At 39.6% G+C, this 57671-nt stretch carries 48 protein-coding genes, 1 tRNA gene and 1 riboswitch (2 of these 50 cut by a window edge); of the genes, 28 read left to right on the top strand and 21 right to left on the bottom strand.

Annotation, left to right across the window (positions count from 1 at the left end):
• The 8 genes from QDN89_RS15840 to QDN89_RS15805 form a co-directional block, all read left to right on the top strand.
• A protein-coding gene (locus QDN89_RS15840; protein WP_280771140.1) for an ABC transporter permease crosses the window boundary here: on the top strand, nt 1-329 show its final stretch. 457 nt of this gene lie to the left of the window's left edge; the window shows 329 of its 786 coding nt (coding positions 458-786); the start codon falls outside the window, past its left edge; its stop codon occupies nt 327-329.
• Nucleotides 326-1129, top strand: a complete 804-nt coding sequence (locus QDN89_RS15835) for an ABC transporter permease (protein WP_280771139.1) — start codon at nt 326-328, stop codon at nt 1127-1129. Before QDN89_RS15840 ends, QDN89_RS15835 begins: the two co-directional genes overlap by 4 nt.
• A 14-nt stretch (nt 1130-1143) precedes the next feature.
• Nucleotides 1144-2157, top strand: a complete 1014-nt coding sequence (locus tag QDN89_RS15830) for an ABC transporter ATP-binding protein (RefSeq protein ID WP_280771138.1) — start codon at nt 1144-1146, stop codon at nt 2155-2157.
• A gap of 68 nt (nt 2158-2225) precedes the next feature.
• A complete protein-coding gene (locus tag QDN89_RS15825) occupies nt 2226-2807 on the top strand; it encodes a CDP-alcohol phosphatidyltransferase family protein (RefSeq protein ID WP_280771137.1) in 582 nt (193 codons plus the stop codon).
• Between the two features lie 136 nt (nt 2808-2943).
• Nucleotides 2944-3348: a rhodanese-like domain-containing protein gene (locus tag QDN89_RS15820; protein ID WP_280771136.1), complete on the top strand. Its 405-nt coding sequence runs from the start codon at nt 2944-2946 to the stop codon at nt 3346-3348.
• 368 nt (nt 3349-3716) lie between these two features.
• Nucleotides 3717-5330, top strand: a complete 1614-nt coding sequence (locus QDN89_RS15815) for a histidine kinase N-terminal 7TM domain-containing diguanylate cyclase (protein ID WP_280771135.1) — start codon at nt 3717-3719, stop codon at nt 5328-5330.
• A gap of 4 nt (nt 5331-5334) precedes the next feature.
• A complete protein-coding gene (locus tag QDN89_RS15810; protein ID WP_280771134.1) occupies nt 5335-5952 on the top strand; it encodes an FMN-dependent NADH-azoreductase in 618 nt (205 codons plus the stop codon).
• A gap of 31 nt (nt 5953-5983) precedes the next feature.
• Nucleotides 5984-6346, top strand: a complete 363-nt coding sequence (locus QDN89_RS15805) for a hypothetical protein (protein WP_280771133.1) — start codon at nt 5984-5986, stop codon at nt 6344-6346.
• 93 nt (nt 6347-6439) lie between these two features.
• On the opposite strand, the gene QDN89_RS15800 is transcribed toward QDN89_RS15805, so the two are convergent.
• From QDN89_RS15800 to nikC, 4 genes are read right to left on the bottom strand one after another with little or no spacing between them, the layout of a single operon-like run.
• Complete coding sequence (locus QDN89_RS15800) at nt 6440-7453, bottom strand: ABC transporter ATP-binding protein (RefSeq protein WP_280771132.1); 1014 nt, start codon at nt 7451-7453, stop codon at nt 6440-6442.
• Nucleotides 7425-8456, bottom strand: a complete 1032-nt coding sequence (locus QDN89_RS15795) for an ABC transporter ATP-binding protein (protein WP_280771131.1) — start codon at nt 8454-8456, stop codon at nt 7425-7427. The genes QDN89_RS15800 and QDN89_RS15795 overlap by 29 nt, the downstream gene beginning before the upstream one ends.
• 31 nt (nt 8457-8487) lie before the next feature.
• Nucleotides 8488-9408: an ABC transporter permease gene (locus tag QDN89_RS15790; RefSeq protein ID WP_280771130.1), complete on the bottom strand. Its 921-nt coding sequence runs from the start codon at nt 9406-9408 to the stop codon at nt 8488-8490.
• 15 nt (nt 9409-9423) lie between these two features.
• A complete protein-coding gene (gene nikC, locus QDN89_RS15785; protein WP_280771129.1) occupies nt 9424-10320 on the bottom strand; it encodes a nickel transporter permease in 897 nt (298 codons plus the stop codon).
• Nucleotides 10321-10748: 428 nt separating this feature from the next.
• On the opposite strand from nikC, the gene QDN89_RS15780 reads away from it, so the two are divergent.
• On the top strand, nt 10749-12413 hold the full coding sequence (locus tag QDN89_RS15780) for a glutathione ABC transporter substrate-binding protein (RefSeq protein WP_280771128.1): 1665 nt from the start codon (nt 10749-10751) through the stop codon (nt 12411-12413).
• A gap of 342 nt (nt 12414-12755) precedes the next feature.
• Here the strand turns inward: QDN89_RS15780 and QDN89_RS15775 are convergent, their stop codons facing one another.
• A complete protein-coding gene (locus QDN89_RS15775; protein WP_280771127.1) occupies nt 12756-13535 on the bottom strand; it encodes a helix-turn-helix domain-containing protein in 780 nt (259 codons plus the stop codon).
• A gap of 135 nt (nt 13536-13670) precedes the next feature.
• Here QDN89_RS15775 and QDN89_RS15770 point away from each other — a divergent pair, with 135 nt between their 5' ends.
• From QDN89_RS15770 to QDN89_RS15750, 5 genes are all read left to right on the top strand, one after another.
• Nucleotides 13671-14426, top strand: coding sequence for a sugar phosphate isomerase/epimerase family protein (locus QDN89_RS15770; RefSeq protein ID WP_280771126.1), 756 nt, complete (start codon nt 13671-13673; stop codon nt 14424-14426).
• A gap of 23 nt (nt 14427-14449) precedes the next feature.
• Nucleotides 14450-15481: a Gfo/Idh/MocA family protein gene (locus tag QDN89_RS15765; RefSeq protein ID WP_280771125.1), complete on the top strand. Its 1032-nt coding sequence runs from the start codon at nt 14450-14452 to the stop codon at nt 15479-15481.
• A gap of 157 nt (nt 15482-15638) precedes the next feature.
• Nucleotides 15639-16607 carry a sugar phosphate isomerase/epimerase family protein gene (locus QDN89_RS15760; protein WP_280771124.1) on the top strand — a complete coding sequence of 323 codons (969 nt, stop codon included), beginning with the start codon at nt 15639-15641 and terminating at the stop codon, nt 16605-16607.
• Nucleotides 16608-16625: 18 nt separating this feature from the next.
• Nucleotides 16626-17696, top strand: coding sequence for a Gfo/Idh/MocA family protein (locus tag QDN89_RS15755; RefSeq protein WP_280771123.1), 1071 nt, complete (start codon nt 16626-16628; stop codon nt 17694-17696).
• A gap of 202 nt (nt 17697-17898) precedes the next feature.
• Nucleotides 17899-19260, top strand: a complete 1362-nt coding sequence (locus tag QDN89_RS15750) for an aspartate kinase (protein WP_280771122.1) — start codon at nt 17899-17901, stop codon at nt 19258-19260.
• A gap of 262 nt (nt 19261-19522) precedes the next feature.
• Here the strand turns inward: QDN89_RS15750 and QDN89_RS15745 are convergent, their stop codons facing one another.
• Both QDN89_RS15745 and metA read right to left on the bottom strand, forming a co-directional pair.
• Nucleotides 19523-20983 (bottom strand): alpha-amylase, encoded by a 1461-nt coding sequence (locus QDN89_RS15745; RefSeq protein ID WP_280771121.1) that lies wholly within the window; start codon nt 20981-20983, stop codon nt 19523-19525.
• A 97-nt stretch (nt 20984-21080) separates the two neighbouring features.
• A complete protein-coding gene (gene metA, locus QDN89_RS15740) occupies nt 21081-21995 on the bottom strand; it encodes a homoserine O-acetyltransferase MetA (protein WP_280771120.1) in 915 nt (304 codons plus the stop codon).
• 194 nt (nt 21996-22189) lie between these two features.
• Between metA and QDN89_RS15735 the strand changes: the two genes are divergently transcribed.
• Nucleotides 22190-22963, top strand: coding sequence for a Cof-type HAD-IIB family hydrolase (locus QDN89_RS15735; protein ID WP_280771119.1), 774 nt, complete (start codon nt 22190-22192; stop codon nt 22961-22963).
• Nucleotides 22964-23176: 213 nt separating this feature from the next.
• Nucleotides 23177-24028 (top strand): methyl-accepting chemotaxis protein, encoded by an 852-nt coding sequence (locus QDN89_RS15730; RefSeq protein WP_280771118.1) that lies wholly within the window; start codon nt 23177-23179, stop codon nt 24026-24028.
• Nucleotides 24029-24047: 19 nt separating this feature from the next.
• Here QDN89_RS15730 and QDN89_RS15725 read toward each other — a convergent pair whose 3' ends face one another.
• Nucleotides 24048-25268, bottom strand: coding sequence for an NAD(P)/FAD-dependent oxidoreductase (locus QDN89_RS15725; protein ID WP_280771117.1), 1221 nt, complete (start codon nt 25266-25268; stop codon nt 24048-24050).
• 213 nt (nt 25269-25481) lie between these two features.
• Here QDN89_RS15725 and QDN89_RS15720 point away from each other — a divergent pair.
• Nucleotides 25482-25558 (top strand) — tRNA-Arg (locus QDN89_RS15720).
• 840 nt (nt 25559-26398) lie between these two features.
• Here the strand turns inward: QDN89_RS15720 and thrB are convergent.
• The 3 genes from thrB to QDN89_RS15705 are packed head-to-tail and all read right to left on the bottom strand — an operon-like array spanning nt 26399 to nt 29678.
• Nucleotides 26399-27319 (bottom strand): homoserine kinase, encoded by a 921-nt coding sequence (gene thrB / locus QDN89_RS15715; RefSeq protein ID WP_280771116.1) that lies wholly within the window; start codon nt 27317-27319, stop codon nt 26399-26401.
• A complete protein-coding gene (thrC, locus tag QDN89_RS15710; protein WP_280771115.1) occupies nt 27319-28380 on the bottom strand; it encodes a threonine synthase in 1062 nt (353 codons plus the stop codon). Before thrC ends, thrB begins: the two co-directional genes overlap by 1 nt.
• Nucleotides 28377-29678, bottom strand: a complete 1302-nt coding sequence (locus QDN89_RS15705; RefSeq protein WP_280771114.1) for a homoserine dehydrogenase — start codon at nt 29676-29678, stop codon at nt 28377-28379. The genes thrC and QDN89_RS15705 overlap by 4 nt, the downstream gene beginning before the upstream one ends.
• Before the next feature lie 311 nt (nt 29679-29989).
• Here QDN89_RS15705 and QDN89_RS15700 point away from each other — a divergent pair, with 311 nt between their 5' ends.
• The 6 genes from QDN89_RS15700 to QDN89_RS15675 all read left to right on the top strand — a co-directional run bounded on the left by QDN89_RS15700 (nt 29990) and on the right by QDN89_RS15675 (nt 38905).
• Nucleotides 29990-31006: a Gfo/Idh/MocA family protein gene (locus QDN89_RS15700; RefSeq protein ID WP_280771283.1), complete on the top strand. Its 1017-nt coding sequence runs from the start codon at nt 29990-29992 to the stop codon at nt 31004-31006.
• Nucleotides 31007-31177: 171 nt separating this feature from the next.
• On the top strand, nt 31178-32824 hold the full coding sequence (locus tag QDN89_RS15695; RefSeq protein ID WP_280771113.1) for a GGDEF domain-containing response regulator: 1647 nt from the start codon (nt 31178-31180) through the stop codon (nt 32822-32824).
• Nucleotides 32821-33867, top strand: coding sequence for a HEAT repeat domain-containing protein (locus tag QDN89_RS15690; RefSeq protein WP_280771112.1), 1047 nt, complete (start codon nt 32821-32823; stop codon nt 33865-33867). The genes QDN89_RS15695 and QDN89_RS15690 overlap by 4 nt, the downstream gene beginning before the upstream one ends.
• A gap of 22 nt (nt 33868-33889) precedes the next feature.
• Nucleotides 33890-35287: a glycosyltransferase family 2 protein gene (locus QDN89_RS15685; protein ID WP_425335414.1), complete on the top strand. Its 1398-nt coding sequence runs from the start codon at nt 33890-33892 to the stop codon at nt 35285-35287.
• Between the two features lie 10 nt (nt 35288-35297).
• Nucleotides 35298-35669, top strand: a complete 372-nt coding sequence (locus tag QDN89_RS15680; protein ID WP_280771109.1) for a response regulator transcription factor — start codon at nt 35298-35300, stop codon at nt 35667-35669.
• A 2-nt stretch (nt 35670-35671) separates the two neighbouring features.
• Nucleotides 35672-38905: an ATP-binding protein gene (locus tag QDN89_RS15675; protein ID WP_280771108.1), complete on the top strand. Its 3234-nt coding sequence runs from the start codon at nt 35672-35674 to the stop codon at nt 38903-38905.
• Between the two features lie 237 nt (nt 38906-39142).
• On the opposite strand, the gene QDN89_RS15670 is transcribed toward QDN89_RS15675, so the two are convergent.
• Nucleotides 39143-42373, bottom strand: coding sequence for a hypothetical protein (locus tag QDN89_RS15670; protein WP_280771107.1), 3231 nt, complete (start codon nt 42371-42373; stop codon nt 39143-39145).
• Between the two features lie 134 nt (nt 42374-42507).
• Nucleotides 42508-43260, bottom strand: a complete 753-nt coding sequence (locus QDN89_RS15665; RefSeq protein ID WP_280771106.1) for an SDR family NAD(P)-dependent oxidoreductase — start codon at nt 43258-43260, stop codon at nt 42508-42510.
• A 468-nt stretch (nt 43261-43728) separates the two neighbouring features.
• Here QDN89_RS15665 and QDN89_RS15660 point away from each other — a divergent pair, with 468 nt between their 5' ends.
• Nucleotides 43729-44085 (top strand): hypothetical protein, encoded by a 357-nt coding sequence (locus QDN89_RS15660; RefSeq protein ID WP_280771105.1) that lies wholly within the window; start codon nt 43729-43731, stop codon nt 44083-44085.
• Nucleotides 44037-44858: a membrane protein insertase YidC gene (yidC, locus tag QDN89_RS15655; protein WP_280771104.1), complete on the top strand. Its 822-nt coding sequence runs from the start codon at nt 44037-44039 to the stop codon at nt 44856-44858. The genes QDN89_RS15660 and yidC overlap by 49 nt, the downstream gene beginning before the upstream one ends.
• Before the next feature lie 91 nt (nt 44859-44949).
• Here yidC and queF read toward each other — a convergent pair whose 3' ends face one another.
• On the bottom strand, nt 44950-45438 hold the full coding sequence (gene queF, locus QDN89_RS15650) for a preQ(1) synthase (protein WP_280771103.1): 489 nt from the start codon (nt 45436-45438) through the stop codon (nt 44950-44952).
• The gene (locus QDN89_RS15645; RefSeq protein ID WP_280771102.1) at nt 45428-46081 is read right to left on the bottom strand and encodes a queuosine precursor transporter; all 654 of its coding nucleotides are present in this window, start codon (nt 46079-46081) and stop codon (nt 45428-45430) included. The genes queF and QDN89_RS15645 overlap by 11 nt, the downstream gene beginning before the upstream one ends.
• 522 nt (nt 46082-46603) lie before the next feature.
• On the opposite strand from QDN89_RS15645, the gene fdhD reads away from it, so the two are divergent.
• Nucleotides 46604-47377 carry a formate dehydrogenase accessory sulfurtransferase FdhD gene (gene fdhD / locus QDN89_RS15640; RefSeq protein WP_280771282.1) on the top strand — a complete coding sequence of 258 codons (774 nt, stop codon included), beginning with the start codon at nt 46604-46606 and terminating at the stop codon, nt 47375-47377.
• A 71-nt stretch (nt 47378-47448) separates the two neighbouring features.
• A complete protein-coding gene (locus tag QDN89_RS15635) occupies nt 47449-48636 on the top strand; it encodes a class I SAM-dependent rRNA methyltransferase (RefSeq protein WP_280771101.1) in 1188 nt (395 codons plus the stop codon).
• Between the two features lie 187 nt (nt 48637-48823).
• On the opposite strand, the gene QDN89_RS15630 is transcribed toward QDN89_RS15635, so the two are convergent.
• Nucleotides 48824-50509 carry a methyl-accepting chemotaxis protein gene (locus QDN89_RS15630; protein ID WP_280771100.1) on the bottom strand — a complete coding sequence of 562 codons (1686 nt, stop codon included), beginning with the start codon at nt 50507-50509 and terminating at the stop codon, nt 48824-48826.
• A complete protein-coding gene (locus QDN89_RS15625) occupies nt 50503-52155 on the bottom strand; it encodes a pyridoxal phosphate-dependent decarboxylase family protein (protein WP_280771099.1) in 1653 nt (550 codons plus the stop codon). The genes QDN89_RS15630 and QDN89_RS15625 overlap by 7 nt, the downstream gene beginning before the upstream one ends.
• A gap of 196 nt (nt 52156-52351) precedes the next feature.
• Nucleotides 52352-52439, bottom strand: a riboswitch (cyclic di-GMP riboswitch).
• Between the two features lie 314 nt (nt 52440-52753).
• Between QDN89_RS15625 and QDN89_RS15620 the strand changes: the two genes are divergently transcribed.
• Nucleotides 52754-54403, top strand: a complete 1650-nt coding sequence (locus QDN89_RS15620; RefSeq protein WP_280771098.1) for a glutamine--tRNA ligase/YqeY domain fusion protein — start codon at nt 52754-52756, stop codon at nt 54401-54403.
• Between the two features lie 121 nt (nt 54404-54524).
• On the opposite strand, the gene QDN89_RS15615 is transcribed toward QDN89_RS15620, so the two are convergent.
• The 4 genes from QDN89_RS15615 to QDN89_RS15600 form a co-directional block, all read right to left on the bottom strand.
• Nucleotides 54525-55187 carry a type 1 glutamine amidotransferase domain-containing protein gene (locus QDN89_RS15615; protein ID WP_280771097.1) on the bottom strand — a complete coding sequence of 221 codons (663 nt, stop codon included), beginning with the start codon at nt 55185-55187 and terminating at the stop codon, nt 54525-54527.
• 122 nt (nt 55188-55309) lie between these two features.
• A complete protein-coding gene (locus tag QDN89_RS15610; protein ID WP_280771096.1) occupies nt 55310-56002 on the bottom strand; it encodes an aspartate/glutamate racemase family protein in 693 nt (230 codons plus the stop codon).
• Nucleotides 56003-56062: 60 nt separating this feature from the next.
• Nucleotides 56063-56425, bottom strand: coding sequence for a PilZ domain-containing protein (locus QDN89_RS15605; RefSeq protein WP_280771095.1), 363 nt, complete (start codon nt 56423-56425; stop codon nt 56063-56065).
• 97 nt (nt 56426-56522) lie between these two features.
• A protein-coding gene (locus tag QDN89_RS15600) for a M20 family metallopeptidase (RefSeq protein ID WP_280771094.1) crosses the window boundary here: on the bottom strand, nt 56523-57671 show its 3' portion. It continues 21 nt past the right edge of the window; only the last 1149 of its 1170 coding nucleotides appear in the window; its start codon lies beyond the right edge, outside the window — the gene reads right to left on this strand; its stop codon occupies nt 56523-56525.

Genomic DNA, 57671 nt, shown 5'->3' with positions numbered 1-57671 from the left:
TGAGTAAGACGTTGGGTGGCAACCGATGGACGGTTTTTAAAACAGTAGAACTACCTTGGATCTGGCCGATTTCATTAGAAGTTTTTCTAATTTTGTTCGTGTTTGTTCTTGGAGCGTTTGAAGTTCCAGCGCTTCTTGGCGTGACATTTCCAAAAATGATTCCTGTTCTCGCCTATGATTGGTTTTATCAAGCGGGATGGGTAAATCGACCGCTAGCTCAAGCCATGATGGTCATCTTATCCCTTCTAGCCATTGTCGCGGCTGCGTTGATATTAACGTTTTCGCAGCGATGGAGATACAAATGGGCCTCAAGGAGGGATGACTCGTGACTAGAAAACGAAAACTATGGATGCGACTAACGATGCTTAGCTTGTTTATGCTAATCTTTGTGGCACCAGTTATCTTAATGTTTTTAAAAAGTGTCAGTTTTGGGTGGTCGTGGCCAGATTGGCGGCCGACACAATTTGATTTGCGAGGTTGGAGAGTCGTATTTGGAGATCCAAGAATCTTCTCCTCCCTCTGGAATACGATATTAATTGCTGGAGTAGTGGTGATGTTGAACTTTATTATCGCAACCCCAGCTGCTTATGCATTGAGTAGATTCCACTTTAGAGGAAAGGCAATTATTGAATCGCTTCTCATGCTGCCGATACTCATTCCAGTTTTAGCGATAGCGATGGGTCTTCACTTAACGATGATCAGACTGGGATTAACAGATCAAGTACTTGGAGTCATATTTATTCATTTATTACCGACGCTCCCGTATGCCATAAGAGTATTAAAATCAGGGTTTGACCGATTGAAAAATGAATGGGAAGAGCAAGGCGCTGTATTAGGGGCAAATAGCCAAACAGTTTTCTGGACGGTCATGGTTCCACTTATGACGCCAAGTATTCGAAGCACTGCAGTACTTGTGTTTGTGATCTCGTTGAGTCAGTATGTATTAACGGCGATTATTGGAGGCGGGACAGTATCCACCTTGCCGATGATTTATTATCCATTTTTTACAAGTGCTGATGAAGCAGTCATTGCAAGTTTTTCCGTATTATTTGCACTTCTCCCTATTATGTTTTTAATTCTGTTTGAGATTACTTTAAGAGTCTATTTAAGAGTGATAAAAAGGCCGTAAGGAGGAAATGACCCATGCTGATAAAAGTAGAGAAGCTTACAAAATCATATGCAGGGCAAACTGTTTTTTCTGATTTAAACTTGGAAATGACAAAAGGAGAAATTATGAGCCTTGTTGGACCTTCTGGATGTGGAAAAACGACCTTTTTGCGGTGTATTGCAGGTTTGTCATTTAGTACTTCAGGTAGTATTTATGTAAACGATGTAAATATCACAAATAGCAAAGCGGATGAACGACCTGTCGTTCTCATGTTTCAACAGCCTTTGTTGTTTCCACATTTGACGATTTTAGAGAACGTAACGTATGGACTTAAATACGGGAAAAACAAGAGCAAAAAGCAAGAGAGAATAGAGAGAGGGCTGGCTATTCTAGAAAAAGTAGAATTAGCTGCTTTGTCAGGACGTTATCCAAATCAACTTTCTGGCGGTCAGCAACAAAGAGTTGCTTTAGCGAGGGCACTAATTTTAAATCCTGATTTATTACTATTAGATGAACCTTTTAGTAGTCTCGATCCTTCTTTACGATCATCGATTCGTTCGTGGGTTCGTGATTTTCTAAAAAAAGAAGGGGTGACGGCATTGTTTGTCACTCATGACCGAGAAGAAGCGATGATGATGGGGGATAGAATTGCTGTTATGAAAGAAGGGATTTTTCAGCAAATTGGTTCTCCAAAAGATGTTTATCAACAGCCAAAAAGTCCTCAAGTCGCAGAAATGTTTTCTGAAGGTTTAGTGATGGAGGGGTTCTTTCTTTCACCAGATCACTTGACTCTTCGACCTAAAACCAGTTTAAAAGCTGCAGATACAGAGGCTTTTGATGCTACGGTTGAATATAAAATTTTGAAATATGGTCATACTTTCTATCACGTATATGTTCACGCTCTTGAACAGCGTGTGGTCGTCTTATCAAACCATGAATTTCTGGACGGGGAACAGGTGGAACTGTGTTATAAAAGAATTAGTCTTCAAACGTATAACAAAAACCACCCTGTAGATGAAGGGAAATCAAGTAAGAAATTGTCTCGCTAAATAAAGCTTCATACCTTTTAGGTTGAGGGTGCTCTCACTCTTATTTGGCGAAAAAGGATGTGGAAGTCATGTTGGATACAAAAGCCCGCCATATAGTAGAACCCTTTATAAAACAGTCTGCAAACTTGTTTTTAAAAATGGGATTAACGGCTAATCAGGTCACCATGATTGCGTTTATTATAGGAGTTAGCTCAGGTCTGTTTATATATTTTGATCAGCCAATCATAGCTTTAGCTGTCCTGTGGTTTTCAGGCTTTCTAGATGTGGTGGACGGTACAATGGCAAGGCAAACAAAAACGTCTTCTTTTGGCACGGTGTTAGACGTTAGTTTTGATCGACTTGTAGAGATTAGTGTTATTTTAGGGCTAGCGTTTCGTTACCCAGATTCAATGTGGGTCCTATTATTACTGAGTGTATCGATCATTTACGCCATGACGGTTTTTTTAACTGTTGGAGCTGTTTCAGAGAAAAAGGGAATCAAAACGTTTTATTACCAGCCGGGACTAGCTGAACGTACCGAGGGGTTTATCTTGTTCTCACTAATGATTATTTTCCCACAATATCTTGTTGCGATTGCTCTCGTCTTTTTAGCTGTAGAAATTTTCACTTCATTGCAACGTCTTGCGCAAGCGTCGAAGATATTAAAATAGCTTTAAGGAGAGAGAGTTGTGGAAAGATGGAGTGTCGATCGACTTACCTTCCTTTTTAAAAATTCACTTATACTTTTTATAAATAAATGTTATGATTTATATGGAAATAATTTACGGTATAAAGGGAATGAGATTAATGAAAAGTTTGCTGTTTTTATTATCGATAACGATGATGGTTTTGGCGGTCGCTGGTTGCTCGGATACGAATGAAGCAACAGGAGATATGAATGAAATGACTGCAGCGGAATTGCAAGAAGAAGTAGAAGGAAGCGGAATGGATGAAACAGTAAATTATATTGATGTTCGTGAAGAAGATGAATTTGCTAGTAGTCATATCGAAGGTTTCGAAAACATTCCAATGGGTGAACTGATGGATGACGCTTCTCAATTACCAAAAGATGAAGAAATTGTCATCTTATGCAACACTCAAAATCGCAGTATTCAAGTAGGGGAATCTATGATTGAGCAAGGTTATGACGCTAATAACATAACGATTGTTATGGGAGGCATTTCGGATTACGAAGGTGAAAAAGTAGAATAACAGATTGGATGTGACTCTTCTTTATTTAAACGTGTATCAACATTGATATGCGTTTAGATGAAGAAGAGTTTTTGGTTACAGGGATGCAAGGAAAGGAAACTAGTAGAATAGTTAGTATAGTGACAATCGCGGTTTGTGCGTGTTGTGAAAGGCGCTAAGAGAGCAGGATAGTTCCTTTCAGAAGGTACCGGCGGAGCGAAGGGAAGTAAACGAGTGTGATAGTGCCGGAAGAGCGAGAGGATCGTTGATGAAAGGAAGCAAAATAAATGTAAAGCGAGATATACCTAAAACACTCTTTTTCCAAATTATTCAGATTTTTGTGTATAATTAGTAGTGAGTATAAAGAATGATAAAAAGGAGGGAAGCTTATGCAGTGGAGTATGTCGTATCCATATTATTTAATTATAATGGCTTTTGCGACTTTGCTTATTGGTATACTAACGATGAAATATCCTCGTTCTTCAGGAAGACGGTATTTCACTGTTATCATGTTTCTAGCCTTTTGGCTAATGTTATTAACTGCTGCAGAACTTCTATCTTCTTCTTTTGAAGTAATGTTGTGGCTTCGAAACTTTCAACAGCCTGCGATCTTTTTTGGGGCATTGTTTTTGTTTGCTTTAGCTAGAGATTATGTAGGAAAAGAGATTGTGCAAACGGTGCGATTGGTCAAGCTGTTTTCAATCCCCATCTTTGTATACCTTGTCCTTGTTTTTACCGATCAAATCCACCATTTGATGAGGACAGATGTAGGAATACAACAATATGGCTCGATTACAGAAATATCAACACAACCTACGTTTTTAAATGTCATATTCATGGCATATTATCAACTGTTGGCTTTAATGGCTGTTTTATTATTGTTAACCAATATGAAAAACTTTTCAAATCACCAAAGAGGAAGACACCTGCTGTTTTTAGTAGGAACTTCTATACCTGTTCTTGCACCATTAATTTTACCGTTTTTGCCAATTCCATTTCCTGGTCGGTTAGCAGTCAGTTTCACGATAGCTGGATTTATCATCTTTTTTGTGTTTTTCCGTTATGAATTTTTGTCTGTATTTCCTATAGCCAAGGATAGGATTTTTGAACAAATGAGTGAGGGGATTGTAGTCATTGATCGATTTGATCGCATTACTGATATAAACCCTGCTGGAGAGCGTATTCTGAAACTTTTAGAGACAGACAACAATACGATGATGATGGGAGCGTTTGTCCCGATATTTTTTAATAATTATGATGATTTGTTAGTAAAATTTTATCAAAAGGAAGAAAAACAAGGAGAATTCCAAGTAAAGGATCAAGGACAGGTATTTTCTTTTCAAGTGAGGTTTTTGCCAATTGAAACGTCGGCCGGAAGGGAAGATGGGTTACTATTAATTTTTACTGACATCACAGATAAAAAGAAATACGAAAATGAACTTGTCCGAAAGGCGACAATTGATTATTTAACTGGATTGTATAACCGAATGCACTTTTTAGATGTTTTTTATGAACAAACTGCTAATTATAAAGGGATTAGTGCTTTTCTGTTGTTAGATATTGATTCTTTCAAAAAAATAAATGATACATTTGGTCATCAAGTGGGAGATAAAGTCCTTATTCATTTTTCTGAAAAAATGAGAGAGGCATTTGTGAACGAAGGAATTTTCGGCCGAATTGGTGGCGAAGAATTCACGATTTTTATAAAAGGGAAGTCACTTCGTGATACGATGGCGCTAGCAGAACGTTTTCGCCAAGAAGTAGAGCGAACCCCCATGACATTAGAATCAGGGGAAAATATAACCGTGAATGTGAGTATTGGTGTGGCGTTCTCTTCCAGAGGTGATATTTCGTTTGAAATTTTTCACAAGTACGCTGATGACGCGTTATACTTAGCAAAGAAATCAGGGAAAAACCAAGTGATAGCTCACGAAATTGATGAAGACATTTACTGGGATGAATCGAATATAGCAGCTACGCAATTAACGGAGGAAGGCAGATGAAAAAATGACATTATTATTTGTGACGGCTAATCCTAAAGAAACGAAGCAATCTTATGGTCTTCAATTAGCTGAAACCTTTTTAAAGGCATATAAAGAGCAAAATCCTAACGATTCCATTGAATATTTGGACTTGTTTAAAGAAAATATTCCTCCGCTAGAGCGAGAGGCACTAGCTATGTGGGAACAGCAGGGACAAGCGAAACCAAGTGATATGGAGGAGGTAACAAATCCTTATGTGGAGCAATTTCTACGCGCAGAACGAATCGTCATTGTCACTCCCCTTTGGAACATGAGTTTTCCGCCACAAGTAAAGGCTTATGTCGATCAACTTATTATTCCAGACAAAACATTTCGTTTTTCGGAAACAGGGATTGAAGGATTAATGCAGCACAAAAGAATGGTTCATATTCAGTCTCGTGGTGGCGTATATTCTGAAGGACCACTTCAAAAGTTTGAGCATGGCGACAGCTATTTACGGCTTATTTTCGGACTGATTGGGCTGAAAGAGTATGATCACCTTTTCATCGAAGGAACGAGTACATTTCCTGATGATGTGCTTCATCGGTTGGAAGAAGCTAAAGATCGAGCACGAAAGTTAGCGAAAGAATTTGCAACAGATTGATATCGTTTAGAAGGAGGTCGTGTAGTTACAGATGAAAATAGTATACCAAGCCTTGAAAAAACCGATAAAAGTAAATGTTCTAGCTGCAGGAGTAGGCGTCACGAAGTTGTTTCTCGATGCGGAAGAAATCACGTCATTTACGGAAGCGATTATCCCCGTAGCTGAAAAAAGCAGGTTAGTCGAGAACGTAGAAAGGCATGGTAAAATCTACGATGTGTTGATTTTTACGGAATTAACGAATCTTGTAGGATACGGTTTTATCGAAGACGATGTTGCCCCTGAAGAAGCCGTTGCTGCTATTGAAGCTAACGAAGTAGAATTTGAACATGTGGAAGAAGAGCTTGCTACAAAAACACGAATTCTTTATTTTGAAGAGAAACCTGCTGATTTTTAACTACGAGGATGTAATAGGAAAGAGACGAGCAAAGAGAGTTTTTCTTAAACAAAAGGAACATCAGACCACAGTCTGGTGTTCCTTTACTTGCTTTTAGTCTTTTGCTTTCATTTCACCAGATTCAATTTCCTCGATATAATGGCACGCTGCCTCGTGACCTGCAACCATACCGTCTGATGTCGTACGCAATTCAGGTACTTCATCTTTACACTTATCTGTCGCAAATGGACAACGAGTGTGGAATCGGCATCCAGTTGGTGGATCGATAGGAGATGGTACATCCCCTTTAAGAATGATTTGTTCTTTTTGTTTCGTTGGATCAGGAACTGGAATCGCTGATAACAACGTTTTAGTATAAGGATGTTTTGGATTATCAAATAAAGATTTTTTATCTGCAACCTCAACAATTTTCCCGAGGTACATGACGATTACTCGATCTGAAATGTGTCTAACTACACCAAGATCATGGGCAATAAATAAATATGTTAAATCAAGTTCTCGCTGAAGCTTTTTCAGCAAATTCAATACTTGCGCTTGAATAGAAACGTCCAATGCTGATACAGATTCATCGCAAATGATAAGCTTAGGATCAACAGATAATGCTCGTGCAATTCCAATTCGCTGTCGCTGTCCACCACTAAATTCATGAGGAAAGCGGTCTAATTGGTGAGCACCTAGTCCAACAGTATCCATAAGCTCCATCATACGATCTTCTCGTTGGTCTTTTGGAAGCACATTTTGAATTTCCATCGCCTCATTCAATACTTGTCTTACGGTCTGACGAGGATTGATGGAAGCATAAGGGTCTTGGAAAATAATTTGTAAATCCTTGCGCATTTTGCGCATTTCACTTTTATTCAATGCAAGAAGGTCTTTTCCGTTAAATGATACTTCTCCGGCAGTTGGTTCATCTAATCGAAGGATGGCACGTCCCGTCGTTGATTTACCGCAACCTGATTCTCCAACAATACTAAGTGTTTCACCAGCATTTACATAAAAGCTAATGTCATCTACAGCTTTTACGTCATTGACTTTTCTGCCTAAAATGCCCCCTTTAATCGGGAAATATTGTTTTAAATTAGTCACTCTGAGCAGTTCTGTAGTCATCTTTCACATTCACCTCCGGGCCGTCCCACTGATCGTTATAAATCCAGCAGCGGACTTGATTTTTATCATCAATATCGTCTAAAGAAGGTAATTTTTCTTCGCAAAGTCTTGTTGCAAAAGGGCAGCGTGGTGCGAAACGACAACCTTCTGGAAGATCATCTGGTCTAGGAACCATCCCTTTAATCACGTTTAGCTCATCTTGATCGATATCATGACGTGGCAATGACTGAAGAAGGCCAACTGTATATGGGTGCTTTGGTGATTTAAACAATGTGTCTACATCAGCGTATTCAACAATCTTCCCTGCATACATTACTGCAACGTAATCACATGTTTCCGCTACAACTCCAAGATCGTGGGTAATTAACATCATTGACATACCAAGCTCTTCTTGTAAACCATTAATCAACCTTAAAATTTGCGCCTGAATCGTCACGTCTAATGCTGTTGTTGGTTCATCTGCAATAAGAAGCTCTGGATTACATGCTAAAGCAATGGCAATCATAGCTCGCTGACGCATACCTCCAGACAACTCGTGTGGATATGCTTTTAATCGATCTTTAGGAGAAGGAATCCCTACTAATTCCAACATACCTAAAGCTTTTCTTAATGCTTGCTTTTTTGAAAGACCTTCATGAATCATATACGATTCTGCAATTTGGTCACCAATCGTAAAGACAGGATTTAAAGAAGTCATTGGCTCTTGGAAGATCATTGAAATTCGATTTCCACGAATCGTGCGCATATTACTTTCTGATTTTGCTAATAAGTCTTCGCCATTGAACGTAATTTTACCGCCTTTGATCTTACCTGGATCTTCAAGCAATCGCATGATCGAAAGGGAGGTGATACTTTTTCCTGAACCCGATTCGCCAACGATTCCTAATGTTTTACCGCTGGGGACATCGAAGCTAACGCCATCGACAGCTTTGATTTCCCCTTTATGAGTATAAAAAGATGTTTGTAACTCCTCCACCTTAATAATTGATTTAGGATTTTCCAATCTATTTCCCACCTTTCTAGACGTGTGTCATTTAATCTAATTCAATTCGTTTGTTAAGCACTCGGTAGGAAAGATCTACTAAGAAGTTAACAAAAACGAACAACATTGCTAACACGAGAACAGAACCTTGAACGATAGGGAAGTCACGCATACGAATGGCTTCAACAACGAATCTTCCTAGCCCATTAATAGCAAATACGGTCTCTGTTAATACAGCACCACCAAGTAATACACCAAATTGAAGGCCGACAACGGTCACAACAGGGATTAGTGCGTTTCTCAATGCGTGTTTATAAATTACATAACGTTCTGGTACCCCTTTGGCACGGGCGGTACGGATGTAATCTTGATGAATAACTTCTAACATGCTAGAACGAGTCATACGAGCAATAATTGCTGCACCTGCTGTTCCTAATGTTATCACGGGAAGAAGCAGTTGTTCTGGAGAGCCCCATCCTGAAACTGGAAGCCAATCAATCCTTAAAGCGAAATATTGAATGAGCATAAGTCCCAACCAGAAGTTAGGCATCGATAAGCCAAACAATGCAAAAATCATGATAAACATATCCAACAGTGAATTTCTTCTAGTTGCTGAAACGATTCCAGCGATTAACCCTATAAAAATACTTAATAAAGTACTGTAAAAAGCTAGTTCAACAGTTACCCAAAAACGTGCGCCAATTTCACTGCTTACCGCTCGACCGCTTCGAACGGAGTTTCCAAGGTCTCCTTGAACTGCATTCGATATAAAACTAGCGTATTGAACATAGTAAGGGTCATTTAACCCCAGTCGATCTCTCATTTGCTCTACTTGAACTTCATCGGCACGCTCACCGGCCATGATCTGTGCCGGGTCACCTGGTATCAGATGCATCATTAAGAAAACTACTAGTGTAACACCTATAATTACTGGAATTGTTTGGATTAAACGTCTAATTGTATAAACAAACAATGGGCTTCACCTCTCTTACGATTTTATTTTAGGATCGAGTGCATCACGTACGCCATCACCAAATAAGTTGAAAGCTAGAACGACAGCAACAATTGCTAGACCTGGGAACAAAGCGATATGAGGGTATTCCCACATATAGTTTCTTCCTGCAGCTAGCATTGCACCCCATTCTGGAGTAGGTGGTTGTGCCCCTAAACCTAAGAATGAAAGGCCACTGGCAGTTAATACTGCTGTGGCAACTCTTAACGTTGCCTGAACAATAATTGGAGATAAAATATTAGGAAGAATATGTCTAAAAATAATTCGAGCATCAGAAGCACCTAAAGCTCTTACAGCATCGATGTATTCTAATTTTTTTACTGATAATGTAGAACCTCGTACAATTCTGGCAAAAACAGGGATAGAAAAAATTGCAATGGCGATGATAACATTATTAATACTTCCACCTAACACCGCTACAATTCCAAGAGCTAACAAGATACCCGGGAATGCAAGGAAAACATCCATAATTCTCATTAAGATCGCATCTGTTCTCTTTCCGTAATAACCAGCCATAATTCCGATAAAAACTCCGACAACCATTCCAATTGCTACAGAAGAGAACCCGATATATAAAGTAATCGACATTCCATGGATAATTCTAGTGAAAATATCTCTTCCGTGATTGTCAGTACCAAACCAGTGCTCAGATGAAGGGCTTTGTAAACGACTACTTACATCTGGAGAATTTGGATCTAAGCTTGTTAACAAAGGACCGATAAAAGATACGAGAATAAAAAATAAAATAAGAATACCACCGGCCATCGCCACTCTGTTCGTTTTAAGCTTCCTCCACATGGTTTTAAAATTTTCCAACTGGGGATTAATGCGCTTCGTGTTTTGAGTTGACACGTTGACTGTTGTTTCTGGCATACTTTTAACCTCACTTTCGATTGATAAATAATTTGATATAAGAATATAGTGGAAAACAAATAATTTCCATTAAATAGAATATTCTAATAATTAATTCCAAATTTTCCTCTATAAAAACAAGCTAATACGAAGAAATTATATCATTCCTAAAATTTTTCACAAGTATTTTAATAGATTTCAAAATACTATATTCATACAATAATATTTTTAAATTATACTTTAACTTTATATTCTAGTCAAAGCGCTATCAATGGAAGATTCTTAATTTAATTCAAGCTTTTTAAACTTTTGCACATTAACGCTGTAAAACGTTATACTCGAAAAATTTTAATTTTAAGACTATTTCGTATTGTGTTTTTTTTTAGTTTGTTGTAGTTTAGTAATGTAGGACTTTATTACAAAACAATTACAAATAAGGGGGACAAAACATGTTTAAAAGTAAGTCTTTAAAGGTTGGACTTCTTTCCATGTCAATGTTGTTAACATTTGCAGCGTGTGCAAGTGAACCAGACAATGATGGTGGAACAGTGGACAACAATAATAGTAATAGTGCTGCTGAAAATAACAGTGACGCTAATGACAATGGTGGAAATGATAATGGTGAAGCAGATGAGCTTACGGAAGGTAATGATTTAATCATTGCTACACTATCTGATGCTGAAGCCTTAGACCCACATGGATCAAATGATGTTCCTTCTAGTACGATTCAAACAAACATTTATGAAACACTTCTTTCTCAAAATGAAGATACTGAGTTAGAACCACTACTTGCAACGGATTGGGAAGCAGTCGAAGATAACGTTTGGGAATTTACTCTACGTGAGGATGTCACATTCCATGATGGATCTGAATTCAATGCAGATGTTGTTAAAGCGAACTTCGATCGTGTATTAGACGAAGATGTTGCTTCACCGCGTTCGTTCTTATACAACATGATTGAAGAAGTTATCGTTGTAGATGACTACACTGTTCAATTCCAAACAGAATTTCCTTTCGCACCACTTCCAGCACATATTGCACACTCTGGTGGCGGAATTATGAGTGGGGAAATTATTGATGCAGATTATGAGGCAATGGAAGATGGAGGACAGCCAGGAGATTACATTAATGAAAACCCAATCGGAACTGGTTTCTTTAAGTTTGAAAGCTGGAACCCTGGAGACGAAGTTGTCTTAACGAAAAACGAAGATTATTGGGGAGAGCAAGTGAAAGTTGACTCTGTTACTTTCAAAGTTGTACCTGAGGATCTAACTCGAGTTGGTGAATTAGAAACAGGTGCTGCTCACATTATTTTCCCAGTAAGTCCTAGTGATAAAGCTAGAATTGAAAACACAGATGGTATCGATGTTTATGAACAAGAAAGCTTAAGTTTATCTTATATTGGTTTCAACATGGAGAAAGAGCCATTCGATGATGTTAAGGTACGTCAAGCTATTTCAATGGCAATTAATAAAGACGATTTGATTGAAGGCGTTATGGAAGGAACAGCAACTCCAGCAGTTGGACCAATTGGAGAACAAGTATTTGGTTTTACAGATGAAGTAGAAGGTCTTCCTTACGATCCTGAAGAAGCAAAAGAGTTACTTGCTGAAGCTGGATATGAAGATGGATTCTCTACAACAATTTGGACAAATGACAGCCGTGAGCGTATGGACGTTGCTGAACTTGTTCAAGCGCAGTTAGCTGAAATTGGCGTAGAAGTAGAGATCGAAGTACTTGAGTGGGGTGCATACCTTGATAACACAGCGGAAGGTGAGCACGATATGTTCATCCTAGGTTGGGTTACTGTAACAGCTGACGCTGACTATGGTATGTATGCATTGTTCCATTCTGATAACCAAGGTTCGCCTGGTAACCGTTCATTCATGGCTAATGACGAGTTAGATGATCTACTCGATCAAGCTCGTGAAGAAGCAGATCCAGATACGCGTGAACAACTTTATAAAGAGGCAATGGAGATTTTAGTTGAGGAAGCTCCGATGTCTTACCTTTACCACACAACGTACCTCGTAGGGTTGCGTGATGAGGTTCAAGGCTTCTGGAAGCATCCAAACGGTCTATATCAACTGCAAGACGTTACGATCGAAAACTAAATAGATGAATTAGTTGGCGCCCGATTATTCGGGCGCTTTTAATTTGGTTTAGTATTGGGAATATAGGTATCTCTATATGGTTTGGTAGCTCGCTGAGCAGTTAGTGCCCCTAAGTGAGCATTTTTGATTGAGTTAGGGCAGTAGAGGAACCAACTAGTGCCCCTAAACGAGCAATTTGATTAAAGAAAGGGCACTAGAGCGACCAACTAGTGCCCCTAAACGAGCATTATGGTAAAAGAAAGGTCACTAGAGCAACAACCATCTAGAACCTCAATTCCTTCCCTACCCCCAATCAAAACAAACAAATTTCAGCCCTACATAATAAACGGATCAGCCAATTCATCACGATGATTGTTGACGTCTAAAATGACCAGGAGATTGGCCGTAATGTTTTTTGAAGACGCGGTGGAAGTAAGCGTATGTACCAAATCCACAGTTTTCGGCAATATGTTCTAACGTCATCGACGAGTATTGCATTTGATTCAGAGCAGTAGCTAACCGAATGTCTAATGCATATTGAATCATCGTTTGTTTTGTGTGTTCTTTGAATAAATGAACTGCACGAGATACGCTTAAGTTAACGTGTTCCGCTACATCGTCCACTTTCAGAGCAGTAGTGGCGTGTTCTTCAATGTATCGCATCATTTGCGTCACAATAAAGGGGCGGTCAACCTTGTGGGAGACATCATTAATCGATTGCTCGATTGTTAAGCAAAGGGCTTTTAATATATAACCAGCCAGGTCGGGATTTTTTTCTTGAATCGGTCGGCGTTCTTCAATCGTTAAATGGCGCCATAAACCGAGAAGTTTTTCGTCAAGATGAACGCTAGAAGTTACAGGGAGATCCGATTCCTCCCACCATTCATCAATCCATGACCCTTGGCAAAAAATATGGTAATCGATGCTATCTTGGTTACCTGGAGTGAATATTTTGTATGGATCTCCAGGTTTTCCGAGGAAAAGATCACCTTTTTTGATTGCGTACGTTTTGTGATGGTGAGTGATCGTTGCAGTCCCTTCAATTTGTAACCGAAATAAGTAACTAGATAACCCAGCTTGGCTTTGGTCTTGATAACCCTTTTTATGATGCGAATAACCACAAAACCCTACTTCAAGAGACATTTCATCCCCTCCTAAGACTAAGATAGCAAAATAGTATATGTTTTTATTATATAATCTATTTTTTATAGCGACAAGCAAAGGTATGATTAGAATAAATGATAACGCTTTCGAAAGCGTGAAAAGGATGGCGATTACATGAAGAAACCACAAGTTGCAGTTCAATTGTTTACATTAAGAGAAGAAATGGCGAAAGATCCTAAAGGGACGCTTCGTGCCGTTGCTGAATTAGGTTTTGACGGAGTAGAGTTTGCAGGGTATGGTGGTCTCACTGTTCAGGAAGTAAAAGAAACCATCGACGAACTTGGTTTGAAGGCAGCATCTAGTCATGTTCCGTTGGAAGTATTAAGAGAAAATTTACTAGGAGCGATAGAAGAGCAAAAAATATTAGGGAGTCAGTATCTTGTTGTGCCTTATTTAATGGAAGAAGAGCGAACGGAAGAAGCCTATTTTTCACTTATTACTTTTTTGAAAGGAGCAGGACAAACGTGTCGTGAACATGGGATCACCCTTTGCTATCATAACCACGATTTTGAATTGGATGTTTTACCGAAAGATGGTCGCCAAGCGTTAACGGCTATTTTTGATGAAACAAATCCGGAAGAAGTGATGACAGAGTTAGATGTCTACTGGCTAAAAAAATCTGGTGAGGATCCAATCGAATGGGTGAAGCGTTACAGCGGACGAACACCCCTTGTGCACTTAAAAGATATGACAACAGATGACGAGAAATTTTTCGCGGAACTTGGCACAGGTGGTGTAAATATTGAAGGATTAACAAAGCTGTCAGCGAATCAACCAATCGAATGGTTCGTTATTGAACAAGATGTTTCCAGAAGAACACCACTAGAAAGTGTTGAAATGAGTATGAAATATTTAAAAGAGATTATCTAATTTGAAGGGGATGACGATATAACATGACAACATTTAAAGTAGCAGTTATAGGATGTGGAACGATTTCATCGTTTCGCCATTTACCAGAATATGAAGCAGAAGAAAATGTAGAAATTGCCGCCGTTTGTGACATTGTAGAATCAAGAGCAATAAAAATGTCCGAGAAGTATGATGCAAAACCGTATACAGATTATCGCGAATTATTAAAAGATGACACGATTGATGCCGTGAGCGTATGTCTTCCAAATGCGTTGCATGCACCAGTGACAATTGCAAGTTTGCAAGCAGGGAAACACGTTCTTTGTGAAAAACCGATGGCTACGTCTAAACAAGAAGCAGAAGAAATGATTCAAGCTGCCGAAGAATCAGGAAAGCAATTAATGATCGGACATAATCAACGGTTTGTCCCATCACATGAAAAAGCAAAGAAACTAATTGCCTCAGGAGAACTAGGAAAAATTTATAGTTTCCGAACAGCTTTTGGGCATGGTGGTCCAGAAGGTTGGAGTGTAGATGGAAAAGATAGCTGGTTCTTTGATAAAAAGCAGGCATTTATTGGTACATTAGGAGATTTAGGCGTTCACAAAACAGATTTGATGCGCTATATTTTAGGAGAAGAATTTGTTGAAGTTGGCGCTTTTGTAGAAACGAGCGCAAAAGAAAATAGTGATGTGGATGATAATGCCGTCTGTGTTTTGAAAACAAAAAGTGGCATCATCGGAACACTTGCCGCAAGCTGGTCATACGTACCTAATGAAGATAATTCAACGGTGATTTATGCTGAAAAAGGCATCATTCGATTGGAAGATGATCCAGAATATTCGATGATTGTACAGTATCAATCAGGAGAAGTAGTAAATTATAAACTTGGTGGCATTCAATCGAATGATAGTGGTGGTCAAACGAGCAGTGATGTCATCCACCGCTTTATCAGATCGATTGACCGAAATGAAGCCTCGCCGATATCTGGAAGAGAAGGACTGAATTCATTAGCCGTTATATTGGCTGCTTTAAAATCTAATGAGACTAAAACGATCGTGAGAATCGACGAATAAATTTTTAAAAGTTTATTTCTAAAAGAATTGTACTAACTCGACTCCGTTAAAGGCTAACGTATTCGTGTTGCTGTTGAAAAACCGCAGGATGTGAGCGATGATAAAATAACATAAAAAAGGTACGATAAGAGAGCCAAAAAAGAAAGGGTGAAGGTATATGAAGTTAGGCGTATTTACAGTATTATTTGGAGACTTGTCGTTTGAAGAAATGCTAGATACAGCGAAAGCTGCTGGACTAGATGCAGTGGAAATAGGAACAGGCGGATATCCAGGAGGGTCTCATTGTAATATAGATGAGCTGCTGGAAAGTGAAGAGGCACGCCAAGCATATCAGAAAGCACTTGATGATCGTGGAATCACAATTAGTGCTTTTAGCTGTCACGGAAATCCGATCACACCGGATAAAGCATTTGCGAAAGAGTCAGATGAGATTTTGCGAAAAACAATTAAATTGGCATCATTAATGAATGTACCGGTTGTAAATGGTTTCTCTGGGACAGCTGGGGATCATGAAGGAGCGAAACATCCAAACTGGCCTGTTTCTCCTTGGCCAAGTGAGTATTCCGACGTCTTGAAATGGCAGTGGGAAGAAAAACTCGTACCTTACTGGAAAGAAATTGGTCAGCTTGCCGAAGAACATGGCGTAAAGATTGGTCTTGAGCTTCACGGTGGATTTTTAGTTCATACGCCACATACGATGTTGGAACTTCGAAAACGCACATCGAATGCGATCGGAGCAAATTTGGATCCGAGTCATCTATGGTGGCAAGGGATTGACCCTGTTGCGGCGATTAAGATATTAGGGAAAGAAAATGCGATTCATCATTTCCATGCAAAAGATACGTACATTGATCAAGATCACGTGAACATGCACGGGTTAACAGACATGCAGCCATATTCCATGGTGCAATCACGAGCGTGGTCGTTCCGTTCTGTTGGATGTGGTCACAGTATGCAAGAATGGTCCGATATCATTAGTGCCTTGCGTACGTATGGTTATGATTATGTTGTAAGCATTGAGCATGAAGATCCAATCATGTCCATTGACGAAGGATTTTCTCGTGCGGTGAAAAACTTAGATGATGTTATCATTCGTGAGCAGCCTTCTGATATGTGGTGGGCTTAATAGAAAGGACGGAAAACTATGACACAAAAATGTAACGTTGCTGTCGTTGGTTTTGGAGGCATGGGTGGTCATCACGTTGATCATTTAATGGAGATGGATAGTTTTAAAGTAGTTGGGATTCACGATATACGTAAATCACAAGAAGAGTTAGCTCGAACAAAAGACCTTCATGTTTATCCAGAATTAGAAAATGTATTAGAAGATGAAGCGGTAGATGTGGTGCTCATTGCTACGCCGAATCAAATTCATAAAGAAATCGCAGTAAAAGCAATGCGAGCAGGGAAGAACGTTATTTGCGAAAAACCTGCAACGATGAACAGCAAAGAGATGGAAGAAATTATCAAAGTGGAAAAAGAAACAGGGCAGTTGTTTGTTGTGAACCAAAACCGTCGCTGGGACGAAGATTACTTAGTCATTAAGAAACTCTACGATGAAAAAGCGATTGGTGATATTTTTAATGTGGAATGTCGTGTTCATGGTTCTCGTGGCATTCCTGGGGACTGGCGTCAGGAAAAAGAATATGGTGGCGGAATGCTTCTTGATTGGGGCGTGCATCTCGTTGACCGCGTTCTATTAATGTTTAATGAGAAGGTTCATGATGTTCATTGCACGTTTAATCATGTGCGAAACCATGAAGTGGATGACGGATTTAAATTAACGCTGACGTTTGAAAGCGGAAAGACGGCATTTCTTGAAGTTGGAACGTATAATTATATCAACCTTCCTCTTTGGTACGTGAACGGAACGGAAGGTTCTGCTGTTATTCATGATTGGTCGATGAAAGGGGAAGTCGTTCATTTGGAGACACATGAACAAAAGGATGCAAAGCCTATTACGGCTGGAGCTGGTTTGACGAAAACGATGGCTCCTCGCTACGATGACGGGACGGTCAAGCACCTCCCCTTGCCACGAATCGATTCAGATATTAGCGACTTCTACTTGAATGTAAAAGATACGATCAATGGAAACACAGAAGTTCTTGTGAAAAATGAAGAGGTACTTCGGGTCATGCGTCTCCTTGAAGCGGCATTTGAGTCGGACGCAAAAGGACAAGTTGTCGCCTTTGAAAAGAAAGTTAGCGTTAAATAATCAACAAGGGTGTTGTCTTGAAAAAAGGCAACATTCTTTTTTAGCTTTTTGAACGGTAAATTTTCTCTTTTTACATTTTTTCATAGCGATTCTATTGCCGATAACGTACGATTCTAGTATACTTGTTTTACATTTCTACCTATGAAAAACATTTGTGTTTTTCTAGAGGACAATACCGATGTAAAGAAGGAGTTTTGGGAAGATGAAAGTGGTCAAGTTTGGCGGAAGCTCGCTAGCAAATGGAACCCAGTTTAAAAAAGTAGCTAACATTGTCTTTGCCGATAAGGAGCGACGCATTGTTGTCGTATCAGCTCCAGGAAAACGGTCGGATGAGGATATTAAAACGACAGACTTGCTCATATCACTTGCAGAGGCAGTTTATTCTGGTGGTAATGAACGTGAGGCTCTTCACCAAGTCCTTATGCGCTTTGCTGATATTATTGAAGAACTAGAATTAGGTGAAGCTCTCTTAACGGAAATTGAGGAACACCTCCTTTCGTTAATATCAACATACCGTGAAGATGAGGAACGTTTATATGATGCGTTAAAAGCAAGTGGAGAAAACCAAAATGCGAAATTGGTGGCTGCCTTTTTCACAAAGCTTGGTGAAGAGGCTCATTATGTCTCTCCACAAGAAGCGGGAATTATTGTCACGGATCAGCCAGGAAATGCGCGAATACTTCCAGAGGCATATAATGAGATAGCTAAATTACGAGATCGAACGGGAATCTTGGTCATTCCAGGTTTCTTTGGCTACTCTAAAGTTGGGAATATCGTTACTTTTCCTCGTGGTGGATCAGATATTACTGGATCGATTGTCGCTGCAGGCGTCGATGCTGACATCTATGAAAATTTCACCGATGTGAATTCGATTTATAGTGTAAATCCAAATCTAGTAAAAGATCCGAATAAAATGAAAGAAATTACGTATCGAGAAATGCGTGAGTTAGCTTACTCAGGCTTCTCTGTGTTTCATGATGAAGCGTTGCAACCTGTTGTTACGAAGAAAATTCCAGTCCGTATCAAAAATACGAATAAACCGGAATCACCTGGCACAAAAATCGTTGCTGATCGTGTACCAGAGGGGATGCCTGTTGTGGGAATTGCGAGTGACAAAGGGTTTTGCAGCATAAATATTACGAAATATTTGATGAACCGCGAAGTAGGTTTTGGTCGACGTCTATTAGAAATTCTTGAGGAAGAGGGAATTTCCTTCGAACATACCCCTTCTGGAATCGATAATATGTCTGTCATCCTTCGTTCGCATCACTTACACAATGGGATTGAAGAGCGCGTCTTAAACAAGATTCGTACAGAATTATTAGTAGAAGATGTCCACGTGGAACGAGACTTGGCGATGGTAATGGTTGTTGGTGAAGGAATGGCTAGGACGGTAGGTGTTGCTTCAAGAGCCACAACGGCGTTATCTGAGGCAGGCGTGAATATTAAAATGATTAACCAAGGGTCATCGGAAGTGAGCATGATGTTTGGGGTCGATGCAGGTCACGCAGATTTAGCAGTGCAAAGTTTGTATCATGCTTATTTCACACCAGTCAAACATTAAATGAATGAGATTATCCCCCTAACGAAAAAGGGAGGATAATCTTTTTTTTATTTAGATGAGGAGGAGGAGCGTTTGTGCACATAACAAATTGCGATAAATTTCGTGAACCGAAAACCTTGATTAAGTCTAGATGCCGCTCTTAAAAAGCAAACAAGCAAATACAATAACCAAATAAATCCACTTCGTTCCAGCATTCCGCCAACTAAAAAAAGCTGTGAAGGGATGGGCTTTATTCCTTCACAGCTCGCTAAATTCCTAACTTTTATTTTTCAGTAGAAACATATACGGAAACAGATTCACTTTTTACTGGGAAAAGTCCGTAGCCTTCTTCATCAATTAAAATCTCTTCTGTAATGTTTTTCATCACATCGGTCCACGTTTCACCAGCACGATGAACACCTACGAACATTCGTTTATCACCATCGTCACCGTTCGTAATAACGACAGCACAGCCGGAGTGGGGGATGTCCACTTCACCGAGACGAACCCAACCAATTGTATTAGGGTGATCTAAGTAGTCATGTTGTTCTCCGTATGCGTGATGATAACGAGCATCTAATAAAGGATCAATCAACGCTTTTTTTCCAGGGATCGGATTGTCACCGTTGATTCCAATATAATCCCCATAGAAGACACAAGGTAAACCATCTTGTCGAAGTAAAATAAGGGCATAGGCGAGCGGTTTGAACCAGTCTTCTACCCAAGACTCCAACGCCTCATGCGGTTGAGAATCATGGTTGTCCACAAACGTGACAGCATTCGATGGGTGGTGAGATACAATGGTTCGATCAAAAATGCTGCTCAAATCATATTCTCTTCCAGATTGGGAAGCGACGTGTAAATGATAGTGAAGTGGCACGTCAAATAAATCAATCTGAAAATCAACGAAGTCTAAGAAGTTCTGACAAGACTCTAAGTCAGGATTCCAAAATTCACCGACTAAATAAAAGTCGTCACCGAATTCTTCGCGTATTTCTTTCGCAAAATCAGCAATAAAATCATGATTAATATGCTTAATCGCATCTAGGCGATAACCGTTACAAGATGTTGTTTTTGCAAACCATTTACCCCAGTACATCATTTCATCACGAACTTCAGGGTGATAGTAGTCAATATTAGCAAACATCAAGTAGTCATAGTTACCAAATTCATCATCGACGTGTTCGTTCCAACGTTTATGCTCGCCTAAAATACGGTATATGCCATTTTCACCTTTCGAATGATCATAATCAGTTCCATTAAAATGATTAAAGTCCCATTGGAAAGAGGAATGTTTTCCGTCTCGTCCTGGAAAATCGAACTTCGTCCAACCTTCAATTTCAAAAGGTTCAGAAATTTCTTCATGACGGTCTTCTGGATGGACTTCTATAACATGAAACATTTCTGTTTCATCAGCACCTGCTTTATGATTCATGACCACATCAGCATAAACTTGAATGTCTTGATTGTGACAAGCTTCAATGCCTTTTAGTAATTCATTTTTCGTACCATATTTCGTTCGCACAGTTCCTTTTTGGTCAAATTCACCTAAGTCATAGCCATCATAAATGCCATAACCGTTATCTGCTTGGGTAATCCCTTTTGTTGCAGGTGGAATCCAAACCGAATCAATTCCGTGTTTCTTAAGCTCAGGTGCAAGGTTTTCAAGCTGATTCCAATGGTCCCCGTCGTTTGCAAGATGCCATTCAAAGAACTGCATCATCGTGTGGTTTCGTTTCGTCATGGTGATCTCCTATCTAAGATGGTATTGAATGATCAGGATGACGTGTATCGTTCCCACAATTGAATAAACCTCTTTTAGAGCTCTTAGTAACCAATCATTAAGTCCATTCAAATGGCGTTTGTTGATAAACGTAATAATTGAGCCAATTTGAAAAAAGAAGGTGAGCGTGGGAACGCCAACGGTTCATCGGTTGCTCATTCGGATCATTATTCGGGAAGTAGTGTGCAGGAATTCGTACACTTAACCCCCGGTCTAAATCTCGCTCATACTCTTCTTTCAGTGTGACTGTGTCATATTCCAAGTGTCCTGTTGCCATGATGTGTTTTCCGTCTTTCGACATCATCAAGAATGGACCAGCTTCTTTCGATGTTGCTAATAGCTGTAAGTCCTTGTGGTTATGAAGCTCTTCTTCAGATATATTTGTATAGCGAGAATGAGGGGCGATAAATTCATCATCGAACCCTCTAAGAAGTTCAATTTTACCCTGTCCGTTAAAAATGCGATGACGGAAAATGCCAGAGCATTTTTCTTTTAACGGAAATTTGTCAATACCATAATGGTGATATAATGCGGCTTGAGCTCCCCAACATATGTGCATGATGGAGGTGACGTTATCTTCTGCCCAATCCATTATGTTAGACATCTCTTCCCAATATTGCACTTCTTCAAACTGGAAATGCTCAATTGGTGCACCTGTAACGATCATCCCATCAAATTTTCGATGACGAATACTAGCAAAGTCTGTATAGAAATCTTCCATATGAGACTTGCTCGTATTTTTCGATTCGTACGTGACCGTTTTCAAAAACGTAATGTTTAATTGAAGCGGTGTATTCCCTAAAAGTCGCAGTAAATGCGCTTCTGTCTTCTGCTTATCTGGCATCAAGTTTAAGATAACGATATTCAAAGGTCGAATATCTTGGGTGTCCGCCCGTTCATCTTCCATGATGAAAATATTTTCTTTTTCCAGTACTTGTCTTGCAGGCAATCGTTTTGGTATATTTATCGGCATAATGAACCTCCTTCGCTTTAAAGTGCGAACGTTTAGAATTTTTAATAAACATTATTATAACAGTTGAAAGAAAATCTACAATGGTTTTGCCACATATAATGGCGAATGTGACGCAATTCACGTATAATAGAGTCATTGTGAATGGAAAAAGGACGAATAATTGAACGAACATGAGAATGAAAGGTGATCAGAATATGAGTAGAAAATTGATTTTTTTCGATATTGATGGAACATTGTTAGATCATGATAAAAAGTTACCGGCATCAACGGAAGAGGCCATTGCCACATTAAAACAAAAAGGACATTATGTTGCAATTGCAACGGGAAGAGCACCCTTCATGTTTGAAAAACTTCGTGAGAGGTTAGGAGTGTCTACATATATTAGTTTTAACGGACAATATGTAGTTAAAGACAACAAACCAATCGTAAAAAATGCTCTTGATAAACAAGAATTGATTCGGCTGACGGAAACGGCAATTAGTCATGATCATCCGATTGTATACATGGACGAAAAAGACATGAAAGCAAATATACCTTATCATCCCCGCATTGAAACGAGCATTGGATCGTTGAAGTTTGATCACCCTGCTTATGACCCTTCTTATCTTGAAGGAAGAAATATCTATCAGTCGCTATTGTTTTGTACGAAAGAAGAACAAGCACCATATGAAAAAGCATTTCCTTCCTTTGATTTTATCCGATGGCACGAATTTTCTACGGATGTTCTTCCATCTGGTGGCTCTAAAGCAATTGGAATTGAAGCAGTGATGAACGAACTGGCTATGAAAAAAGAAGATGTCTATGTTTTTGGTGATGGACCAAATGATATAGAGATGCTTCAATTCACGCCTAATAGTGTCGCAATGGGAAACGCATTGCCTGAAATTAAAGCAGTCGCAGGATTCGTGACAAAAGATGTAGACGCTGACGGCATTGTCCATGGGTTAAAACACATGGGACTATTGTAATTATTTCTTGAAAGTGTAATGAAATAGCTATATGATTAACTTAAGTTCATATGTCGGTCGGAGACAGGAGTAGACCAAGTATACCCTAAATACGTGACGCGTATTTATGCATGCTTGCGTCTGCTCTTTTTTTGTATAGCTTTTTTGCGCATGGGTCATCCAAAAAATGATAGAGATGTTTCTAACGTTCAAATTTAGTTAGGGGGAAATCGTATGCAGAGCAATTCCAGTATCCTTCGTTCGCTTCAAATGATTACACCGTTGATTCGTGACTTAAATGTGGAAGATTGTTTCGTAGCATTAACAGATTTAACAACTTTCATAGCCTATGAGCCAGGAGAAAAACTAGATATTGAAGTGAAAGTTGGCGAAAAATTTCGCAAAGGTGGCATGAATGACAGTGTTATTCAGACGGGACAACGAGTCGTAAGGCATGTACCTAAAGGTATTTATAAAATTCCATATGTAGCTGTAGGCATTCCAGTTTTTGAAGAAAAGAAAATCGTTGGTTGCTTAACGATGTGTGTATCAACGGATCGCGAAGAGAGAATTCATGAAATGGCGGAAACACTAGACCAAGCTGTCAGTCATATTGTCAAAAATACAGAAGACCTTGCTACCGGTTCAAAAGGATTATCAGATGTTAACGAAAGGTTAAACGACGCTATGACAGATGCAAACGAAGCACTCAAGGAAATTGTCGGAGTCACTTCCTTTTTAAAAGGATTAACCCGGCAAACGACGATATTAGGATTTAATGCATCTATTGAGGCAGCACGAGCTGGTGAATACGGCAAAAGTTTCGGCGTTGTAGCAGATGAAATTCGCAAATTTGCAACAACAACAGATGAAGCAACTGGAAAAATTACGTTAAGTATGGGAGAAACGGAAAAGAGCATGCTCGCAGCGCAAGAAGAAACAAAGGAAACACAAGAGTACACGAATCAACAAGATGCCAAATTACAAGAAATGCTAGGCGTTACTCAAGAATTGAAAGCACTAACGTCAGAGCTTCGAGAAATGGCTAGTTTAATCAATGAATCTCGAAGCTCTGAAGCAAAATAGGAAAAGAGAAGGGGTTTCTTTAGGAAAGTGCTTTGACAGGTCTTGACTGCTCGTATAATTCAAACCCCGGATGAGGCTGAGCGGAGAGCTTGTCAGCAATTAATTTAGCTAAAATCATACTATAAACGGTCCCGTTATCGCCAAAGCCAAAGAGAAAGAAGCAGTTTGGATAGTCAGGGTACTCACCTATAATCGGAAGGCCATCGTGTGTACCGCCATAGAAAGCGGCAGAATAGTAGTCCGGTTCGACTTGAATAGATGGGAATAGTTTATTGAATTCTTTTACCAATCGGTCTCGTTTGTTAATCAGCTTACTGTCACGGACTTCAGGGTAAAACGTCGTTTCATCGAGACCACCAATGATGACGCGATCATCAGCGGTCGTTCTAATGAACACATAGGGGCGTGCTGTCTCCCAGATCAAAGACCGCTCAAACCATGTTGAAAAATCTTGAACGGGTTTCGTAGTCACGGTATACGTACTGACGAACACACTGTTTTTTTCTTTTTTAATATCCGTTCCTTCATAACCTGCAGCGATTATCACTTTTTTTGCATGAATGAGGTTACCTGTTTTCGTTCTAACCTGAACTTGATTATTCTGGAAATCCATACCATTAACTTCGGTATTTTCAAAAATTTGAATACCTTTTTTAGCGGCATACTCAAGCAGACTGTGAGTGAATTTAAACGGGTTAAGTTCTCCATCGTCATAAGAATAAATGGCTGCGCGCTTTTCAAATGGATAGCGTTCTGCAATGTCTTTTTCTGAAAATAAATCCAATGGGAAACCGTGTTTTTTAAGCAGGATAGCTTCTTGTTTGAGACGTTCCACATCTTCAGCATAGCTGGCAAAATTGAGGCTGTTCCTTCTTGTAAACTCGAATGGACTAGGGCATTTGGTTTGCGCATTTTCAATCTCATTAATCGCTTGTCTGCATAAATCTAGGTGACGTCCGACATATTCTTCCCCGAAAGAATGAATGAGATCTGTGAACATTCTTTCACCTGAATATTGAATAAGTGCGGTGTTGGTAGCGGTACTTCCATGACCGATCGTTCCTTTTTCCACGACGACGACATTGAGGTTCCGGTCTGCTAAATAATAGGCGCATTGTGCTCCAGATGTACCTCCACCGATAACTAATACATCGCAAGTGACATCTTCACTCAATGTTTGATAAGAAGGTGGTGAAGGCATAGTTGTAGGCCAATAGTACGTTCCAGATTGTAAGTTCATTTATGGCTGACAGCTCCTTTGATGAATACGTTATCTCTTAGTATGAACATAAAAGATAACGACAATAAATCCATTTCTTGGAGTTTAATTAAGGCAGAGGCTATGTTAGAAATTGGGTAAAAATGGGTTGGTGAATGGATTCATTGTAAATTGTCCTTTGAAAATGGTTGCATTTCCTTTATAATATGAAAGGTACGTTATTCGTTTCGACAAGACCCTGTAGCTCAGCAGGATAGAGCAACTGCCTCCTAAGCAGTAGGTCGGAGGTTCAAATCCTCTCAGGGTCGCCAATACAAACTTGTTCAAACCCTTGGTAGATAAGGGTTTTTATTTTTGTTTAGCCGCACTATGTCAATAGTTTTTATCAAGAAAATTTCTCTTTTTGGACAATACTAAATAAACTATATGTTATAAAAAATGTAAAATACATGTTAGCAACTTGCTTGGATTACCTATTAAATTGATTTAATTGTCATAATCAGAAGTCTATGATCCCTTCGCTTATGGATCTACATTGATGCAACCTGGCTAGTAGGGTAATTATCCCAGGAAATTATAGATTTTTGAGTTGTGGATAAGTTTTGGGTATCATTGTCATAAAGGGAGTGGAGCATCTTGTGACTGTAGCGAGCTGATTTTGGTAAAAGACGGTCACAAGAGAGAGGGTCTTGTGACCGTAGCGAGCCGATTTCAGGAAAAGAGGGTCACAAGAGAGAGCATCTTGTGACCGTAGCGAGCCGATTTCAGGAAAAGACGGTCACAAGAGAGAGCATCTTGTGACCGTAGCGAGTGGATTTCAGGAAAAGAGGGTCACAAGAGAGAGGGTCTTGTGACCGTAGCGAGCCGATTTCAGGAAAAGACGGTTACAAGAGAGAGGGTCTTGTGACCGTAGCGAGCTGATTTCAGGAAAAGACGGTTACAAGAGAGAGGGTCTTGTGACCGTAGCGAGCCGATTTCAGGAAAAGACGGTTACAAGAGAGAGGGTCTTGTGACCGTAGCGAGTGGATTTCAGGAAAAGACGGTCACAAGAGAGAACGTTTTGTCCTTGGATATGCCAATACATCAAATAACCCCCTCGGTTAGAGGGGGTTATTTGTATTATCTTAAAATTGTTTCGAATCAGCTAAAACCTAAAGTTGATTCGAAGATACGGCCTTTTCTGACACAGTGACTCCGTGGCGATCAACTTCTAATAATTCCACACTGTGCTCTTTGAAGTGACCGCGAAGTTGAAGTTTCACTTCTTTACCGACCCCTTTCGGAGCAAAGAACAAGATGATCGGTCCTGCACCACTTAACGTTGCGCCGTAAACAGGTAACTCTTCCGCTAGTTCTGCGGCTTTTTGCCATTCAGGAATAGACGGCATTCGGTAAGGACAGTGGAATAAATCTTTATTCATCATTTTTCCGGCCAATACCCAATCTCCCTGTAAAATAGCGGCAACGAGTACGTTACTAATGCTACTTGCTTCCACCGCTTCTTTGTGAGAAAAAGCTTTCGGTAAAGCCTCTCGTGATTCCTTCGTACTCAGTTCGTATTCAGGAATAACCGCGACCAAATCGATATCTGGGACACCAGCGTAAACGATGTTCGTCTCCTCTTCACGGTGACTACCAATGATAAGTCCACCATAGATAGAAGGTGCAACATTATCAGGATGGCCTTCGTGAATACTAGCCCACCGTGTCTTTTCCGCTACGGATAAGTCTAAATCCAGTAGTTGATTAGCTAATTCAATTCCTGCAACGATCGCAGAAGCACTGCTGCCAAACCCACGAGACAGGGGGATGTCACTTTCCATCGCAACCTCCACAGAAGGAAGATCTCGTCCGTATTCGTTAGAGATCCAATCTGCTACTTGAAAAATAAAGTTTTCTTTATCTGTAGGAATACCTTCTAAGTTCGCCGATTTCATGACAAATTTCCACTGCTCGCTACTTTTAACATGGAGCGTTAAATAACGGTTTAACGCCATGCCTACAGAATCAAAACCAGGCCCTAAGTTCGCCGTACTAGCAGGGACGCGAATCGAAAAGTCCATCTGACTCATTATGACTTCACCCGCCCTAGCATGTGATCGATGACCACTTGCTCATTGTTTGGAAGGGCAACTGGTTGAACAGGAGCTGTATCAATCGCTGTGTTCGGATCTTTAAGTCCATTTCCAGTTAAGACGGCCACAACACGAGAACCTTTCTTAATTTCTCCAGATTTTAACTGCTTAATTAAACCAGCAATTGAAGCGGCAGATGCTGGTTCTGCAAATACGCCTTCTTCCCGAGCTAATAGTTTATATGCTTCGACAATTTCTTCATCCGTAACAAAGTCAATTTTTCCAGAAGAGTCATTTGCTGCACTAACGGCTTTGTCCCAGCTTGCAGGGTTACCAATTCGAATCGCTGTTGCCAGCGTTTCAGGTGCATCAATGATACGATTTTGCACAATTGCAGCTGCACCTTCTGCTTCAAACCCACGCATTTGCGGTAAGCCAGTACCTTTCGCTGCATGGTATTCTTGGAATCCTTTCCAATAAGCAGTAATGTTACCTGCATTTCCAACTGGGATGGATAACACGTCTGGTGCCGATCCAAGGGCATCACAGATTTCAAAAGCAGCTGTTTTTTGTCCTTCAATTCGATAAGGATTCACAGAGTTTACGAGCGTAATTGGAGATTGCTCAGCCAAACTACGAACCATTGTTAAGGCGTTATCAAAGTTACCTTCAATTTTAAAAATCTCAGCACCGTAAACGACGGCTTGAGCTAGTTTTCCCATGGCAATTTTTCCATCAGGAATAACGATAAGGCAGCGCATTTTCGCTTGGGCAGCATAGGCGGCTGCAGCGGCAGATGTATTTCCAGTAGACGCACACATAATCGCTTCGCTTCCAGATTCTTTCGCTTTTGCAACAGCCATAACCATCCCACGGTCTTTAAAAGATCCAGTAGGGTTGGCACCATCATACTTGACGTGTAAATCAATGTCCCACTTTTCAGATAGATGCTTTAACGGTAAGAGGGGAGTGTTACCCTCTTGTAAAGAAAGCATTGGTGTATTTTCGTTGACTGGTAAGTACTGCTTATATTCTGATAATAGGCCACGCCACATCATTTTTTAATTTCCCCTTCCACGCGGTAGCTACTCTTCACTTCGACTACCACATCGGTGTCGTTTAACTCTTCGACGACCGTTTCATAGTTTTTCTTGGATACTGCATGTGTTACGAGAATGATCTCCGCTAACTTGCCTTCATTTAATGGAACTTGAAGGATTTTTTCTAAACTTACACCGTGTTCATCAAACAACGACGTTAACACGGAAAATGTCCCTGGGACATCTTTTGCATGGATACGTAAGAAATATTTCGAGAAAATTTCATCGTCCGTTTGTAATTTTTTCTCAAATTGTGGGATGACCACACTGTTTCCATTGACACCTAAACGTTTATTTTTCAGTACTTCGACTAAGTCAGAGACAACAGCCGTTGCTGTTGGAAGTTGCCCTGCACCAGGCCCGTAGAACATCGTTTCTCCAACTGCTTCACCGTAGACGTAAACAGCGTTATATTCATCATCGACAGAAGCTAGTGGGTGTTCGTGTGGAATAAGGGCTGGTTGCACACTCACTTCTACTTTTTCACCGTTACGGTTGGCGATGCCGACAAGCTTCATCGTATAGCCCAGTTGGTCAGCATATTGTAAATCTTGACTCGTTACTTTTGTAATACCTTTAACTGAAACATCGTCAAGGTCTAGGTTCATCGAAAAACCTAGTGTACCGAGGATCGAAATTTTTCGTGCAGCGTCAAGTCCTTCAATGTCTGCTGTTGGATCAGCTTCTGCGTAACCTAGTGCTTGTGCCTCTTTCAGTACTTCACTAAAAATACGACCTTCTTTCGTCATTTTTGTCAAAATATAATTGGTTGTACCGTTTACAATACCCATCATTTTCGTAATGCGATCAGAAGCGAGTCCTTCCACTAACGTGCGTAAAATAGGAATGCCTCCAGCAACACTAGCTTCGTAGAAGAGATCACAGTCTTGCTTGTCAGCTAGTTGGAGAAGTTCACTACCATGCACAGCCATTAAATCTTTGTTAGCAGTGACAACGTGTTTGCCAGCTTCTAACGCTTGTCGAATGTAGCTTCGTGCATCATCAATGCCACCCATGACTTCTACAATAACATCAATATCAGGATCATTTAAAACATCTTCTGCATCCAATGTTAATTGCTCTTGTGAAACTTCTACTTGGCGTTTTTTGTTTAAATTATTTACAAGAATTTTTTTAACACGAACACCACAACCAAGTTGGTGTACTAATTTATCTTGATGGTCTTGAATAATTTGTAGGACACCTGTTCCTACCGTTCCAAAACCGAGTAAGCCAATGTTCATATCTTTTGTCATTCCTCACCACTCCTAAAAACGTCTCTAATTAGCGTACATTTGTTTTTCTATAAAGGACATTATAGAGAGATTTTAGCTATAAAACAACCGTTTTTAACGAAATAATCAAATAAATGTGCTTAATTGAACAGCTTTTTCACTTGTTTGCGCTTACATTAGTGTTTTAAAAAAAGATACGCCAAAATACGCCTTAGTTGTATGAAGGACAATAATGTTATTTAATGGAGAAAGAGGAATAATCCATGCAGACGAATAAAACAAATAACGAGAATTAAAGGTTCCTACGAAAACGATATAAAAAGGGGATTATTATCATGAAATACGGAGTAATTGGCACGAATTTTATAACGAACTGGTTTATTGAAGCAGGAAAAAGTATCGACGATTTCAAGCTTGCTGCCGTGTATTCAAGGACAGAAGAGCGAGCGAAAGCTTTTGCAGAGAAACATGAGGCTTCCTATATTTTTACCAGTTTAGAAGAGATGGCAAAAAGCTCAAACATTGACGCAGTTTATATTGCAAGCCCAACTTCTTTTCATGCTGAACAAGCGATCATGATGATGAATCACGGGAAACACGTTCTTTGTGAAAAACCGATCGCCTCCCATCATGAAGAAGTGGAAGCAATGATACATGCAGCAAATGAAAATAACGTTGTACTTATGGAAGCGGTGAAAAACACAGCATTACCTAATTTTCAGAAGTTGAAACAAGCGATAGAACGTATTGCACCTGTAAGAAGAATGGTGACGAGTTATTGTCAATATTCGTCGCGATACGATGCATTTAAGGAAGGAACCGTATTAAATGCATTTAATCCTCAGTTTTCAAATGGTGCATTGATGGATATTGGTTTGTATTGTGTTTATCCGATTGTGGAGTTATTTGGAAAGCCAGATCACGTGAAAGCATCAGGGGTAAAGCTTTCTTCTGGTGTGGATGGAGAAGGGACGCTGCTGTTGACGTATCCTGAAATGGAAGCGGTAGCGATGTATTCCAAAATTACGCAATCCTCGTTGCCTTCAGAAATCCAAGGGGAGGAAGGGACCATTGTAATCGATCATATCCAAAAGTTAGAAGAAGTTCATATTCATTATCGAGATGGACGTAAGGAAGAAATTAGCACGACCTTAGATAACGACTCGATGAGTTACGAGATTCAAGCGTTTCATGACAAAATAAACGGTCACAACGAAACATCATCGATAAACAGTTTAACAACATCGTTAATGACCTCAGAAATCATGACAGAAGCGAGGGATCAGTTAGGGGTTCTTTTCCCAGCTGATGAAGGAAGATCCGACAAAAGGTATAAAGGATTGTCCTAGTTATAAGAAGGACAATTTGTCTTATCAAGATGAAATGAGTCGAAGGATGACGATATTTTCTAAATATTGTCGTTTTTTCGTGGAGATGGTTGTATAATCGATGTATCAAATGTGTTTAACAATGTGAAAAGAGTGGAGTAGTATCATTCCAAAGCAAGGTCGTGATCAACAATGATGGAAAAGTATCAAAAGATGATGTTTGATCGATTAGAAAAAACGATAAGGGAATGGCAAAAGCAGAAGTACGTATATGAGTATGAATTATATCGTTTTTTTCATAGTGTCAAAGGAACGGCAGGAACAATCGATATGAGAGAGTTGTCCCAAGAAGCAGGGAGACTGCTTTTTTTCGTTGATGAAAAAAGTAAAAAAAAGTGGAAAGACTCCGACTGGAGACCATATTTAGACCGATTGGAAGCTAAATTTGAACACGTTTATCGTCAGAACGAGATAATGCTTGCGAGCGAAGAAGTAGCGGTGACAAGTGATTTACTCTCAGGAGAAAAGGATATTCCGTTCATTCTATTGATAGATGATGACGTAGAATTCGTTACATTTATGAAAGATTTTCTTGAAGAAAATGGGTTTCAAGTCGTTATTGCTTTAACAGGAGAAAAAGGCTTGGATTTATTTTATAGCATGAAACCAAGCATGATTATCATCGACTTTGTGTTGCCTGACATAGAGGGGATCTCCGTACTAGCCCAAATCATAGAAAAAGCGCGGAAAGATTTTACGTCGGTCATGATGGTCAGTGCCCATACATCAGATGAAAATCGAACAAAAGCATATGAACTAGGTGCTCATGATTTCATTGGAAAACCAATTAAAAAGGATGTATTCATTCCATTTGTAAAAAATCGGATGGAGTTCCGTGACAATATCTTAAAACAAGTAGCACAAGATGAATTAACTGGAGCGTATAACCGAAAATTTTTAGAAAATGAGCTCTACCTTCAAGGAGAGCTTCTTAAACAAGGGAAAAATAATGTTTATTCGTTCTCTATGGTGGATTTAGATCATTTCAAAGTAATTAATGATAAGTATGGACACCAAGTCGGGGATGAAGTGTTGCAAACGTTTGTTGAGAAGTTCAAGGAAACGAAAGACCCCGAAGACTCGATCAGTCGATATGGGGGAGAAGAGTTTGCCGTCGTGTTTCCAAATACGACAGCAGAGGAAGCCGTACAGAAGATTTCCAAATGGAGGAAAGTGTTTGGTGAAACAAGATTTGAGTCTGATATGGAAACCTTTCAAGTAAACTTCTCTGCTGGCGTAAAAGAAGTTTGTAACCCTAACCAACATCGTAAAGACATCGTGGACCAAGCGGATAAAGCGTTGTATTTCGCGAAAGATTCAGGTCGAAATCGAACATCTATTTATGAAGAAACGTTGGCAGAAATGAAGACGAAAAGTGATGTCACACTGATTATCGTTGACGATGACAGAGTTGTTAGGGAGATGTTGACTCACCATTTTTCTAGGAGACAATTGATCTCTGGACGACCAATCATCGTCAAAACTTATTCCGATGGTATTTCCTTCCTAGAAGACAACTGGTATGAGAGTGATCAACAATACGTTATCCTTCTTGATGGCATGATGCCTAAAATGGATGGAATGGAAGTGTTACATAAAGTGAGACAGACATATGGCGATAAAAACATTGTCATATCGATGCTAACTGCTCGTAAAGGAGAACAGGAAGTAGCAAGAGCGTTAAATATTGGAGCGGATGATTATATGTTGAAACCATTTAACGTTCAAGAAGTAGCGGCTAGACTAGATCGATTGATTGAAAGAATGTATAGCCGATGATGATTGAGATTGCATTATGGACTGCTGGGGCTCTCTTATTTATTCAGTTTTTCCTCCTAGTTTATATTCTTGTTGGAAAAATAAAGTTTAATCGTTTTGAAGCAAAAGTCGAACAAATTTATAAGAATATTCTTCCAGACTATCTTTCTTTTATTTCAGGAGAAACAAAGTATGAGCCGAGACTTCCTAAATCGGAGAAGTTAAAAAAAGAAGTGCTTGAAAGACTATTAAACGACCTGGCAGATAACACAGCTAATCCTACGGAATTAGATCAGATTCAATTCATCGCCGAAACCCATTTAACAACAATTTATCAAAAAAGTCTATCGAGTGATGGGTGGGCTTATCGCGTGAATACTCTTTATTTCATTGAAGAATTTAAGATGTTTGGATTGAAAGAAGACGTATGGCAACATTTAAAAACGTTGCAGCATGAGGACGAAGAGTATCGCCAAACGCTGCGAGTGTTGGCTATGTTTCAAGAAGACCGTTTAATTGACTATATGATACGTCAAACAGAGATGCCGTTAGGGTTGGTGAAAGACTTGTTTCGCAGGTTTTCGCCTACGTCTTTTAGTAAATTAGTTTCGTTGTTAGAAGGAGGGGAAGATTCTGTTCCTTTGTCTCTGGAGTTGGCATTTATCGGTTATTGCGGAGAATCAGGAAACTATGAATTTTTGTCGCTAGTGGAGAAAAAGATGGAAGATTCTCGTAAAGAAATTCGCTTAAAAGCACTTCGAAGTCTTTGTGAATATCAATACTGTTCTGATAAAAGCTGGATCAAAGGTTTTTTCTCATCAGAGCATTGGGAAGAACGGATGTATGCTGCACGTCTTGCAGGAATTATGAACTTAACAGAATACAACGATGATTTAGTATTCCTTGCAGGAGACCAAAGCTGGTGGGTACGATTTGCCGCGTGTGAAGCGATAAATAAAATCCCAGATGGAGAAATTTTATTGGAGTATGTTTCCACACAGCATGAAGATAGCTATGCGAGAGACATGGCGCAACAAACATTAACGATGAAAGGGGGACTATAAAGTGAGTGATGGCATTTCCATAATGATGCAAATTGTGGCGATTATGATCATTGTATATATGATCTTTGTTGGACTTACTTATGTGGCCCTTTTTATCATTGCTGGTCCTCGGGTAAAACGAGAAAGTAAATTAAATCGTAAAGAACAAATTGAAGAAATTTCGATTAATAAAGATACCTTTCCAGTCTCAGTCCTCGTCCCCGCTTTCAACGAAGAAGTGGGGATTGTTAGTACGGTAAGGTCCATGTTGGGCTTAAACTATCCTCAGTATGAAGTGATTGTGATCGATGATGGATCAACAGACACGACAAGTGAGAAAGTGATTAGCCAGTTTTCTATGAGAAAAATTGACTTAGCGATGCGAAAATATGTTGAAACAGAACCTGTACAAAGTGCCTACCAATCAGAGCTTTATCCTCACTTGTTTTTAGTTATAAAGAATAATGGAGGCAAAGCAGATGCGTTAAATGCAGGCATTAATTTTTCTCGTTACCCTTACTTTTCCGCTGTAGATGGAGACTCCATTCTTGATCGGGATGCCTTATTAAAAACAATGAAACCGATCATTGATTCCAATGGTCAAGTAACAGCGACAGGAGGAACGGTGAGGATAGCGAACGGTTCTACCATTGTCCGTAGTCAAATCGAAAAAATTGCCTTGCCGCGTAATCCGGTCGTGATGATGCAAATCATTGAATATTTTCGGGCATTTCTGATTGGTCGATTAGGGTTAAGTCGAATGAATATTCTCTTAATCATATCCGGTGCTTTCGGAGTTTTCGAGAAAAATAGAGTCATTAAAGTCGGGGGATATAACAGAAATACCGTCGGGGAAGACATGGAACTCATTGTCCGAATGCATCGATCGATCAAAGATGAAAAATCCAATCAACGAATCGAGTACATTCAAGACCCGGTTTGTTGGACAGAAGCACCGTCAACATTAGCCTCCCTTCGTTCCCAAAGAAAACGATGGCAAAGAGGGTTAGCGGAAACGTTATGGACACATAAAAAAATGTTGTTTAATCCGAAATACAAGGGGATAGGTCTCTTCTCTATGCCTTACTATTTATTTGTTGAATTGTTGAGTTCTGTTTTTGAAATGATCGGTTATTTGATTATTATTTTAGGACTTACGTTCTCGTTCATTTCAATAGAAATCGCTACGGTCATGTTTCTTGTTACCGTCATGTATGGTTCGTTACTATCATCCTTAGCCGTATTACTAGAAGAATGGACGTACCATAAATACCCCAATTCAAAAAGCGTTATCCTGTTGTTCTTATGGGCATTAACAGAAACGTTCTGGTATCGACCGATGATGGTTTTATGGCGATGTGAGGGACTATTTCTCTCCTTACGAAAAAATGCAGAGTGGGGAAACATGAATCGAAAAGGAATTTCAAATGATGATAACTAGGAGGCATATAATGAGTAAAATACTCGTTGCAGATGATGAAGAAATTTTAAGAATGCTTATCGTTGATACGTTAGAAGACGAGGGGTATGACATTGACGAAGCAGGAGACGGGGCTGAAGCGTTGGACATGCTTGAAAAAGGAGATTATCACCTTGCTATCTTAGATTACATGATGCCTGAAAAAACAGGAATCGAAGTGGTGAAAAACTTGTCCAACGAAACAAAAACCAAAACGAAGTTAGTGATGCTTACGGCTAAGGCACAAGTGAAAGATAAACAAGAAGCAATGGAGGCCGGCGCTGATTATTACATGGCGAAACCATTTAGTCCATCTGATTTAGTGGACATGGTGAATCAAGCCTTTACAGAAGGGTTGAAATAACCATGTTTAAAAGCATACGATCGAAATTTATAAGTATCGCCGTCCTGTCTTTGGTCATCTTGACGTTCGTTGGAACAGGGTATTATATTCATCTCACATCCGTGTTAGACGAATTGGAACAAGAACGGTCTGAAGTATACGAGAAAGCGCTAATTGTGGAAGATTTAGAGTCATCATACAATGATATGCTGTTTCGAGCTCGAGGGTATTATGCCTTTTTAGATGAAAATGAAAAGAATCAGTTAGAAAATCGTCTAGAAGATTTTAAAAATCATTTATCTGAATTTGAGCAAGTAGCAGATTCAGAACAAGAGACTTTATTATACAATGACCTCGTGGTTTTTATCGAAAGGTATGAAAATGAGTTATTACCTGCAGCGATCACCCTTGTGGAAAATGAAAATTACCTCGGCCTTCGTGATTTAGCCAGCGGTGGAGCAAATGAGACAATTAATCAGTTTCTTGATTTCACAAGAGCGAATGAAGTCCAATCGAATCAACGATTGGACGACATTTATACGGAATCGGTAGATACTGCCAATCTCTTTACGTTGATCACACTTCTTGCTAGCGCAGGTGCTATTATTATCTTGTTTGTGATTATTTTTTATTTATTAAGGGATTTATTACGTCCAATTGATGATTTAAAACTAGCTGCCAATTCGCTAGCTGCTGGAAAAGAAGTCTACCATGATTTGGACGAAAGGAAAGATGAAATCGGAGCATTAAATCAGTCTTTCTATCATATGGCTCAAGCGATTCAAGAAAAAGAAGAAGAGTTAATGTCTCAAAATGAAGAATTACAAGCTCAGCAAGATGAATTAAGTGATCACCAAGACCAGATGAGGTATTACATTACCGATATTGAAAACATGAAACGGGCGATGGATCAGTTTTCACTCGTCACAACGATTGATGAAAATGGCGTGTTCACGTATGTAAATGAAAAATTTGTAGAGACAACAGACTATAAACAAGAAGAAACAATTGGTAAAACGTATAAGATGATGCTAGTAAGTGAGAATGACCGTGATTTTTTCAAAAACATAAAGCAACAAATTCAATCTGGTTCCATCTGGAATGGGGAAGGTCGATTCAGTACTGGAAGCGGAGGAGTCATTTGGTTACAGATGACTGTTGTTCCTTACGTTAATAAATATGGGCGTCCTTACCAATATATTGCGATCGGTTTAGATATAACAGAATCAAAACAAATGCAAAACAAACTAAAGGAGTCGCTAAGTCAGACAGAGAAAACAAAAACAAAATTAGAGCGTTATAACCAATTGAACCACGCTATGTCATTAGATGTTGGCAAAGAAAACTTTGTTTCTACTGTATTTAGCTATATCAATAAGCTTTATAATTTCGATAAAAGTGTCCTCATGCTTGTTGATGAACCTGTCTATCGAGCAATGGGGTTAACCCAAAAGACAATCGATCAATTTATTAATACGGATCATTCAGAGTTAGTGGAAAGATTAAAAAGTGAAAAACATTTAACGGTAAAAAGAAAGGCGACCCAGGCAGAACAAGGGTTAGCGGAAGAAGCAATAGAAGTCTATGATTACTACACAGGCGTTCGAAACGCTAACGGGGAAGTGATGGCCGTGCTTGCTGCGACAACGGTCGGTATGCCAGTTTGCGAAAATGACCTTTTGGAGTTAGATGGAATCATGAACAGGGTATCCATCGCATTAGAAAGAGTATTAATTTATGATGAAATCGAAGAGTCTAGAAAGCTTAATCAAGATATCATTAACAACGTAAACGAAGGGATTCAGTTTGTGTCCGAAACAGGAGACATGATCCAAATTAATGAAATGATGTGTGAGTTGTCCGGTTGCCAAGAGTGGTTAAAGAAAAAACCTGCAGCGAAAAATAAGTGGATGATAGCATTTACGAAAGCAGTAGAAAATCGAGAAGAAACAGCAACATTCTTCGATAAATGTATAACTGAAAATTATCGAGGAGCGTTAAATCATCAATATATTCTTTATAAAAATGGACAAGAAAAGGTCATTGACGTTTATGGTACGAGTGTTTTCAATGATGACAGTGAACGGGTAGGTACGATCTTTGTTCATCGAGATATTACAAGAGAACATGAACTAGACCAAATGAAATCAGAATTAGTTAGTACGGTTAGTCATGAACTACGTACGCCGTTGTCGAGTGTCCTTGGTTTTACGGAGCTTCTTTTGAAAAAGGATTTAAAGCCAGAAAGGCAACGAAAGTACCTTGATACGATTTACAAAGAGGCAAAGCGGTTAACAAACTTAATCAATAACTTCCTTGACCTGCAGAGAATGGAATCGGGCAATCAAAAATACGACATGGCTGTTTGTTCACTTGATACCATCGTCATGGATGTCATGAACAACTTCAAACATGTGAACAGCCATCAATTATCCTTTGTCGATGAGTCAAAATATGTGAAGGTAAAAGCCGATCAAGAAAGATTAGAGCAAGTGCTGACGAACCTGATTAGTAATGCGATTAAGTTTTCACCAGATGGAGGAAGTATTAAGGTACGACTGCAGAACGAAGAAAATCAAATGGTTATTCGTATTGAAGATCCAGGGTTAGGTATTCCAAAGGATGCAGTAGACAAGCTATTTAGTAAATTCCATCGAATTGATCAAACAGACCGAAAAAAAATCGGGGGGACAGGATTAGGATTAGCGATTGCAAAGGAGATCATAGATCAACATGATGGGTCTATTTGGGTAGAATCAGAAGAGGGAAAGGGCTCCATCTTTTCTGTTAGTTTGCCTCTACTAGATGGAATGATGAATGAAGAAACGATGCAATCAAGTTCGGCAACCTTTTCGCCGTCTTCCGTAATGATCATTGAAGATGATACGAGCCTCGCTTTACTGCTGTCAGAAGAACTTAAGGCGAATGGGTTTCGTGTCATCCATCATTATGATCCACAGAACGCCTATGATGACATCGTCCGGACAGAATTAACAGCTGTCGTCGTAGATTTGATGCTCGGAGAGGAAATGGACGGATGGGAACTCATTGAAAAACTAAAGCTCGATCCAAAAACGAAAGACTTGCCAATCGTTATCTCATCAGCACTGGATCGTTCTGATGAAAAAGTGCAACAATTTCAAGTAAATGAGTATTTAACGAAACCGTACCCACCAAATGAGCTGTCAAAGACTTTATTACAATTTGTTCAATCACAAGAGAAACAAGCTGGGGAAGTACTTTTTCCAAGAGAATAATGTGTGTTTTTTCATTCGTGGGACAAGGAGCCCCGTTATCCGTATGGGCTTCTTAAAGCGAATGGAGGACTTCCGTTATTAATTATTTCCAGACGAGACAGGATCGGTTTTAAGAATCGATGATAATGTCCAAATAGCATAGAAAAACGAGTCAGGAATATATATCCTAACTCGTTTTTTTCATTTATAGAGGTTTATGATAAAGGTTGATTTACGTTGCAAAAGAAAGTATATCTGTTATTCATCAACGGATAAAAATAATCGTTGTATCGTTTTATAAGATACTTTCAGTCTCTCTTCATATTCTGGTAAATCCCAGTTTTCCCAAACATACTTTTCTTTCGTTTGAAAAGAATCAATCATCTCATCATCTTTTGTAAGAGAAGCTGATATATCAATGCCATCGATGATGATAGAAGATTCGAGGCCACCTTCCGAAAAATTGCCAATAAATTCTTTTTGACTTGGATCTCGAGCATTTAAAAGCATCCATGGAATACGAATTTCTAAGATTCCAGTCTCCTCTGAAAAATAATAGTCCGCTAGGGAATCATAATTGGTGTGAGAAGGATCGCCAATTCCAAAACGAAGTTCCCCTGTTTCATAGTCTTCAAATGGAATCACTTCACCAGTATCAGGACGAACTTGCTCTCTATTTAGTGCGAGACGAATCGGCAGGAATGTCGTATCTTTGTCATCCATCTTTTCATCTGTTTCAGAAAGTAGAGCAACTTGTTCTGGATAATCATAGGAAAAAGAATCATAATCCGCTGCAATTTCTATATTAGCTGAAGATTCACCGTCTATCGTTAAACGAAAATCAGCTCGTATCGACTCGCTAGTGTTGCTTATGGGAATTTCTATTCCTTCGTCTTCACGAACGCTGAAAAACAGTTCGAGGCGGTTTTGTTCCCAAAAACGATCGCTTAGCTCGTCGAATGTTGATTGTAAATAAAGATAACGTTCATCATGATCCACTCTCAACGTTTGCATTGGACCGTCTTGTTTTTCAAAGAGTGTTTGTCCATCTAGCCAATCATTTTCCCCGTTTACATGCACTTTTAATCGATCAAAGCTGAGAAGACCAAACTGTTGCTCGTTCGTTTGCGCATTTGACCAAAAAGGACGTCTGTCAGGATTGTCATAGTCCATCGTATTCCACGTCCGTTTAAACCATTCATCTTGCCATGTGAAGATCATGCCACCGAGCATGTCTTGTTGCACAATATCTTCATATAAACGAGTCAAAATATCCCCCTGTTCGGATTCAGATATGAACCCTTGATTCCAGCCGAAAGGGTTTTTGTGCGTCATTCCTCTCGAAGCGGGAATCCCAAATTCAGCTATGAGAATAGGCATATCATGCGACTCGTTCAAGTCTTTCAAGTAGCCAGCATAGTTGTTTGGCTCGCCCCGATGGTCAATAAATTCCGTGTACTTTTCTTCTAAATTTAGAAAGTCAGGATAGTATGGATACACATGATAAGAAGCAAACATTCCGACAGCATCAGTATCCCTTATTGTTTTGATATGGTTTGGATCAACGGTTGCCATGTCTTCTTGCTCATCTGGTTCAGCGGCTTGATCCAAGTTATCGGTCGTAACCCAATTCGTAAAGCTTAACGGGCGCATGCTACTATATTCCGTCATTTCGTACGTCATAAGATGATCAAACTGCTCGGCCATCCAATGTTCCATAGGATTAGCATTTTCAGTGTATACATGGTCTCCTTTATAGTCTCCTAAATCAGGGTAATCTTGCTCCATCTGATCTACCATAAATGGATACCACTCAATACCAAGCACCCAGCCAATAACATAGGGAGAAATATCTTTGTTATACGTTCCAGATGCATGTCCAGGTTCTGAATCGACAACTGCTTGACCGTGAACGACATCGACGATTTTTTCCATTTCCGATTGGAATTCTTTGATAACTTCTGGTGTAAAAGCATCCAATGTTTCTTCTAACGGCTCTTCGTCTATCCATACTCCATGGAGGAGATATATAGGTTCATCTGCACGCTGGTTATAGTCATAAAGAGCGTCGTAAAAAGCTGGAGGATGAAGCGTATAAATACGAATCGAGTTAGCATTCACCTCACCGATTTGTTCAAACCAACGATCGTATTCTTCTCTTTTTATCGCAGCTTCTCCAGGAAAAGCTCCTGGTTTTCCCATACCCATGTTAATCCCTTTAAAAATAAAAGGTTCCCACTCATTATCATTGTATATTTCAAACTGCTGACCATTTATTCTCGACGGGAAAGACAAACTGTTGTGTTCGGCTTGATTCACGATAGAGAACGACTCTGCCGTCGTTTTCGCATCGACTTCCTTATTACTCGCTTTTGCGAAAATTTCTTCCATCATTGGACTATAAGTTTTCCAAAAGAAACTCGTTTCTGGAGTGAACGATTCAAAAGAAAATAACGAGCGAATCGTTGCGAACCCTGCTACTTGATAAAATCGTGGTACATTTGCTATGTCAGCGAAGTCACCGGCAAAATAATACACGTTTGCTTGATCTTTTTTATGATGTAAGATGGCAGGGAATTGAGTTGGAATTCCGTTTTCACTCAATTTCTTTTCGCCTTGAGTAGATAAATCCCACTCATAATTCGCTAGCACATCATCTTCTGCATGGGCTTCCAAAATGTCGAACCAATACTGGTAGGCTGGGCTGTTGGTTAGTCCAAATTCATTTTCCCCTTTATCTGTAAAAGCCAATCGGATACCCGTATCGTTTAGGTCTAGTTCTTCATCTGAGAGAACTACGATGTCTTCCGAATATTCATTTATTAAAACAAATCCTTCTCCGTTAAAAGTCCAAGCATTATTATAAGACTCATAACGTGTGATAACCCAGCTTGGTACTTCTTCGGATTCTTTATTCAGTTCGTTGAAATGACGGCCCATCCACCCTTGCCAATCTACTCGTAAAAAATCAGTGATATCATCTCTTACGTCGGGCGAAGTAGGGGAAGCAAAGGAGTTAAATTCCATAATTAGATCAGTGTTTTGTTCTGCGACACTTTCCTTGACTTGTTGCCATTCTTCTATTTCTAATCCTCCGTATATGAGGTTAGGTGGACCTTGGTTCGTTTGTTGGGTTTCATCTGACCAAGGTAAATCCTCTTCATATACACCATACGTATCAGCAATGTAAATGAGGTCGGTTCCTTCGAATGACTCAGGAAAGGGGACGACATCGTATGTTTCATCGTCTTCATTAGGCTGAAATCCGTAGTAGTCTTTTTCTTTAACATACTTTTCCCCATCATTTTTTACGTAGTGGTTATGATTCAAAAGCCAAGTAATACTCTGGTGCTCACGATACGTTTCGTCAGGAGCCGTTTTGTTAATAATGGCTACATCAAACGTTTCATTTTGTTGAAAATACCAAATCGTAAATGGAAGTACAATAAAGAATAGGAATGTAGCAAACGATATTACCGACTTTTTCATTCATAACACCCTTCATAAAGGAAATTTTTGTATGATCTATGAGAGTATTATAATCGTAAAAGAGTCGGGTGAACAGCAAAAAGAATGAAACCTTTAAGGTTTCACTCTAAGTATAATAAAGAGATCATTTTAGTCTATTTCAAGGAGTAACCGCCATCTACAACGAATTCCGTTCCATTAACGTAAGATGCTTCATCTGAAGCAAGAAAACGAACGACGTTGGCAATTTCGTTAGGATGAGCATAATGGCCTCGAGGATGTTCTTTCGACTGTTTGTCAAATGCCTCTTTGCTTCCATATGCTTTAATGGATAATTCTGTTTCGGTAGGACCAGGCGAGATGCAATTAATCCGAATTCCTTGTTTCGCAAAACGGAGGGAAGAACTTTTCGTCATGGCTACAATGGCAGCTTTTGTCCCACTATAAGCAGGCAACATTGGATTCACTTTGTCATTGCCTAAAATAGCCGCATTATTAATAATCACACCGGATTTTTGTTTACCCATCGCTTGAAGAGCATATTTCATATAGAGGAAAATAGCTGTTTGATTCACGGCTAGTAGTTGATCCCAATCGTCTTCCTTCACACGTGATAGAGGACCACTACCTATGGACAGAACACCAGCATTATTGAACAGAATGTCGATCGATTTGGTTTTATTATTCACATGTTCAAAAAAGTCGGAAATGTTGTCGCGATTTTCATTATCCAGTTGATAGAAATGAGCTTTCCCATTTGAATTTGCTTCGATTTCGTTTCCTTTCTCCGCGTCTCTGCCTGTGAAAAAAACGGTAGCACCATAGTTTGTAAACTGTAGTACAGCAGCTTTTCCAATTCCGGATGTACCACCATTAACGATGACTGTTTTACCTTGGAAATCATTCATTTGTATTTCCCTCCAGTTTGTCTACGAAAGTGTTTGTCGTGTTGTTTACATATTCACAAATGGACAAGAAACGAAACCTTTTTCGTTTTAATTGTCCTGCATATTTTATGGAAGACGGTCACAAGAGAGAGCATCTTGTGACCGTAGCGAGTTGATTTCGGTGGAAGACGGTCACAAGAGAGAGCGTCTTGTGCCCGAAGCGAGCTGATTTTGGTAAAAGACGGTCACAAGAGAGAGCGTCTAGTGACCGTGTTGAGCTGATTTTGATGGAAGACGGTCACAAGAGAGAGCAAGTCTCGACCTTTAGGAATAAAATTTGCAATAATCGTAAAAGAAAAGAATTGTTAATAACGGCTAAAGAACTGTCACGGATTAGCCTTTGACTTTTGCATCTATTTCAACGATAATAATCTTACTTAATAGAAATTTTACTTTTTTTAACTTTACTTATGAAGGAGGTGAATACAGATGATGTTTGAATTTTCCCAGGATTTGATTCCTGTTCTTCTAACCGTCAGCTTATATATGACGTTTGCCGGAGCCCATTTGATTCAATACATGGCACACGAATCGTCAGCGGCCAATCGCTCGATGACACAAAAGCAACTTCATTCTTGGAGAAACTTAAATGTTCCTGAGAGCATGCAGCTAGATCATCATATCGATCGGCATGCATGGATTACACGTATCATGAAACGAAAGGAAGGACCTGAGGATGATTCCGACAATTTATCCTTCTCGAATTCAGTAATAACAAAACTTCGAGGAGGATTCATGTGGAAAAAAAGTCTGTATTCACCAAACTTTCAAAATATAGCACGTTAATGTTAATCGGGGCATTGTTGATCTTAACGGTCAGTGGATGCCAAGCAAGTATGGAACCAATCGATTCGGAGACAGCAGGAGTGTTTAATCACTTTGTTATATACCCGTTTTCGTTTGCAATAAAATTTTTAGCGGGTATTTTCAGTGGAAACTATGGTCTGTCGATCATTTTTATGACGTTATTGCTTCGATCAGCGCTTATGCCACTGATGATGAAACAATATAAAACGCAACAATTTACTCGAGAGAAAATGGCGGTTATTCAACCAGAAATGAATGAATTAAAAGAAAAATTTAAAGATAAAAAGTCAACAGAAGATAAGCAAAACATGCAAAAAGAAATGATGGAATTGTATCAAAAGCACAACTTTAATCCGATTACGTCGATGGGTTGTCTGCCGATGCTTATCCAGTTTCCAATTTTAATTGGCTTTTACTACGCGATTATGCGAACACCGGAAATTGCTCAGCACAATTTTCTGTGGTTTAACTTAGGCGTCTCCGACATGATTCTGCCTTTTGTTGCTGCTGGAGTTTATTTCATTCAGTTCAGAGTCTCGCAAATGGGAATGGATTCTGCGCAGCAAAAGCAAATGGCGATGCTAGGATACATTACGCCAGTTATCATGGGGGTGTTCTCTTTTAGCGTCGCAGCAGCGTTACCGCTTTACTGGACAATCGGAGGGGTGTTTCTTATTTTCCAAACGCTTCTTTTTAAGTGGATGTACCGAGAAAAGCAACCAGCTTTGAAAACAGCTGTAGATACCGATTAAAAATTAAAAAAACACCTTCAGAACTGACATCAGTTTTGAAGGTGTTTTTAATTGGTATAGGCGTTATTTGGTATAAATGAGTATAATTTTTTTAGCGGTGGTCAACGTGTTCAGGGTACAAGTCATGCTGAAGCAAACGACTTTCAGCAAAGGCTTCCCATTTTGTATCAGGTTTTCCGTAATTCACATAAGGGTCGATGGAGATCCCTCCTCGAGGAGTGAACTTCCCCCATACTTCAATATAGCGAGGGTCCATTAATTTAACTAAATCATCGAGAATCGTATTCATGCAATCTTCGTGGAAGTCTCCATGATTTCTGAAACTAAATAGATAAAGTTTCAATGATTTACTTTCCACCATTTTTTCCTCAGGAATATAGCTAATATAAATGGTCGCAAAATCAGGTTGCCCTGTTTTTGGACACAGGCTAGTAAATTCAGGACAGTTAAACTTCACAAAATAATTACGATGCGGATGGCGATTTTCAAATGATTCCAAAATCGATGGATCGTAATCCATTTTATAATCCACATTTGTATTTCCTAGTAGATGAACTTCTTCTTCTCGGTTATGAGACATAAGATGTTTCCTCCTCTTCCAAAACTGGATCTTCTTTTTTCAGCCATTTGACAGTTAAATAAATAAACGGTGTATCGCCTAATGCAATCACGAGTTTGACAAGGTATTGAGTCAACATCATCGTTAAGAGAACACCTATTGGCATTGTTCCTGCAAAAGCGATCGTAATAAATATAATCGAATCAAGCAGTTGGCTAGACAATGTACTTCCGTTATTTCTAAGCCACAAATGTTTCCCGTTCGTCAATTCTTTCAGCTTATGGAACAAGTGAACATCGAAAAGTTGAGAAATAAAGTAGGCAGCAAGTGAGGCAGCAACGACACGGGGAACAGCTCCTAAAATCATTTCAAATTCAGCTTGCATTTCCCAAAAACCAGCGGGTGGCAAATGAATAGCCCCAAAGAAAAAGACGAGCATAAGTAGGTTTGTAAATAGACCAATAAGGACAACCTTCGTTGCTGTCGCCTTTCCATATACTTCGGAAATAGAATCCGATATTAAAAAAGTTAGCGGATAAGTTAAAAGACCGGCGGTTAAAACGATCGATCCCATGGAAAATAGTTTCGTTGAAACGACATTTGATACAAATAATGCCGTAAAAAAGATCCCTGCTAGTAAGATCAATTTATCTTGTTTATTCATCGTGAACACCTCGTTTCTTTCCAAGGGTCACATTGAAATCTGCGGCTAACATTGATTGACAACAATCATTGTAAAGCTTTTTCCATCCGTTCATGAAACATCAGCTCCTAGTTTTGGTTTTTATAGCGGAGGATGGTTACGAACTCCGCTCAAGCCTATACTTTAGCACAATCGCCAACGAAAGGTAAGGGCTGATCCAAAGAAATTACTATCCAAAGATGGTATAATTAACAATACAATTATTGTGGTAATAAGATATGAATGGAAACATGCTAAGGATATCGAAGCGACGATAAATTTGTAAGCGCTTTCCTATATAAACCTTAAAAATCAACTTAAAGTTTCATTGAATATAATAAGGATATATCCGTTAAAAACGCGCGATATATGTGACGATACGCCGGTCGCCATCAACGTCCTTGAAGTCAGCGTTAGATGGACGAACGAGAAAAGGAGATTAGCGATATGCTAGATTTCAAAAAGTTTGCCAACGACCATGAGACAGGGGAAAGTGAGTTAGTCATGAGTAGTCGGCCGATCCACGTATATGAAGATGGGAAGTTGACGGAACAAACAGACATGATTGCAGAAGAATCTCCGTTGACCATTTTAGTGAATGGGGATGAATTTGCTACGCTTCTGTGCACACCTACCTATTTGGAAGAACTATCACTCGGTTTTTTAGCCTCAGAAGGGCTGATTCGCACGGCTAACGAAGTAGAATCAATGTCAGTTATCAAAGAAAAGGGCTACGTATATGTTCAACTTTATAACCGACATCGCTTAGATCAAGTATCTGTATCCAAGCGATATATCGGGTCATGTTGTGGGAAAAGTCGTCAGTTTTATTTCCAAAACGACGTGCAAACGGCAAAAACAGTCATGACAAAAACGACAATAAAGGCATCCCAATGCATAAAGCTCATGCAAGAATTGCAGCAGACATCTACAGACTTTCAACAAACAGGTGGTTTACACAATGTGGCACTCGGGACACCAGATGGACTTCTATTAATTCGCTCCGATATCGGTCGTCATAATGGCCTAGATAAAGTATACGGTCACTGTTTGAAGCATAAGCTTTCTTTAAAAAATAAAATCATCGTTTTTAGCGGAAGGTTGTCTTCAGAAGTACTGTTGAAAGTATCCAAAATTGGCGCAGGAATCGTGTTAACGAAATCCGCACCAACAACGCTGGCGATTGAACTAGCGGAAGACTTAGGTATTACTACAGCTGGGTTTATTCGAAACAATCGTTTCAATGTGTACACACATCCTCAGCGAATTGTCGAGTAACGAAGGCACCATCCATTCCATTTGCTGTTTATTTTCGGTATGATAGACAGGAATGAATGGAGGAACGATACATGGAAACGACAATTAAAATCAAAATGGAACAATCAAATAAATATCAATCAGGATATCCTTTGTTGATGAAAGATGCACTCGTCAATCCGCAAGTGTTGACAGAAGAAGGACAACGGTTAAACGTCGTTGATGAACAAGGAAATTATATCGGCAAAGCTTACTACGGTTTGCAAAACAAAGGTGTCGGTTGGATCGTCACAAACAAACAAAAGGAAGCGATCGACCAACAGCTATTTGATCAAAGAATCATCAAAGCGATCGAACACCGGAAACCTTTTTACGAAGACCCAAATACGTCAGCCTTTCGAGTGTTTAATGGAGAAGGAGACGGAATTGGTGGTTTAACGGTAGATTATTTCGCCGGGTTTTATTTGATCAATTGGTACAGCGAAGGGATTTATCAGTTTAAAAACGAAGTAGTGGCAGCTCTCACGAAACATACGGATTATCGTGGCATTTATGAGAAAAAACGTTTCGCAACTGACGGGAAATATGTTGACGATGATGATTTTGTTACTGGAGAGCGTGGAGAATTTCCAATAATTGTGCAAGAGAATGGCGTGAACATCGCCGTCTATTTGAACGAAGGTGCCATGGTTGGCGTGTTTCTTGATCAACGTGAAGTCAGGAAGACGATCCGTGACCGTTATGCGAATGGAAAAACGGTGTTAAATACATTTTCTTATACAGGTGCATTTTCTATTTTTGCCGCTTTAGGTGGTGCGATGAAAACAACGAGTGTCGACTTGGCCAACCGCAGTTTACCGAAAACAATCGAGCAGTTTGCATTAAATGAATTGGATTACCAAGAACACGAGATTTTTGTAGAAGATGTATTCAAGTTTTTCAAACGAGCGGTGAAGAAAGAGAAGCGATTTGATACGGTTATTCTTGACCCTCCTAGCTTTGCCCGTTCGAAAAAAATGACGTTTAGCGCTGCGAAAGATTACAAAAATTTACTTAAAGAAGCGATTGCGATCACGGAAGAAAAAGGCGTTATCGTTGCCTCAACGAATCACGCTGGTGTGAGTCCTAAGAAGTTCCGAGGATTTGTAGAAAAGGCATTTGCTGAACTAGGTCTTCCATATAAAATCAACGAAACATATTCATTACCTGACGATTTTAAAGTGCACCCTTCTTTTAAAGAAGGTGACTATTTGAAAGTGTTATTTATTGAAAGAGGATAGATGAAAGCAAACGGATGTTTTTGTCTGGAAACGGAGTTATTGGGGGAAAGGGAAGTAAAGCAACCCTTTGTGATATAAAAAGATTATTCCCAATAACGCCAAGCTGATTATTACGAGTCAGTAGCCCTTAAATACAGAAAAAACCTAGCCTTAAATGGATTTTCATCCTGAAGGCTAGGTTTTTATTTTACATATCGAATCGCTGCATCGACTTCTGTAAATCTTCTGCCATTTGCGAGAGAGATTCGGAAGCGCTAGCGATTTCTTCCATAATCGCTGTTTGCTCTTGGCTTGTTGCAGACACACTCTGAATATTACCTGACACATCGTTCGTTAAGCCAGTTAGTTCATCTATTGTTTTCACATTAGAAGAAATAGCCGCATTCATTCGTTCCATCGATTCTTGAATCGCATTGACTTTCTGCGAGGAAAGGTTAGCTGACTCTTTGATTTGGGAGAAAGAATGACTTGCTTCATCGACAGCACTTCTTCCTTTTTGAACAGCTTCGTAACCTTTTGTCATCACATCAACGGACGTAACTGCTTGGTCTTGCACAAGTTTAATTTTGTCTTTAATCGAACTAGCAGCTTGGCCAGACTCTTCTGCTAGTTTTCGAACTTCATCAGCAACAACAGCGAAACCTTTCCCGTTTTCACCAGCTCGAGCTGCTTCAATGGATGCATTCAAGGCAAGGAGGTTCGTTTGTTCTGCGATATTTGTAATGACGGTAACGATATCACCAATTGCTTTCGAATCTTCTTGAAGTTTTGTCACAACATCAGCCGATTGACTCACGTTGTCATTAATGATTGTCATTTGCGTCATTGCCTTTTCAATCGATGCAACACCACCTTGGGCTGCTTCGGCTGTATCATCGGAAATATCAGCTGTTCTCGCAGCTTCTGCTGTCACAGCATCCATTTCAACGGAAAGAGCTTTTGTCGTTTCATTTAATGCTTCCATGCCTTCTTGTTGATTGTTAGAAGACGAGGCAATCATTTGAATCGACTCCGACACTTGGCTCACTGATTCACTTGTTTGTTCTGAGCTAGCTGAAAGTTGTTCCGAAGTTGAAGCAACTTGCTCTGATTTTTCATTCACGTCATGAATCATCGCACGTAAGTCTTGCACCATTTTGTTGAAATGTCCCGCTAATTGTCCCAATTCATCTTGCGAGTCTGTTTCAATATCGGTGACGCTTAAGTCGCCTTGTGCTACTCGTTTAGCGTGACTCGACATGACTTTCACTGGTTTACTTATTTTTTGCGTGATAAACCATGAGATAATCACAGATACGATGACCATTAATACGCCAAGTGCAATCGAAATCGTAATGATAAGCGACTGAGCATTACTAATAAATTCCGCATCTTGATCGATACCGTAAATGGCATTCGCCCCTTCAACAGGCATGAAGTTCGATTTGAAAATACCAAATTCATCTTCGTAAATGTCGCTCATAGATGGCGTTCCTGCCATAGCAACGTTCATCTCTTCAGAAAAAGAGTAAGCTTCCATCGTTTCATCGTAGTGACTTAACGCAATAATGAACTCATCCGAACCATCTTGACCTAACACGTATACGTTAGCTAATCCGGAATTTTCTTGATACTCATCCAACTGTTGTCTCAATGCCGTTATCGCAGCATCATCTCCAGATTGAGCAGCAGCGATAAGTTCGCTATCGATTTCTTCCGTAAGTAACTCCATTTGAATTGACAAATTTTCTTCAAAACTAGGAATCACGTATTCATTCACCATGTAATTGGAAAAAAAGTAGATGATCCCGCTGAATACCATAGCGAACAATAACATGGGAATCATAATTCCTAACAAGATTTTTTTAAATAAAGATGTAGAACTGTTTAACATGAAATGGACACCTCTGATTTCGTTGTATTTTTTATCGCTTTTTTAATGAAATTAATCACGTCTGGAACGTGTTGTATTTCTGTATACGGTGAAATTGTAAACATTTTTGATACGTAAACAGGGATCAATTCCTCACCATTTGAACATGGAACGAGGTCGAATTTTTTCGTATCTCCTAAAAAAATCTCTGCACGGTTTTCGCCAAAGTATTCAAACAACGCTTCATTTCGATCGTTTGTTTCGATGATTTGCTCTTTCGTACATAAACCAGATGCTTCTCTGTCCCAATCAAATCCCTTATCATATAAGCGAAAAGCCGTGACTGGACCTGGGTTATCAGGGTTCGTAATAGACAAATGAGGAATCTGTTCGTTCAATTGTTTTCGAAACGAGAGGTTCACTTGAATGTAGTTGGCTAACATCACTTGGTAACCTTCGACTCCAAATAATTGCAGTGCAGCTAAAATGGAAATGGAACTAGCCATTCGAGAGCACTCTAATGTATAGCTCGTGTGATACTCTCCATATCCGCGGTTGCCGACGTAAGGAGATTCAGCCGCGTCTAAATCGATCAAGCTTAGATCATGCTTATTTTTCACGAGGAAAAGGCTGGTGACATAAGGCGTTTGCCCAAGTTTTTGAAAATCAAAGCATAGACTATCAGCTAAATGAAGGTACTGCATCCTTGAACGAATCTGTGCTAGTCCAGCAAGAACGTCGTCATCGAAGCCTAGAGGGTTTGACGAAAAGTCATATTCATTAAAAAATGCATAAAAACCGCCCAAAGCTGAATCAGCATGTATATGAACAGAAGGCAATAAGTGCTTCTGAGTTGTTTGCGTCGCCGTTGCATAAATTTGTTGTATATTATCGATTCCAAAATTGTCGGTCGTTCCTGTTGTTGCCACGATATAAATCGGAATACCGCCTTTTTCAATTACTTTTTCCATTTTCTTTTGCAAGTCATCTTCATCCATGGAGTGATCCCGTTTCGTGCGCACTTTGATGACATGATTTCGACCAATACCAGTTGCTTCAGCGGACTTTAGCAAACTATAATGAGCTTGTTCAGAGGAGAAGACGTATAAGTTGTTAGGAACCCCCTCTTCCACAGCGGAAGGGGCATATTTGGCAATGGCTAACCTAAGTCCAGTGAAAACAGCGCCTTGCCCTCCCCACGTCGTGTAACCCCAACTTTGCTGATGGTCATATCCTGCGATTTTGGACATCATTGAAATGACCTTTGTCTCGGCTTCAGCTCCAGCAGGTCCATACACATCCCATAAATTGTTTCCGTTTAATAAAGAAGCGGTGAACTGACCAATAAGACCCGGGATACTTGCCATCGGTAGTACATTCGTTAAAAAATAACGAGATTGAAAAGGGTGACCTTTCATAAGGTCTGTTAACTGATCAATCATTCCTTGAAAACTACCACCTTTTTGTGGAACTGCCGAGGAGTTCGTTAATTCTTCATAAAAACCAGCTGATTTTTCTTTCAAAGGTCCTAAGGTGACCTGATGAGTATCTTTAAACTGATCCATGTTTTCTAGAACAGACGTGAGAAGTTCGATGAAGTGTTCTCGACTTTCACGATTCCCGTCTTCACTTGGAAAAAAAGATTGAATTTCTTTCATTTTTGTCATGTTTGTTTACCTACTTTCTAAATAGTCTTTCATATTTGTTCTTTGAAAAGATATGGTAGAGTTAAGGGAAGTAGGGTTAATAGAAAAAACATCCCCATAAAAGATGGGAATGTTGAAAAAACAGAATGGTCGATAAGACCAAATTCTAGGCTTTGTCCATGAGTCTCATGAAAATGTACAGACGAAACAAAGTGTTTTTTGCAACTCAGCCATCTTAACCATTCAAAGGCGTTAGATCTGAAGCTTTGCGTCCTCATTTTTCAATGAGTTTGCGAGAAATGAACCTCATCAAACTTATCACGTAGGTATAAAGTAATCAATAAAATGAAGTGATTATTGTGTGACACGATAAAATTCAATAAAAAAGTAATAAATTATCAATCAATATAACCTTAAGTAATGGGTATTTATAATTATAAATGATTAGGTATTTATTAATGAGAAATGGTGGAGTCCTTGGAAAAAATAAAATAAAAAAGGATGATCAATCAGAAATGACCGATAATAAGAATAAACTCGTCTTGAGTCATGGATATCCTTGGTTATTTATGATATAACGAATAATAGTAGAAATATGCTGGGAGAAAGGTGATTTTGTATGACTGAAAATACGAACGAAACAACAAATTTTATTAAACATATTGTGAAAGAAGATTTAGCAAAGGAGAAACACGATCAAATTATCACACGTTTCCCTCCTGAACCTAATGGCTATTTACATATAGGCCATGCAAAATCCATTGTATTGAACTTTGAATTAGCTAAAGAATTTAACGGGAAAATCAACCTTCGTTTTGACGATACAAATCCATTAAAAGAAGACCAGGAATTTGTTGATTCCATTAAAGAAGATATTGAATGGCTCGGTTATGAATGGACGAATTTGCATTTCGCTTCTAACTATTTTGATGAAATGTACAACCAAGCTGTGTTGCTTATTAAAAAAGGGTTGGCATACGTAGAAGACTTGTCCCAAGAGGAAATTCGCGAGTACCGTGGAACGTTAACAGAACCTGGCAAGGAAAGCGATTCACGAAGCCGTTCTGTAGAAGAAAACCTTGATCTGTTTGAAAAAATGAAAAATGGTGAATTTGCCAATGGAGAAAAAGTTCTTCGAGCAAAAATAAACATGGCCTCACCAAACATTAACTTGCGTGATCCGGTCATTTACCGTATTTCTCATGCTACTCACCATAATACTGGAGACACTTGGTGCATTTATCCTATGTACTCGTTTGCCCATCCGTTAGAAGATGCCATAGAAGGAGTGACGCATTCGATTTGTACGTTAGAGTTCCAAGATCAGCGCCCACTTTACGACTGGGTTGTAGAAAATAGTGAGGTGGAAGCAACACCTAGACAAATTGAATTTGCTCGTTTGAATTTAACGAATACCGTATTAAGCAAACGGAAATTAAAGCAGCTTGTGGACGAAAACCTTGTAGACGGTTGGGACGACCCTCGCATGCCGACGATTTCAGGACTCCGTCGCCGCGGTTTCACTGCAGAATCGATAAAAACGTTTTGCCGCGAAATTGGTGTTGCGAAAGCCGATAATCTTGTAGATGTGCGAATGCTCGAACACTTTATCCGTGAGGATTTAAAGTTAAAAGCCCCACGTACAATGTCTGTATTAGACCCAATTAAAGTTGTCATCACAAATTATCCAGAAGGGGAAGTGGAGTGGCTAGATGCGGATGTAAATCCAGAGAACCCAGAGATGGGCATGCGAAAAATTCCATTTTCTCGTGAAATCTATATTGAAAGAAATGATTTCATGGAAGATCCACCGAAGAAGTACTTCCGACTCTTCCCAGGAAATGAAGTTCGCTTAAAACATGCGTATTTCATCAAATGTAATGACGTCATCAAAGACGAAGAAGGAAATGTTGTAGAGCTTCATTGCACCTACGACCCAGAAACAAAAAGCGGAAGTGGGTTCACAGGACGTAAAGTGAAAGGAACACTTCATTTTGTTGAAGCAACAAACGCTGTAGCAGCGGAGTTTCGATTATACAATTCCTTAATTGAAGATGAACGAGAAGGAAATGACTTCCTCGATTTTGTGAATCCAAACTCATTAGAAATAACAAAAGGGTTTGTAGAACCGAACATGGCTGAAGCGAAAGCAAATGACAAGTTCCAATTTTTCAGACACGGTTATTTCAACGTTGATCCTAAACATTCAACAGAAGACCTACTTGTGTTCAACAGAATTGTTGAATTAAAAAGCTCGTTTAAACTATAAGGCAATCGTAAGCCCGGCCGCATATCATATTGCGGTCGGGTTTATTTATACTCATTCAACGAAACCCAACAAAAAAAGACTGACCACAGTAGGTCAGTCTTTCAGACGGCATATAATGAATCTATTCTTTTAAAGCTTCTACCATTTTGTCAGCAGTACTTTGACTGGACATTGGATTTTGACCAGTTATTAAGTGGCCGTCTCGAACGGAGAAGTCACTCCAATTGTCGCCTCGGACGAAATGGGCTCCTTTTTCTTTTAACATTGTTTCAAGCAAAAATGGTACAGCAGCATCTAGCTGCATTTCACGTTCTTCATCATCTGTAAATGCGCTCACTTTTTTCCCTTGAACGAGTGGGGTGCCATCTTTATAAGTGACATTGACTAGACCGCTTGGCCCGTGGCAAACAGAGCCAATCACAGCTTGGTCTTCTGCATGCTCTTGTAATACGCGCTTTAACATCTCGTTTTCTGGGAAGTCAAACACCGTTCCATGTCCACCTGGGAGGTAAACAGCGTCGAAACCACTAATATGTTTCTCAGAGAGTTTTTCAGTATTCGTTAGTTTCGCCTGCGCTTCTTGCCAGGTTATGTTTTCTTCTTCAGGTAAACTATTCGGATCGAGCGGTACTTGCCCACCATCGATACTTACAACAGTTACGTCAAATCCGTTTTTGATGAACGAAACGTATGGTGCTGCATATTCCTCTAACCAAAGGCCTGTCGCCTGATCATTGTTTATTGTCGAATGACTTGTTAAAACCATTAATATTTTTTTACTCATGGTTGAAATCCTCCTTGAATGATTGAAAATCATGTACAGAGGGACTATTCCCTGCAAAAATTCAGTTAAACATCCATTTCAGAAAACGAGAGTACATTGTTTTGCAAAAGAAAAATTTCTTCTTAGTCTTTCAGTGCAAAGGAGACCGCAGCTTTAGCATGAATTTTTGTTGTATCAAAGAGTGGAATATCTACGTCGTTTTGCTGAATTAATAAGGATATTTCTGTACATCCAAGAATGACTCCTTCGGCTCCAGCCTGCTGCAATTCATAAATGATATCGATATAAGCTCGCTTAGACGATTCATTAATTTTCCCTTTGCATAGTTCGTCAAAAATGACATCATGAACTTTTTGACGTTTTTCCTTCTCAGGAATGATGACTGAAAAACCTTGTTTTTCTAAACGGTCAATATAAAAAGGATGTTCCATCGTAAAAGATGTCCCTATTAAACCGATATTTGATAACCCCTTCTTTTTCATAAGGTCGGCAGTTGCATCAGCAATGTGGAGAAGAGGGATCTCTAAATGTTCTTCTATCTCATCGGCAACTTTATGCATTGTGTTTGAACAAATTACGAGAAAGTCAGCTCCAGCTCTTTCAAGTTTGATGGCAGCAGTCAGCATTTTTTCAGAAGCTTCGTCCCACTTGCCTTGTTGTTGCAACGTGGCTATGTCTTGAAAATCAAAAGAGTGGATCAAACATTTTGCTGAGTGAAGGTCACCCTTTTGCTCATTGACCATTTCGTTAATGAGCCGATAATAAGTAGCCGTTGATTCCCAGCTAAGTCCTCCAATAAGTCCGATTGTTTTCACTTAAGACCAACTCCTCCATATATTGTGATAAAAGAAGAGCACTTGCTCCTCCCGCAAGTGCTAACTGTTTCTATTTTTCGGATAATCTTTCAATGCGCGGATAATATTTTGCTCATATTCGTTTGAAACAAAGTCGACGCCATACATTGTCCGATCGTAACTCTTCTCTTTCCAAACTATGCAGCCAATAGGTTGGATCGTATGGCCTGCAATATCTAATTCAAACGTAATTTCTACTTCTTTGTCTTTAGGAAGATCCAGAGTTGATTCCAAGCGCAGACCTCCAGGACTAATGTTACGGATAACACCTTTGCCACGGGAAGATTGCGATTGTTCGCCACGAAGTCGACTAATGTAAAAACTAACATCTAATGGTTTGGCAAACTCATATCTTAGTGGTTCCTCTCGTTTAAAACGTTTCACAATAGTAGCTCCTTCCATTCTGGCCGTAGTATACGTAAAGTATAATCGTTCATCTCTATTTTTGACAGTTTAATGGCACGGAATCTAAGCTTTCCCTTTATTGATGGCGCGATTGAAATGCTACCGCTACTTTTTTACGAAGAGATGGGTTTGCCGCAATTTCATATCCTGTCATGGCAAGAGCTTTGGCACCAATTATCATGCCGTCGAATCCATCTTTACTTAATGCCGCTTCACGGAACTCATGAGTATGAGCGCTAATCGGCTGGTTAGAAATTTGAATATATGGATGAATGGCCGGACATCGGTGACTGACATTGCCCATATCAAGAGATCCTGTTCCACCTTCATGATCGTAAATCTCATCTGGCTCAATTCCTAACTCCAATAATTGCTCTGTAAATGTATCAGATAAGGGGATGTTCGTAATCATCTCGTCGTAAGAATATTCATAGTTAGAAACCTCTAACTGAGCTCCTGTAGCGAGAGCCGCTCCTTTTGCACAAAGGGACACTTTTTCAGTGATTGCATCGGTCGTCAATCGGCTCGTGGAACGGACATAAAAGTGGGCAACCGCATAGTCTGGAACAATATTTGCAGCTTGTCCCCCTTCAGGAATAACACCGTGAATCCGAACATCAGGCGTCACATGTTGGCGCAAGGCATTAATGCTGTTGAACGTTTGAATAACAGCATCCAACGCGTTAATACCTTGTTCAGGTGCAGCAGCTGCATGGGCACTCTTCCCATAAAAGGAAAACGCAATCGCGTCCATCGCCAAGGAAGCCCCGCTTTTTACATAATTGGAAGAAGGGTGAGCCATTAACGCCACATCTAAATGATCGAAGCACCCTTCGTCAGCCATCGTCACTTTCGCTCCTTTCGTTTCTTCTGCAGGTGTTCCGTACACGTACACCTTACCGCCAGTCTCATGAATAACGTTAGCCAAACCGATCGCAGCAGCAATCCCTTGTGTCCCTATAAGGTTATGGCCACAAGCATGTCCAAGCTCAGGCAAAGCGTCGTATTCACACATAAAACCTACATTGGCACCAGGTTTACCAGAATCGTAAACGGCCTCAAATGCAGTCGGTTGATTGACAATCCCTGTTTTCACAGTAAATCCATGGTTTGAAAGCTTGTCTGTGAGAGCTTTGCAGGCTTTTTCTTCCTCGTTGCCGAGTTCAGGGTTTTGACCAATGTACTGGCTTATTTCAAAAAATGAGTCGCTTAGTGATTCAATCGT

This window comes from Salipaludibacillus daqingensis (genome assembly GCF_029891575.1).
In the GTDB taxonomy this organism is placed as follows: domain Bacteria; phylum Bacillota; class Bacilli; order Bacillales; family Salisediminibacteriaceae; genus Salipaludibacillus; species Salipaludibacillus daqingensis.
The sequence above is the reverse complement of the archived record's forward strand: the minus strand, read 5'-3'. Positions and strand labels throughout refer to the sequence as shown.

Coding starts and splice junctions, on each gene's coding strand:
- QDN89_RS15630 (WP_280771100.1), bottom strand. CDS start 50,509: ATGTTAAACAGTTCTACATCTTTATTTAAAAAAATCTTGTTAGGAATT.
- QDN89_RS15730 (WP_280771118.1), top strand. CDS start 23,177: ATGCAGAGCAATTCCAGTATCCTTCGTTCGCTTCAAATGATTACACCG.
- QDN89_RS15665 (WP_280771106.1), bottom strand. CDS start 43,260: ATGAATGATTTCCAAGGTAAAACAGTCATCGTTAATGGTGGTACATCC.
- QDN89_RS15805 (WP_280771133.1), top strand. CDS start 5,984: ATGAAAATAGTATACCAAGCCTTGAAAAAACCGATAAAAGTAAATGTT.
- QDN89_RS15685 (WP_425335414.1), top strand. CDS start 33,890: ATGATGCAAATTGTGGCGATTATGATCATTGTATATATGATCTTTGTT.
- QDN89_RS15690 (WP_280771112.1), top strand. CDS start 32,821: ATGATGATTGAGATTGCATTATGGACTGCTGGGGCTCTCTTATTTATT.
- QDN89_RS15770 (WP_280771126.1), top strand. CDS start 13,671: ATGAAGAAACCACAAGTTGCAGTTCAATTGTTTACATTAAGAGAAGAA.
- QDN89_RS15625 (WP_280771099.1), bottom strand. CDS start 52,155: ATGACAAAAATGAAAGAAATTCAATCTTTTTTTCCAAGTGAAGACGGG.
- QDN89_RS15755 (WP_280771123.1), top strand. CDS start 16,626: ATGACACAAAAATGTAACGTTGCTGTCGTTGGTTTTGGAGGCATGGGT.
- QDN89_RS15760 (WP_280771124.1), top strand. CDS start 15,639: ATGAAGTTAGGCGTATTTACAGTATTATTTGGAGACTTGTCGTTTGAA.
- QDN89_RS15680 (WP_280771109.1), top strand. CDS start 35,298: ATGAGTAAAATACTCGTTGCAGATGATGAAGAAATTTTAAGAATGCTT.
- fdhD (WP_280771282.1), top strand. CDS start 46,604: ATGAGTAGTCGGCCGATCCACGTATATGAAGATGGGAAGTTGACGGAA.
- QDN89_RS15615 (WP_280771097.1), bottom strand. CDS start 55,187: ATGAGTAAAAAAATATTAATGGTTTTAACAAGTCATTCGACAATAAAC.
- QDN89_RS15705 (WP_280771114.1), bottom strand. CDS start 29,678: ATGACAAAAGATATGAACATTGGCTTACTCGGTTTTGGAACGGTAGGA.
- QDN89_RS15825 (WP_280771137.1), top strand. CDS start 2,226: ATGTTGGATACAAAAGCCCGCCATATAGTAGAACCCTTTATAAAACAG.
- QDN89_RS15645 (WP_280771102.1), bottom strand. CDS start 46,081: ATGAATAAACAAGATAAATTGATCTTACTAGCAGGGATCTTTTTTACG.
- QDN89_RS15815 (WP_280771135.1), top strand. CDS start 3,717: ATGCAGTGGAGTATGTCGTATCCATATTATTTAATTATAATGGCTTTT.
- QDN89_RS15635 (WP_280771101.1), top strand. CDS start 47,449: ATGGAAACGACAATTAAAATCAAAATGGAACAATCAAATAAATATCAA.
- QDN89_RS15660 (WP_280771105.1), top strand. CDS start 43,729: ATGATGTTTGAATTTTCCCAGGATTTGATTCCTGTTCTTCTAACCGTC.
- QDN89_RS15695 (WP_280771113.1), top strand. CDS start 31,178: ATGATGGAAAAGTATCAAAAGATGATGTTTGATCGATTAGAAAAAACG.
- QDN89_RS15800 (WP_280771132.1), bottom strand. CDS start 7,453: ATGACTACAGAACTGCTCAGAGTGACTAATTTAAAACAATATTTCCCG.
- QDN89_RS15670 (WP_280771107.1), bottom strand. CDS start 42,373: ATGAAAAAGTCGGTAATATCGTTTGCTACATTCCTATTCTTTATTGTA.
- thrB (WP_280771116.1), bottom strand. CDS start 27,319: ATGAGTCAGATGGACTTTTCGATTCGCGTCCCTGCTAGTACGGCGAAC.
- QDN89_RS15725 (WP_280771117.1), bottom strand. CDS start 25,268: ATGAACTTACAATCTGGAACGTACTATTGGCCTACAACTATGCCTTCA.
- QDN89_RS15675 (WP_280771108.1), top strand. CDS start 35,672: ATGTTTAAAAGCATACGATCGAAATTTATAAGTATCGCCGTCCTGTCT.
- QDN89_RS15765 (WP_280771125.1), top strand. CDS start 14,450: ATGACAACATTTAAAGTAGCAGTTATAGGATGTGGAACGATTTCATCG.
- QDN89_RS15750 (WP_280771122.1), top strand. CDS start 17,899: ATGAAAGTGGTCAAGTTTGGCGGAAGCTCGCTAGCAAATGGAACCCAG.
- nikC (WP_280771129.1), bottom strand. CDS start 10,320: ATGCCAGAAACAACAGTCAACGTGTCAACTCAAAACACGAAGCGCATT.
- QDN89_RS15830 (WP_280771138.1), top strand. CDS start 1,144: ATGCTGATAAAAGTAGAGAAGCTTACAAAATCATATGCAGGGCAAACT.
- queF (WP_280771103.1), bottom strand. CDS start 45,438: ATGTCTCATAACCGAGAAGAAGAAGTTCATCTACTAGGAAATACAAAT.
- QDN89_RS15810 (WP_280771134.1), top strand. CDS start 5,335: ATGACATTATTATTTGTGACGGCTAATCCTAAAGAAACGAAGCAATCT.
- QDN89_RS15780 (WP_280771128.1), top strand. CDS start 10,749: ATGTTTAAAAGTAAGTCTTTAAAGGTTGGACTTCTTTCCATGTCAATG.
- metA (WP_280771120.1), bottom strand. CDS start 21,995: ATGCCGATAAATATACCAAAACGATTGCCTGCAAGACAAGTACTGGAA.
- QDN89_RS15735 (WP_280771119.1), top strand. CDS start 22,190: ATGAGTAGAAAATTGATTTTTTTCGATATTGATGGAACATTGTTAGAT.
- QDN89_RS15775 (WP_280771127.1), bottom strand. CDS start 13,535: ATGTCTCTTGAAGTAGGGTTTTGTGGTTATTCGCATCATAAAAAGGGT.
- QDN89_RS15820 (WP_280771136.1), top strand. CDS start 2,944: ATGAAAAGTTTGCTGTTTTTATTATCGATAACGATGATGGTTTTGGCG.
- QDN89_RS15745 (WP_280771121.1), bottom strand. CDS start 20,983: ATGACGAAACGAAACCACACGATGATGCAGTTCTTTGAATGGCATCTT.
- QDN89_RS15620 (WP_280771098.1), top strand. CDS start 52,754: ATGACTGAAAATACGAACGAAACAACAAATTTTATTAAACATATTGTG.
- thrC (WP_280771115.1), bottom strand. CDS start 28,380: ATGATGTGGCGTGGCCTATTATCAGAATATAAGCAGTACTTACCAGTC.